Source organism: Cupriavidus basilensis OR16 (genome assembly GCF_000243095.1).
GTDB classification, from domain to species: domain Bacteria; phylum Pseudomonadota; class Gammaproteobacteria; order Burkholderiales; family Burkholderiaceae; genus Cupriavidus; species Cupriavidus basilensis_D.
Genome location: NZ_AHJE01000037.1, coordinates 1 through 57,070, shown reverse-complemented (window position 1 = coordinate 57,070; position 57,070 = coordinate 1). Strand labels below are relative to the sequence as shown.

At 66.5% G+C, this 57,070-nt stretch carries 49 protein-coding genes, 2 tRNA genes and 5 pseudogenes (1 of these 56 cut by a window edge); 30 read left to right on the top strand and 26 right to left on the bottom strand.

The features are described from left to right. From OR16_RS14505 to OR16_RS14460, 12 genes and pseudogenes are all read right to left on the bottom strand, one after another. Window positions 1–510, bottom strand: partial view of a CHASE2 domain-containing protein gene (locus tag OR16_RS14505; RefSeq protein WP_006158703.1) — the start only. It extends 1,845 nt beyond the left edge of the window; only the first 510 of its 2,355 coding nucleotides appear in the window; its start codon is at window positions 508–510; the stop codon falls past the left edge of the window. A gap of 52 nt (window positions 511–562) precedes the next feature. Then, window positions 563–1,123: a hypothetical protein gene (locus tag OR16_RS45770; RefSeq protein ID WP_050982973.1), complete on the bottom strand. Its 561-nt coding sequence runs from the start codon at window positions 1,121–1,123 to the stop codon at window positions 563–565. Next, a complete protein-coding gene (locus OR16_RS45765) occupies window positions 1,083–2,210 on the bottom strand; it encodes a FecR domain-containing protein (protein WP_050982972.1) in 1,128 nt (375 codons plus the stop codon). Before OR16_RS45765 ends, OR16_RS45770 begins: the two co-directional genes overlap by 41 nt. Before the next feature lie 4 nt (window positions 2,211–2,214). Next, window positions 2,215–2,961: a response regulator transcription factor gene (locus OR16_RS14495; RefSeq protein WP_043419743.1), complete on the bottom strand. Its 747-nt coding sequence runs from the start codon at window positions 2,959–2,961 to the stop codon at window positions 2,215–2,217. 201 nt (window positions 2,962–3,162) lie between these two features. After that, window positions 3,163–4,028 (bottom strand): annotated as a pseudogene (gene pelG / locus OR16_RS14490) (exopolysaccharide Pel transporter PelG). A 1-nt stretch (window position 4,029) separates the two neighbouring features. After that, window positions 4,030–5,631 (bottom strand): GT4 family glycosyltransferase PelF, encoded by a 1,602-nt coding sequence (gene pelF / locus OR16_RS14485; protein WP_006158701.1) that lies wholly within the window; start codon window positions 5,629–5,631, stop codon window positions 4,030–4,032. Continuing rightward, window positions 5,628–6,614, bottom strand: coding sequence for a tetratricopeptide repeat protein (locus OR16_RS14480; protein ID WP_043419753.1), 987 nt, complete (start codon window positions 6,612–6,614; stop codon window positions 5,628–5,630). Before OR16_RS14480 ends, pelF begins: the two co-directional genes overlap by 4 nt. After that, entirely contained in the window at window positions 6,607–8,052 is a 1,446-nt protein-coding gene (locus OR16_RS14475; protein ID WP_006158699.1) for a PelD GGDEF domain-containing protein, read from the bottom strand. Before OR16_RS14475 ends, OR16_RS14480 begins: the two co-directional genes overlap by 8 nt. 13 nt (window positions 8,053–8,065) lie before the next feature. After that, window positions 8,066–8,623: a hypothetical protein gene (locus tag OR16_RS14470; RefSeq protein WP_006158698.1), complete on the bottom strand. Its 558-nt coding sequence runs from the start codon at window positions 8,621–8,623 to the stop codon at window positions 8,066–8,068. A 59-nt stretch (window positions 8,624–8,682) separates the two neighbouring features. Next, a complete protein-coding gene (locus OR16_RS47720) occupies window positions 8,683–11,256 on the bottom strand; it encodes a tetratricopeptide repeat protein (RefSeq protein WP_337459840.1) in 2,574 nt (857 codons plus the stop codon). Window positions 11,257–11,282: 26 nt separating this feature from the next. Then, window positions 11,283–12,896: a hypothetical protein gene (locus OR16_RS47715; protein ID WP_337459839.1), complete on the bottom strand. Its 1,614-nt coding sequence runs from the start codon at window positions 12,894–12,896 to the stop codon at window positions 11,283–11,285. Then, window positions 12,859–15,762 carry a bifunctional glycoside hydrolase 114/ polysaccharide deacetylase family protein gene (locus OR16_RS14460; protein ID WP_237717064.1) on the bottom strand — a complete coding sequence of 968 codons (2,904 nt, stop codon included), beginning with the start codon at window positions 15,760–15,762 and terminating at the stop codon, window positions 12,859–12,861. The genes OR16_RS47715 and OR16_RS14460 overlap by 38 nt, the downstream gene beginning before the upstream one ends. Before the next feature lie 949 nt (window positions 15,763–16,711). Here OR16_RS14460 and OR16_RS14455 point away from each other — a divergent pair. The 3 genes from OR16_RS14455 to OR16_RS14445 all read left to right on the top strand — a co-directional run bounded on the left by OR16_RS14455 (window position 16,712) and on the right by OR16_RS14445 (window position 19,326). Continuing rightward, on the top strand, window positions 16,712–17,932 hold the full coding sequence (locus tag OR16_RS14455; RefSeq protein WP_006158696.1) for a GGDEF domain-containing protein: 1,221 nt from the start codon (window positions 16,712–16,714) through the stop codon (window positions 17,930–17,932). Between the two features lie 122 nt (window positions 17,933–18,054). Next, window positions 18,055–18,972 (top strand): cysteine synthase A, encoded by a 918-nt coding sequence (gene cysK, locus OR16_RS14450; RefSeq protein ID WP_006158695.1) that lies wholly within the window; start codon window positions 18,055–18,057, stop codon window positions 18,970–18,972. Between the two features lie 153 nt (window positions 18,973–19,125). Then, window positions 19,126–19,326 (top strand): hypothetical protein, encoded by a 201-nt coding sequence (locus OR16_RS14445; RefSeq protein ID WP_006158694.1) that lies wholly within the window; start codon window positions 19,126–19,128, stop codon window positions 19,324–19,326. Window positions 19,327–19,345: 19 nt separating this feature from the next. Here OR16_RS14445 and OR16_RS14440 read toward each other — a convergent pair whose 3' ends face one another. Further along, complete coding sequence (locus OR16_RS14440; protein WP_006158693.1) at window positions 19,346–21,067, bottom strand: hypothetical protein; 1,722 nt, start codon at window positions 21,065–21,067, stop codon at window positions 19,346–19,348. A gap of 273 nt (window positions 21,068–21,340) precedes the next feature. After that, window positions 21,341–21,490, bottom strand: a complete 150-nt coding sequence (locus OR16_RS44070) for a hypothetical protein (protein WP_158001357.1) — start codon at window positions 21,488–21,490, stop codon at window positions 21,341–21,343. 160 nt (window positions 21,491–21,650) lie between these two features. Between OR16_RS44070 and OR16_RS14435 the strand changes: the two genes are divergently transcribed. The 4 genes from OR16_RS14435 to OR16_RS14420 all read left to right on the top strand — a co-directional run bounded on the left by OR16_RS14435 (window position 21,651) and on the right by OR16_RS14420 (window position 25,964). Continuing rightward, window positions 21,651–21,941 (top strand): hypothetical protein, encoded by a 291-nt coding sequence (locus OR16_RS14435; protein ID WP_006158692.1) that lies wholly within the window; start codon window positions 21,651–21,653, stop codon window positions 21,939–21,941. Window positions 21,942–22,217: 276 nt separating this feature from the next. Further along, window positions 22,218–23,387, top strand: a complete 1,170-nt coding sequence (pobA, locus tag OR16_RS14430; protein ID WP_006158691.1) for a 4-hydroxybenzoate 3-monooxygenase — start codon at window positions 22,218–22,220, stop codon at window positions 23,385–23,387. A 90-nt stretch (window positions 23,388–23,477) separates the two neighbouring features. After that, on the top strand, window positions 23,478–24,809 hold the full coding sequence (locus tag OR16_RS14425) for an MFS transporter (protein WP_006158690.1): 1,332 nt from the start codon (window positions 23,478–23,480) through the stop codon (window positions 24,807–24,809). Between the two features lie 321 nt (window positions 24,810–25,130). Beyond that, window positions 25,131–25,964 (top strand): hypothetical protein, encoded by an 834-nt coding sequence (locus OR16_RS14420; protein ID WP_006158689.1) that lies wholly within the window; start codon window positions 25,131–25,133, stop codon window positions 25,962–25,964. 178 nt (window positions 25,965–26,142) lie between these two features. Here the strand turns inward: OR16_RS14420 and OR16_RS14415 are convergent, their stop codons facing one another. Beyond that, entirely contained in the window at window positions 26,143–26,670 is a 528-nt protein-coding gene (locus tag OR16_RS14415; RefSeq protein ID WP_043419742.1) for a metal-dependent hydrolase, read from the bottom strand. A gap of 161 nt (window positions 26,671–26,831) precedes the next feature. Here OR16_RS14415 and OR16_RS14410 point away from each other — a divergent pair, with 161 nt between their 5' ends. The 3 genes from OR16_RS14410 to OR16_RS14400 all read left to right on the top strand — a co-directional run bounded on the left by OR16_RS14410 (window position 26,832) and on the right by OR16_RS14400 (window position 27,735). Further along, complete coding sequence (locus tag OR16_RS14410) at window positions 26,832–27,236, top strand: hypothetical protein (RefSeq protein WP_006158687.1); 405 nt, start codon at window positions 26,832–26,834, stop codon at window positions 27,234–27,236. Between the two features lie 268 nt (window positions 27,237–27,504). Continuing rightward, a tRNA-Glu gene (locus OR16_RS14405) sits at window positions 27,505–27,580 on the top strand. Window positions 27,581–27,658: 78 nt separating this feature from the next. Continuing rightward, window positions 27,659–27,735 (top strand) — tRNA-Asp (locus OR16_RS14400). A gap of 175 nt (window positions 27,736–27,910) precedes the next feature. On the opposite strand, the pseudogene OR16_RS45760 reads toward OR16_RS14400, so the two are convergent. The 3 genes and pseudogenes from OR16_RS45760 to OR16_RS48240 form a co-directional block, all read right to left on the bottom strand. Continuing rightward, window positions 27,911–28,542: pseudogene (locus OR16_RS45760) on the bottom strand (GntR family transcriptional regulator). Window positions 28,543–28,613: 71 nt separating this feature from the next. Next, a complete protein-coding gene (locus OR16_RS47280) occupies window positions 28,614–29,192 on the bottom strand; it encodes a hypothetical protein (RefSeq protein ID WP_063709587.1) in 579 nt (192 codons plus the stop codon). An 88-nt stretch (window positions 29,193–29,280) separates the two neighbouring features. Further along, window positions 29,281–29,595: pseudogene (locus OR16_RS48240) on the bottom strand (asparaginase domain-containing protein); the annotation flags it as partial. A gap of 166 nt (window positions 29,596–29,761) precedes the next feature. On the opposite strand from OR16_RS48240, the gene OR16_RS45745 reads away from it, so the two are divergent. Further along, on the top strand, window positions 29,762–30,007 hold the full coding sequence (locus tag OR16_RS45745) for a hypothetical protein (RefSeq protein WP_237717063.1): 246 nt from the start codon (window positions 29,762–29,764) through the stop codon (window positions 30,005–30,007). An 8-nt stretch (window positions 30,008–30,015) separates the two neighbouring features. Further along, window positions 30,016–31,101, top strand: coding sequence for an MFS transporter (locus OR16_RS14385; protein ID WP_237717062.1), 1,086 nt, complete (start codon window positions 30,016–30,018; stop codon window positions 31,099–31,101). 54 nt (window positions 31,102–31,155) lie between these two features. Here OR16_RS14385 and OR16_RS14380 read toward each other — a convergent pair. Beyond that, window positions 31,156–32,704 (bottom strand): annotated as a pseudogene (locus OR16_RS14380) (ATP-binding protein). A gap of 167 nt (window positions 32,705–32,871) precedes the next feature. Between OR16_RS14380 and OR16_RS14375 the strand changes: the two are divergent. From OR16_RS14375 to OR16_RS14350, 6 genes are all read left to right on the top strand, one after another. Then, on the top strand, window positions 32,872–33,477 hold the full coding sequence (locus OR16_RS14375; protein ID WP_006158683.1) for a response regulator transcription factor: 606 nt from the start codon (window positions 32,872–32,874) through the stop codon (window positions 33,475–33,477). Between the two features lie 172 nt (window positions 33,478–33,649). Then, the gene (locus tag OR16_RS14370; protein ID WP_006158682.1) at window positions 33,650–34,342 is read left to right on the top strand and encodes a DUF746 domain-containing protein; all 693 of its coding nucleotides are present in this window, start codon (window positions 33,650–33,652) and stop codon (window positions 34,340–34,342) included. A 733-nt stretch (window positions 34,343–35,075) separates the two neighbouring features. Then, a complete protein-coding gene (locus tag OR16_RS14365; protein WP_237717061.1) occupies window positions 35,076–36,275 on the top strand; it encodes a TolC family protein in 1,200 nt (399 codons plus the stop codon). 21 nt (window positions 36,276–36,296) lie between these two features. Further along, entirely contained in the window at window positions 36,297–37,454 is a 1,158-nt protein-coding gene (locus OR16_RS14360) for an efflux RND transporter periplasmic adaptor subunit (RefSeq protein WP_006158680.1), read from the top strand. A gap of 1 nt (window position 37,455) precedes the next feature. Next, window positions 37,456–40,551 carry an efflux RND transporter permease subunit gene (locus OR16_RS14355; RefSeq protein WP_006158679.1) on the top strand — a complete coding sequence of 1,032 codons (3,096 nt, stop codon included), beginning with the start codon at window positions 37,456–37,458 and terminating at the stop codon, window positions 40,549–40,551. A gap of 49 nt (window positions 40,552–40,600) precedes the next feature. Beyond that, window positions 40,601–40,783: a hypothetical protein gene (locus OR16_RS14350; RefSeq protein WP_006158678.1), complete on the top strand. Its 183-nt coding sequence runs from the start codon at window positions 40,601–40,603 to the stop codon at window positions 40,781–40,783. Between the two features lie 14 nt (window positions 40,784–40,797). Here OR16_RS14350 and OR16_RS14345 read toward each other — a convergent pair whose 3' ends face one another. Beyond that, a complete protein-coding gene (locus OR16_RS14345; RefSeq protein ID WP_050982971.1) occupies window positions 40,798–41,721 on the bottom strand; it encodes a LysR family transcriptional regulator in 924 nt (307 codons plus the stop codon). A 156-nt stretch (window positions 41,722–41,877) separates the two neighbouring features. On the opposite strand from OR16_RS14345, the gene OR16_RS14340 reads away from it, so the two are divergent. From OR16_RS14340 to OR16_RS14325, 4 genes are all read left to right on the top strand, one after another. Then, a complete protein-coding gene (locus tag OR16_RS14340; RefSeq protein ID WP_006158676.1) occupies window positions 41,878–42,621 on the top strand; it encodes an SDR family oxidoreductase in 744 nt (247 codons plus the stop codon). A 67-nt stretch (window positions 42,622–42,688) separates the two neighbouring features. Continuing rightward, the gene (locus OR16_RS14335; RefSeq protein ID WP_006158675.1) at window positions 42,689–43,567 is read left to right on the top strand and encodes an SDR family NAD(P)-dependent oxidoreductase; all 879 of its coding nucleotides are present in this window, start codon (window positions 42,689–42,691) and stop codon (window positions 43,565–43,567) included. A gap of 56 nt (window positions 43,568–43,623) precedes the next feature. Then, entirely contained in the window at window positions 43,624–44,190 is a 567-nt protein-coding gene (locus OR16_RS14330) for a hypothetical protein (protein ID WP_043419740.1), read from the top strand. A 75-nt stretch (window positions 44,191–44,265) separates the two neighbouring features. After that, window positions 44,266–45,111, top strand: a complete 846-nt coding sequence (locus OR16_RS14325; protein ID WP_006158673.1) for a DUF3047 domain-containing protein — start codon at window positions 44,266–44,268, stop codon at window positions 45,109–45,111. Between the two features lie 46 nt (window positions 45,112–45,157). On the opposite strand, the pseudogene OR16_RS48235 reads toward OR16_RS14325, so the two are convergent. From OR16_RS48235 to OR16_RS14305, 5 genes and pseudogenes are all read right to left on the bottom strand, one after another. Further along, window positions 45,158–45,247 (bottom strand): annotated as a pseudogene (locus OR16_RS48235) (VapC toxin family PIN domain ribonuclease); the annotation flags it as partial. Window positions 45,248–45,279: 32 nt separating this feature from the next. After that, the gene (gene pcaD / locus OR16_RS14320) at window positions 45,280–46,098 is read right to left on the bottom strand and encodes a 3-oxoadipate enol-lactonase (protein WP_006158672.1); all 819 of its coding nucleotides are present in this window, start codon (window positions 46,096–46,098) and stop codon (window positions 45,280–45,282) included. Window positions 46,099–46,105: 7 nt separating this feature from the next. Continuing rightward, window positions 46,106–47,089 carry a tripartite tricarboxylate transporter substrate binding protein gene (locus tag OR16_RS14315; protein ID WP_006158671.1) on the bottom strand — a complete coding sequence of 328 codons (984 nt, stop codon included), beginning with the start codon at window positions 47,087–47,089 and terminating at the stop codon, window positions 46,106–46,108. Between the two features lie 102 nt (window positions 47,090–47,191). Further along, window positions 47,192–47,470 (bottom strand): muconolactone Delta-isomerase, encoded by a 279-nt coding sequence (catC, locus tag OR16_RS14310; RefSeq protein WP_006158670.1) that lies wholly within the window; start codon window positions 47,468–47,470, stop codon window positions 47,192–47,194. Between the two features lie 37 nt (window positions 47,471–47,507). Further along, a complete protein-coding gene (locus tag OR16_RS14305) occupies window positions 47,508–48,629 on the bottom strand; it encodes a muconate/chloromuconate family cycloisomerase (RefSeq protein ID WP_006158669.1) in 1,122 nt (373 codons plus the stop codon). 116 nt (window positions 48,630–48,745) lie between these two features. Here OR16_RS14305 and OR16_RS14300 point away from each other — a divergent pair, with 116 nt between their 5' ends. Both OR16_RS14300 and OR16_RS14295 read left to right on the top strand, forming a co-directional pair. Further along, window positions 48,746–49,660: a LysR family transcriptional regulator gene (locus OR16_RS14300; RefSeq protein WP_006158668.1), complete on the top strand. Its 915-nt coding sequence runs from the start codon at window positions 48,746–48,748 to the stop codon at window positions 49,658–49,660. Window positions 49,661–49,864: 204 nt separating this feature from the next. Further along, entirely contained in the window at window positions 49,865–50,332 is a 468-nt protein-coding gene (locus OR16_RS14295; protein WP_006158667.1) for a hypothetical protein, read from the top strand. Between the two features lie 54 nt (window positions 50,333–50,386). Here OR16_RS14295 and OR16_RS14290 read toward each other — a convergent pair whose 3' ends face one another. After that, window positions 50,387–51,151, bottom strand: coding sequence for a FadR/GntR family transcriptional regulator (locus OR16_RS14290; protein WP_006158666.1), 765 nt, complete (start codon window positions 51,149–51,151; stop codon window positions 50,387–50,389). 364 nt (window positions 51,152–51,515) lie between these two features. On the opposite strand from OR16_RS14290, the gene OR16_RS14285 reads away from it, so the two are divergent. From OR16_RS14285 to OR16_RS14260, 6 genes are all read left to right on the top strand, one after another. Further along, entirely contained in the window at window positions 51,516–52,763 is a 1,248-nt protein-coding gene (locus tag OR16_RS14285; protein WP_006158665.1) for a branched-chain amino acid ABC transporter substrate-binding protein, read from the top strand. Between the two features lie 104 nt (window positions 52,764–52,867). Further along, entirely contained in the window at window positions 52,868–53,830 is a 963-nt protein-coding gene (locus OR16_RS14280; protein WP_006158664.1) for a branched-chain amino acid ABC transporter permease, read from the top strand. Between the two features lie 2 nt (window positions 53,831–53,832). Beyond that, the gene (locus OR16_RS14275) at window positions 53,833–55,128 is read left to right on the top strand and encodes a branched-chain amino acid ABC transporter permease (RefSeq protein WP_006158663.1); all 1,296 of its coding nucleotides are present in this window, start codon (window positions 53,833–53,835) and stop codon (window positions 55,126–55,128) included. Beyond that, window positions 55,125–55,883, top strand: coding sequence for an ABC transporter ATP-binding protein (locus OR16_RS14270; protein ID WP_006158662.1), 759 nt, complete (start codon window positions 55,125–55,127; stop codon window positions 55,881–55,883). The genes OR16_RS14275 and OR16_RS14270 overlap by 4 nt, the downstream gene beginning before the upstream one ends. Before the next feature lie 11 nt (window positions 55,884–55,894). Next, a complete protein-coding gene (locus OR16_RS14265) occupies window positions 55,895–56,614 on the top strand; it encodes an ABC transporter ATP-binding protein (protein ID WP_006158661.1) in 720 nt (239 codons plus the stop codon). Next, window positions 56,611–57,070, top strand: a 460-nt coding sequence (locus OR16_RS14260; protein ID WP_006158660.1) for an SDR family NAD(P)-dependent oxidoreductase, incomplete at its 3' end; no start/stop codon positions are given. The genes OR16_RS14265 and OR16_RS14260, both read left to right, overlap by 4 nt.

Below are 57,070 nucleotides of genomic sequence, written 5' to 3'. Positions count from 1 at the left end.
CTCCTGCAGGAACACCTGGCGGGCAATGCCGTCGAGGTCCACCGCGATATTGATATGCCCCACCTCGCTGCCCAGGCCTGTCAGCGGATAGCGCACCAGCAAGCCGTCCTGCCCCGCTTCGGCCAGCGCGGGCAACACGACGTTGCCAGCACGCGCCATGCTGCCTGCCAGCGTGCGGTCGTCCTCGGGATGCAAGGTGTCGGGCTCGGAGAGAATCACGTCGACCCCGATCACGCGAGGCGCGTCGGCGGCGATGCGGTCGATCAGGTCGGCCAGCACCCGGCGCCGCCAGGGCCAGCGGCCAATGGCGGAGATGCTGGGGTCGTCGATGGTAACGATCACGATCTCGTCGCCGGGCGCGTGATGCTGGGCCGCGACCGACAGGTCGTAGACCGCCTTGTCGGCGCGTTCGCTCCAGCCCAGCACGGCGCACGCGGCCACCAACGCCAGCACGGCGGCCGTCAACACGCTCCATTCGACCAGCGTACGGCGCTGGTAGCCAGCCATCATGCGGCCGGGCGCCCGGCGCAGCGCGCGTGCGCGCGCTGCGAGTCGCGCCAGGCTAGTTGGCACGATTGAGCCAGCGTGAGCCGGCGCTCACGGGCTGACCTTGCGAGTCGCGTACGTACTGCATCACCTCGATACGCTGGGGCGCTGAGAAATGCGGCTCACGGGCCGGATCCTGGCGAGCCACCCGCACAAAATACGTGCCGCTGCCGGGCCGCGGCAGGCGGGCCGAATTGGTCTGGGTGCTGACGTCCGCCACGATCTGCGTAAAGGCGTCGTCGGATGCCATCTGCACGCGGTAGGCTTGCGCCGCGCCGTTAGCGCTGGCTCCGCCGTCGGCCGGCCATGCGAGCCCCAGGGTATCTCCGCCATCGTCTTCCAGGCGCGGCTGCGGCGGCGACGGCTCCAGCGCGAACGCCACCGGCTCGCTCCAGGGGCCGGGCTGCCCAGCGGCGTCGACCGAGCGCACACGCCACCACCAGCGGCCGGGCGCAAGCGCCTGGCTGTCCGAGGGCGCCGTGCCGCGCGCCTGCATGACGCCTTGCGTGAAGTCCGCGTTGGCCGCCACCTCGAATTCATATTGCGCCGCGCTGTCCACTTCGGCCCAGGTGAACATCGGCGTCTCGCCGTAGGCGATCGAGCGCGCTTACGCCCACGTACAGTTCGCCCTCGGGCAGGTCTTGCAGCGCGGCCTGCGTGCCGTCCACGGCCTGGGAGGACAGCAGCTCCGTCTGGGCCGCATCGCGTGAAACCACCACGCGGTAGCTGGCGGCCTTTGCCACCGGCCCCCAGCGTACGGTGGCATGGCTTGCCAGCAGCGGACCAGGCAGCGGCACCAGCACCGGCGCCGGCAGCAGCGCGGCGGGCCGCGCCAGGGCACCCGTGGCCGATGCGCTGACGCCGTAGCCGGCATTCACCACCGCTTGCTGGCCGCGGCGCGAGCGGGCCTGCACCTGGCCTTCGAGGACGGCGCTCTGGCTGGCGCCGTCCTCGGTGCCCGCGCGAAAGCGCGTGCCGCGCACGCCGGTCACCAGCGACGGGGTACGGATCTCGAAGCGCCCCACGCCGGTGCCGCGCGGCGCCACGCGGGACTCCACCTCGCCCTGGCCGATGCCGATCACGGCGTCGGTCAGGCCTGTGCGGGCGAATGCGCGCAGCCGCTTGACTTCCATGGTGGTCGCTGGCGGCAACGTCACGCGCGAGCCGTCGCCCAGTTCCATGGTGACGGTGCCGCCAGCGCCGGTTTCGATGCGGGCGCCTTCGCGCAGCTCCATGCCGGCCTGCAGCGCGCGGCCATCGGCGCGCGCCGGACCCGTTACGAAGACCACGCGGGCCATGCCGTCGGTCACCGGGATGCGTGCCAGCGGGATCCGCAGGCGCATGCCGGGCGGCAGGCGGTAAGGATCCGCCACCTTGTTCAGTATCTGCAGTTCATGCCAGCCGGCGGGATTGGCCATAAAGCGGTCCGCCACGCCGATCAGCGTATCGCCCGGGCGCACCTGGTAGATAAAGTTGGTGCCCTCGGTGCCTGCGGGCTGCGCCGCGGCGTTTGCGGACCATGCGGCGCCAAGCACGCCAACCAATCCTGCCATGCCAATCGTAGCGGCCACCCTCATCACACCAATCGCACCCATCGTGCATGCCGTACGCGAACGCGCTGCGATGCCTGCCTTGCTGCCTGCTGCCATGTCGAACCGCTTCATAAACTCAGTCTTCCTGCTTGTCCTGCAAATCCTGTGAATCCAGTGAATCCTGCTTATCTCCATCGCCCGCAGCTTCGAAGCGGTAGCCGTGCGAATACACGGAAGTCAGGCGCACGCCGTTCTCGGGCCGCAACGCCAGCTTGATCCGCAGCCGCGAGATATGGGTGTCGAGCGTGCGCGAACCGGCACCGATGGCGCGGCCCCACACGGCTTGTTCCACCACCTCGCGCGACACCAGGCGCCCGAGGTTGCGGAACAGGAACAACGCCAGGTCGAACTCGCGCGGCGACATCTCCACCCGGTTCTCGCCGACGGTCACGGTGCGCGCCTGCGGATCGACACAGTAGTTGCCCACCCGGATCAAGGCACTGTCCTGCTGCGCCTGCGGATACGTGCGGCGCAGCAACGCCGACACGCGCGCCGCCAGCTCGGCGCGGCGGATCGGCTTGATCATGTAGTCGTCGGCGCCCGCGCCCAGCCCGGCGACGATGTCCTCTTCCTGCGAGCGGCTGGTCAGGAACAGGATGGGGGGATTGCGCCCGGAGTTCTGGCGCACCCAGGTCACTACCTCCAGGCCGCTGGTATCCGGCAGTTGCCAATCCACCACCAGCAGGTCGAACGTCTGCTCGCGCAGCGCCCGCAGGAACGTGCTGCCACTGGCGAAGCACTCGCACTCGTGGCCCGCCGAGACCAGGATCTGCTGGATCAGCTCGGACTGGCTCTTGTCGTCTTCCACCGAAGCTATTCTCATACTTACCTCTTGCTTGCCACGTCTTCTCTTCCAGATGCCACCACGCGCTTTCTGCGCCGCCGCGAAGGCAAAGGCGCAATAACCCGGGCAGGCCGGGCACCAGGTACGCAAGGGGGAATGGTACAGAATCAGGCGTCGCCGCGCCAAGGCCGGCGCGGGAGGGTATCGCACCGCCGGCCACAGGGCCGGCGCGTGCGCCTTCTACTGCAGCATGTACGTTTCGTACTCGAGGCGGTCCAGCTTGCGGTCCAGCAGGTAGATCGCCAGGGCCACCACGATCAACAGCGATACCGCGAAGCCGTAGCCGTACCAGGCCGGTCCCAATTGGAGCGTCACGGCCGTGAAGGCCAGGTTGAGCATCACGAACAAGCCGCTGAGCAGCAGCACTTCCCGCCGGCGGTCGAGGTAGAAGTAGATATTAAGCACCCCGAGCAGCACCACCTGCAGACCACCATGGCCGTCAGCAAGCACATCTGGCCGGCGACAAACCCCAGCAGCAGCCCCTCCAGGTCAAAGTCGCGCAACACCAGCGCCGCCACCACCGTCAGCGTATAGCCCAGCAGGAAGGTCCAGACGATGGCCTTGTACTGCTTCATGCTCGTCAGGAAGATCACCGCGATCCAGATATTGCTCATGACCACGAACCCCGCGGTCATCAACAGCCGGTACAGCACCGACTGCTCCGGGAACGCAAAAAGCGCGCAGCCGATGCCGATGGCGCCCGCGAGCGCCGTGACCAGCAGGGCCACCGCGTGGTAGTTCGACAACACCAGGCCATCGCGCTTCTCGAACAGGCGGTCCGAAGTAAAGCGGGTAAAGGCCAGCTGCATCGGCCCGGTCAGGATCAGGCTGACCGCGATCAGGTAGGTCACCGAGACCTGGAACTGCGTCACCAGGCTGCCCGGCACCACGAACGGCAGGCTCAGCACACCAATCAGCAAGATCCCGACGATCGACAGCACCCACGGCCCGGAGCTGATGATACCGGCATAGGCGTACGCGCCGAGCATGCCGGACAGGTTGTCCCGCCGCAGCATCTTGCGCAGTTCGAATCCAATCCCCGCCATTTCAGCGACCTCCCTTCATGGGGCAGCCCGCGGCCTGCGCCGCCTTGGCCGGGGATCCGCCGGCGGACGATTCCACCCGTGGCTGCGCCATCAGGCGCGTGTACAGCTCGCGGTAGCTACCCACCATCATCTCCTGCGTGTAATACCGCTCCACGCGCCGGATGCCGGCTTGCTGCGCGGCGTGCCAAGCGTCGGGCGAACCCAGCAGGCCGATCGCCTTCTCGGCCAGCGCGGCCGGGTCGGCGATGCGCACCACGTCGCCCGCCGCGCCCAGCGCCGCATCCTCGCCGGGCAGGCCGAAGATCAGTTGCCGGCACGAGCCGACATCGGTGGTCACGCACGGCACGCCGGCGGCAAAGCCTTCCAGCACCACCAGCGGCAATGCCTCGCTGATGGAGCTGAGCACCAGCACGCCCACCTTGGGCAGCAGTTCATCGATGCGCTGGAAGCCCAGGAACTTGACCTTGCCGGCCAGGCCCAGGCTTTCGGCCAGGCTGCGGCATTCGCGTGCGTATTCCGGATCTTCGTCCTCGGGGCCGGCGATCCAGCCTTGGGCATCGGGGTATTGCCGCACCACGGTCAGCATGGCGCGGATAAAGGTCTTGATGTCCTTGATCGGCACCACACGGCCGATCAGGCATAGTACCGGCGGCACGCCGGGGGCGCGCTGCGCGCGCAGCGCGGCCAGCCGCGGCAGGTCGATGCCGTTGGGAATGTTGCGGGTCCGCTCGGCGCGGGCACCGTCCATGACCTGGCGCAGGCGGTTGCCTTCGTAGAGCGCGACAATGGTGTCGCCGGCGTCGTAGCAGACACGGCCCAGCGTTTCAAAGAAGCGCACCCACAGCTCCCGGAAATAGCTGATCTGAGAGATGTCGCGCTCGAACACGTTGCGGTTGTCGCGAATCCACTGGCTCTGGAACAGGTCGATCTTGCGTTCCTTGGTGTAGATGCCGTGCTCGGACACCAGCAAGGGGCGTCCGGTGCGGTAGTGCAGCATGGCGCCGAGGAAGCCGGCATAGCCGGTTGACACCGTGTGGTAGACCTGGGCCGGGATCAGCCCCTGGGCAATGCGCGCGAGCTGCCACAAGGGTTTGTGCATGATGCGCACGGTCCAGAAGTAATCCGTGAAGGACGGGTCCGTGCAGTACTGGCGGTACTGCTCGGTGATGGTCCGCCACGCATTGCGGCTGTAGAGGAACGCGTCTTCCGACAGGCTGCCGCCGTCGGTGAGCTCAGGGACCAGCTCGCGGATCAGCTCGCCGGCTTCTTGCTCGCGCCCAGGCTCGCGCAGCACCTCGTGCAGCTGCGCCGAGGTGGCGAAGGCGACGGGATCGCCTTCGCTGCCGTGTACCAGCGGAGGCGGCGGGAAATCGTAGAGAAAATGCGTTTCCAGGTGCACGACGTTGTCGGGCAGCGCGTAGGCCATGTCGCCGTAATCTTCGCGGCGGCTGCCGATGAAGACGATGGCGAAGCGGACCTCCGGAAAGGCCCGGATCATCTGGTTGACCCAGCTCGACACCCCGCCGCTCACATACGGAAAGGTGCCCTCCAGCAGCAGGGCCACATCGGCCGAGTCGGCGCGGGGCAAGGGGGTATCGCTCATGATTGCCAGTAACGCAGCAGGGGCCGTACCAGTGGCAGCGGCGATGGGCTGTCGAATGACAGCAAGATGGCGCGCACGGCGGCGTAGTCGCGCTCCAGATAGGCGGCTTCGGCCATCAGCGGCAGCGTGCGCTCGCGCGCGAAGCCAAGCTGCTCGGCCCGCTCCAGCCACGCGCGTGCTTGCGCGGGCTCGTGGCGGGTGAGCGCCAGGCGGCCGCGCATGTACCACAGGCCGGCCTGGTCGGCGTCGACCTCCAGCGCGGCGCGCGCGTGGCGCTCCGCCTGGTCCGCGGTGTAGCGATAGACGTCGCCCTGCACCAGGTTCTGGTAGATCAGTTCCCAGTACAGGTCGGCCAGGCGCTTGTTGATCTCGCCGCGCTCGCGATCGTCCTGCGCGTCTTCCAGGCGCGGCAGCTCAACAAGGATTTTCTGCGTCAGCTGCTTCTCCGCGCCGTCCAGCATGCCGTAGGCCAAGAGGCGCACGTCGTCGGCGCTGTCGGCCAGCAGGTCACGCAGCACCGGGCTGGAGGTACGCGCCGGCATCGACTGCATGGCCACCAGCGCGGTCATGCGCTCGGGCAACGGCGCACGCGTGTTGCCCAGCTGGGCGCGCAAGCGGGCGCCGCCGCCGTGGGTCACGCGCGAGACCAGGTGGGTGACGAACTCCGGCAGCCCGACCAGGCCGATGCCGGCCGTGGGACGGCGTCCCGGGAAGAAGCGCGCGATCAGCAGGCTGCCGACGCAGATCATGCCGCCGGCCAGCGGCACCAGGAAGCAGAAGGCGAACAAGTAGCCGTAGCTCCACGCGAAGGGCACGCGAAAACGCCGGGGCAGCAGGCGCCACAGCACCATCGCGATCATCGCCGCGGCGAGCCCTTGCGTCAGCAGGAAACTCAGCAGCAACGCGGTGCTGTGACCGGCGCGAGCCAGCAGCGCCAGGGCGGCGATTTGCGCGGCGATGCCGCCGATGCCGAGCTTACCCACGGCCAACCTCGCCCAGTGCCACCGGCACCGGCACTGGCGCCGGCTGGACATCCACATGGCAACGATGCAGCAAGCGGATCAACGGCTCCACCGGCGCGTTGGCGGGCACGGCCAGCATATGCACGCCGACGCGCGCCGCTTCGAAATCGGTGCCGAACTGGGCCCGCAGCATGTCTTCGATACGCACCAGGTAGGCCGAGGCCGCCTCGTTGCCCGACAGCGGCATCAAGGTAAGCAGGGCACGCTGGTGCGCGCTGGTCAGCGGCCAGGCCACGTCAAGCGCGCGGCGGCTGCGGATGACCTGGTCGAACAGCGCGTCGCGCGATTCGTCCAGGTCGAACACCAGCGCCACGATCGTGCTGTTGATGCCGCTGTCACGGCGCAGGCGGGACAGGCGAGCGTAGTCCAGCGCGAAGTCGTACGGGCAGCCGGGAATCGCGGCCGCGATGGCGCGCGTGGACACGGCGTGCTCGACGCCATCGGCGTAATAGCCCATCAGCACCATCAGCAACTGCAGGTTCTCGTAGCTGAGCGACAGGAACGGCATGCGCTCGACCACCAGCAGGCCCACCAGCTTGTCGGCCCCGGACAACACCGGTGCCACCGCCACGTAACGGGTCTGCGGATAGTCCAGCGACTGGCGCGACACCCCGTCGGCCTGCAGGTGGGCCAGCTGGCGCGTCTCCAGGCAGTGGTGCACCAGCACATCGTCGGGATCGAACTCGAATGCCGGGCCGATCTGCGCCGACGCCGTGGTGGATACCGTCTCGCCATCGACAGCGTAGAGCGCGGCCGCTTCAAGCTGGCACGCTTGCGCCACCACTTGCAACATGGGGCGCGCGCCAACCAGCACGCCACCCGGCGCGGCATCTTCCAGCGCCACCGCACGCATTTGCGACAGCGTGTCGCGCAGCGTGGTGGGCTTGGCCAGCAGGTCGTTCTCCAGCCGCGCATGGGACACGCGCAGCAGGTAGTGGTTCTTGGTGAGGGCCGCGAGGCGCTCTTCCAGGTAGCGGTTGACGGCGCGCGCGCGCGCCAGCCGCGTGCCCCAGACGTCGCCAAACTGCCCGGCAACCAGCACCATGAGCAGCCCGCCCAGGAAGAACAGGCGCGGGAACTCACCCGGCTGGGCGCCGATCTGGTGGAAGAAGAACCAGCCGCCCAGCATCATCAGCACGCTGCCCACGCCAATCAGCGTGCCGTAGCGCAGCGCCAGGATGACCGGCAGCAGCCATGCCCAGGGAAAGCCCAGGCCCAGCAGCAGGGGGTTGTTGGGCAGGAGCAGGTATCCCAGCCCCATCGCCAGAGCCATCGTCACCACCAGCTCGACCGCGGAGACCGGTCCGCTCGCGGCGGGCGCAAGCAACCGCAAATAGCGGCCACCCGCGCCAATGCCCTGTCCTTCCCGTATCTTGTCGGCTGTATTGGCCACGATCATGCTCTCCCGCGGTTCAACCCTGGCGCAGCGGCGCCAGCAGGCGGCGCAGCAACTTTTGCGCGGTACCCGACAGCGACTCGCGGCTCCAGCCACTGTCGCTGCCAGTGGCGGACCAGACGGCTTCGCCCGTGCTCACGTCCAGCAGTTGCAGCGAGATGCCCACGGCGGGCTCGCCATCCACACCCACCTTGTAGCGCCATTCCTGCACCGCGCCGGTGAGGGCGTAGCGCATCTTCTGGGTACGTGCCCACTCCAGCGCCTTGCCCACCGACTCGCGCTCCGCCGGCTCGAACAACGTTTCCGGGTTCAGGTTGGCCGGGTAGCGCTTGACGTTGGCGATGCCGCCGGTCTTCAGCAGGCTTTCCGCGATGGCCTCGGCGCGCAAGCCTGCCTGCGGCGTCTCGGTGTAGTTGACGATCGGCAAGATCGCCACCGACTCACCGGCCGGCAGCGTGGGGGCGCGACCAATATCGGTCACCGCGCATCCGGCCAGCCACAGCGCTGCGCCCAGCGCACCGCACCAGCCCAGCAGTCGTGCCGCGCGGTTCCGCTTCGTGCTAGTTGTTTCCATGACTCTCTCCCCTTCTCGATTGCATACAGTGAACCGGCACGCTCGCGTGCCCGCCCGGATTAAAAAAGCCATCTGTACCGAACACCCACCTCGGTCAGCGGCGTGCCGCCATTGCGCGCCGCGGTTTCGTGCTGCACATACATGGACAGGTGGTCGTTGCCGAACACCTTGCCGGCCACGCCCAGTTGCGCCCGGAAGTTCTGCCCCGCGCGGGTGTCGTGTAGCAGGCCGATTTCGGCGAACGGCCGCCACTTGTGCGTGTAGTCGTCGATCAGCTCGGTGCCAAAGCCGAATATCACGCCGGCCTGGGTAAAACCCTGCGGCATGTAGAACCCCGGCGTGGCCTCGCCGTTGGCCGGCACCAGCGTGGCCAGCTTGTTGCTGAGCGTGCCGCCGCGCGCGTTGTAGGTGGCGTGGGTGCCGACCAGGCGCACCGTGTAGTCCGGGTAAGCGGTACGGATGCGGTAGCCCAGTTCCAGGTCGTACACCAGGCCGTGGCCCAGCTGCGAGCCGTCCTGGCCGCGGAAGCGGTCGTACTCGATGCGAGCGTCGGCAAATTCGCGCAGGCTGAAGTTGTAGGTTGCGCCCAAGCCGAGCACATCCTTGACGCCGCCGACCCGCAGCGCCGCCGATTCGTCGGCGCTCTGGTTGATGCCGGCCAGCGTGGTGAAACGCAACCGGCTGGCCTCGCGCCACTCGCCGGTGAAGCGCGCGGTGGTCACGCTATCCAGGCCGTCGCGCCGGCCCACGCCGAGACGCCAGCGCAGGTGCTGGTCGCGGTAGCCGAGCGACAGCTCACCGCGCTTGTCGGACGAGGGCACGCCGCTCAGTTGGGTCTGGTCCACGCTGTGCTGGGTGCGCCAGGCGCCGCGCAGGTTGAGGTCGTAGCCATCCCACAGGCGCACGCCGCCAGCCAGGCTATAGTCGAAATAGCTCAACGGGCTCTGGCGCTGATACGTGACGCGCGGCTCGATGGCTTGCGCATTGAACAGCAGCGTGTCCTGCAGGGTTTCCTGCAGGCTGTCGTCGGTGCGGGTGGTGTCCTGGGTTTCGTAGGCCAGCGTCTGCGCGGCGCCGAGCCGGTCGAGCTGCACGTTGGCTTCGATCTGGTTGTCCACCGGAATGCGGCCGGCCTGGCGCTCCAGCACACGGTCGAGCGCGGCCAGGTCCTGGTTGGCCAGCGCCAGCGTGATCTCGGCATAAGCCGGGCGCAGCAACTGGCGAGCATATTGGCGGGCCAGCCAGGCACGCGCCAGTTCGTTCGATTCGTTCGACAGGGCCCAGGCCAGCGCCACTTCCTTGGCGGCGGACGAGACCACGGCCTGTTGGCGCGCCTCGCGTTGCGCCATGCCCGGTGGCGTCTTGGGATCGAGCGCCGGCAGGCCGGGAATCTCGCCCAGCCGTGACGCCGGATTGGCGGGACCGGGCCCGTTGGCGGCATTGCTGCCGGCCATCACGGCGCGGTCGCCGCGCAGCATCTCGATCACCAGGCGCTGGGACACGTCGCCCGAGGCAAAGATCTGCCCGAGCGCCACGGTCTGGCGGCGCAGCTCGGCCGGCGCGGGACCGCCCTGCGCGTCCTCCTCCTCGGCGGCCGGATCCATGCTGCGGGGATCCGAGGCACGGCGCCCGGCCGCGGACTGGTCCTTGTGCAGGTCGACCCAGGCCTGGCGGCGCAGGCGCCACCCGGTGCTGGACTGGCCGATCGCATCGTAGGCATCGGCGGCAAGGCCCAGCCAGAGTGGATCGGCGTTCTTGCCATCGGCCATCTTGCGCAGGTAGTGCAGCGCGGTGCGGCCGTCCCGGAAGCGCATGCTGCTGGCGGCAAAAGCGCCCCACAGGTCCGGGTTGTCCTCGGCCTCGCCCTTCAGGCGCCGCATCATGGCGCGCACTTCGGTATCCGAGCCGAGATCGACCAGCGCCCACATCAGCGCGGCCAGCGTCTCGCTGCCGGCGTCGGCCAGGCTGGCGGCACGGCGCAGGTCGGCCAGGGCCAGCTCGCGCTCGCCGCGGGCGCGCTGGTACTCGGCTCGCATGGCCAGGAAGCGGCTGGATTGCTCGGCCTGCTCGAGCTGGGCAGGGGTCATGCCTTGCAGCAGCGTGGCGACGCGGCCGTAAGCACGCGCGCGGGTGTAGTAATTGATGGCGAGCTCAAGCGACACGAGCTTTCCGCTCTTGCGCCAGCTGGCTTCGGCGATGCGCCCGGCATCGATGGGCGAGCTGTCGTAGAAGTCCATCAGGTTCGAGAAATCCGATTCCTCGGTATAGCGCACTTCGGCCAGGCAGTTGTTGCGCCCGGCGCCGGGCGGCATGGCCATGCAGTGGTCGTCATGCGATTCGGCCATGGCCAGCATCAATTGCCGGTAGCCCTGCTCGAGCAGGTCGCCGCGCTGGTTCAGGCGGGCCAGCTCGGTCAGGGTGCGCCAGAATTCGATGTCGGTGGAACGCGCGGTGCGCATGGACGGCACCATGGCTTGCAAGGCCTCGGCCAGCTTGCCGCGCACATAGAGCAGGTTGGCCTGCTTGAGCGCGTACTGCGGGCGCGGGCCAAAGCGCTGCTGCAATTCGGCGTAAAGCTCGAAGGCGCGGGCATCCTTGCCGGCGCGCTCGGCCAGCTCCGCCTGGCGCTCCATGACCGGGCGCGCGTTCGGGCCGTGGCTCAGGCTTTGCAGGAAGGCCAGGCCTCCTCGGGCTCGCCCAGCCGTTCGTAGGTGGCGACCACCTGGTCGACGGTGGCGAGATCGCCCGTGCCGGCGCGATGGCGCAGCGCGGCCAGGTAGGCGCGATCGTCGCTCAGGCCGGGCGCCAGGCGCAACACGGCCTTCCAGGCGGTCTCGTCATTGCTGGCCTGGGCATATTCCAGCCAGCTCTTGAGCGCTACCGTGGGTTGGCGATTCCACTCGGCAACCTGGGCCAGGCGTTCGCGCCAGCGCGCCGCGCCGGGCTGGCGCCGCACCGCGGTCTCGGCAACGCGCTGGGCGTCGTCGAGCTTGCCGGCGGCCAGGAATACCTGGAACGCAAGTTCGTAGTCATCGGCGTTAAAGGCCCGTTCAGCCGCGCTCGGAGCGCCGGCAGGGGCTGCCGCTGGGGCTGCCGGAGCCGCGGCGGCAGCCCGGGGCTGGCCCGCCGCCGCGGAAGCGGCCATGCCAGCGCCTGAGGTATCCGCCACGCGGCGCAGGTGCGGCATCGCGGCGTCGCCCATGGCGCGGCGCAAGGCCAGGCCACGCGGGCCGTCAAGGAAGATCACGCCCTGCGCGGCCCATGGCTGGGTGGCCGCTACGCGGCGCACTTCGGCGCGTTGCAGCGATGCGCCTTCGGGCGCGGGCTGCAGGCTCGGCGGCAGGCGCAGCAGCCGCTGCACATAGCGCGCGGCCTGCTCGGGCCGGTTGGCGGCCAGCGCCAGCCGGGTCAGGTAACGCAGGACTTCAGCGCTATCCAGCAGCTTGCCGCCGTGCTGCTCGGCCTGGGCCAGCGCCTTGTCGAGCTGGTTGCCGGACTGCAGCGTCTTGAGCGCGGCCAGGAAGAGCCGGCGCTGCTCGGCCGGATCGGTGGTGCGGGCCTGCGCGGCAAACAGCGCGTCGGCCGCCTGCTGGTAGTCGCCGCCCGCGAGCGCCGCTGACGCAGCCTGCGCGTCCCACAGCGCCGCGCGGCCAGGATCGCTCTTGGCCAGCGCCTGGTAGAACACCTGTGCCAGCTTGAGCGCGTTGATCGAGCGCGCGGTGGTGGCCAGCTCTTCCAGGTCGGCGCGCCCCCACTGCATGGTCACCGCCTGGTCGAGCAGCCCACCGAGCTTTTCAATGTAGTGCTCGCGCTCCGGGGTGTCCGGCAACGCAGCAAACGCGCGCTGCTGCGCGATCTCGATGCGGGTACGCAGGATCTGGCTGGGCAGCTCGGCGTCGGCGGCATTGGCATTGCGCACCGGCCCTTGCCGGCTGGCCGCGGAGCTGGCCGCAGGACTGGCCGCATAGCGCGCCTCCAGCCGGGACAGCATGCCCTCTGCCTCATCCAGCCGGCCCGTGCGCGCATATTGCTCGGCCAGCACCGCCGCGAAGCTGCTGTCGTCGGGCGCGGCCCGCCACCAGGCTTCCAGGTAGGCCAAGCTAAGGCCGTCCACCGCCCGGCCCTCGCCCAGCAGGCGTTCGCGCAAGGTTTCGCGCGGAAACATCAGCGCCAGGCCGATCCCCACCATCGCGGTGAAGGTCAGCACGAACGCTGGCGGCAGGAGCCGCTCGCGCTCAGGCGGCGCAGGTGATTTCGACGCTTTGCTTGGCATTGTTGGGATTGGGAACGGGTGTGGTATTGAAACGCAGCGTGCCGCGCTCCTGCACGCCCTGCACCGGCTTGCCATCGATGGCAACCCGGCAATGGTCCGCGCCTGCGAGGCGGAAGAATGGCTTGAAGTAGCCGCTGAAGTCAAAGCCGATGCGCTGCGCGCCGCCCTGGCCGGTGCGCTGCCAGTTGCGCACGAAGCCGCTGGCCTCGGCGATCTCGGGGCCGGCGGGAGCCGCGGCGTTGGCTGCGTTCGGGGCGCGCATGACGATGCGCGAGGCACCATCGGCCAGGTGCACGTAGACACCGCCGCCAGGCGCCGGCGAGGTGCCGGTCACGCCTTGCGAGTTAGCCACGTCGGGCACGTCCGCGCCGGTCCAGCGCACGTTGCGAAGGTTAGCGTCGCCGCGCACGATCCAGGTGGCCGGCTGCCTGGCGTCGCCGCCCAGCTCGCGGGCCACCGCCATGCCTTGCCAGTCGATCACCTTGCGCACGTAGTCGGTGGCATGCACCGGCATCAGCGGCTGGCTCAGCACGTAGTCATAGACCTTGCGCAGCGCCTTGAGCGAGGCAGCCTTGGTGCCGGAGTAGTTGTGATAGTAGATGTTGACCGACTTGAAGCGGTACGGCCGGTCGGTCAGCTCAAACGTTTCGATCACGCGCTCGAAGCCGTAGTACGGGCCATGCCAGAGATTCGTGTAGACGTTCTCGTTCTGGTTTGGCGCGAAGATCTGGAACGTACCGTCGGCCTTGTTCACGCCGATCGGCGAGATCGCGGTCCAGGTCGGGTTGCTGCGCGTGATCAGCGTATCGCCGCCGTTCATGTTGAGCACGCCAGCCTGGTCGGTCAGCTTGATGGCCTCGGCGGCGGCTGGCAAGTCGCCCGACCACAGCAGCATGCTGACCGGCTTGCCAGGGGGCGCCAGGGTACGGTTGATATAGTCGATCGAGCCGCCGATCTCGCGCTTCAGGTCCATCGTGTAGCCGGGAATCGCCAGGTGGAAGTCGTCGCTGCCTTCCGTGGCATTCTCCGAGTGCGTGCCGCCGGGCACCGTGCGGCCCCACTCGAACGGATGCGAGAAGGTGTGGCTCGCCACCTCGACATAGGGCTGCGCGAAGATCTTGCGGGCGATCGGCTCGAGCTGCGCGGTCAGCTTGGGATACATGCCGTCGCTGGCCACTTCGCCCTCGATGATCGACATCGTCATCGGCAGGCGATAGCGGTCCCAGATCTCGCGGAACAGGACTTCACCGGAAAAGCCGCCGCCGGGAATCTCGGCACGCGAGGCAAAACCGTCGCCATCCACGTGCACGGTCAGCAGGCGGCGTCCGTTTTCGGTAGTGACATCGGGCACCGGCATGGCTGGCAGGCGCAGCGCTTCGCGCAGGAAAGCCAGCGGCTGCACCACCCAGCGGTCCTGGTCATTGGCGCTTTCCCGCACCGCGTAGGGCCCGAGCACGTAGCCGCCCCAGGGGGTGATCGCGGCGGCGTCGTAGGTCAGCGTGCCCGAATTCAGGCGCAGCAGGGAGCGAAAGCCCGGGGCATCGCCCACCTGTACCGGCACTGCCTGCGTGCGGTCCGGCGCCACCGGCATCTCGAAGCCCATCATCGGGTCCTTCGACACCACGTCCGCCTTGACGCCGATTTTGCCCTTGACCGAATTGAGCTGCAGGCTTGACGCCAGCGCTCCGTTCATGCGCGCGCCGAAATCGTTCATGAACACCACTGGCACGCCCTGGTCGATATTGTGCTGCACCCAGCTGAAGAAGCGCCCGGGCTGGTCCCGCACGTTGCCAGCCATCCAGATCACCACGCCGGCGTAGCGGTCCGGGCCGATCTCCGGCAGCGGCTGGCTCGCTTCGGCGAAGTCCACGCGATAGCCCAGGTAGTTCAGCGGCATGGAGACAAAGCGCACGCCGGAGGAGTTGTCGATCGATACGCCCGGCTCGCGCTCCTGCACCACCAGCACGCGGCGTGGCATGACCTCGATGTTGCCGATGCCAACCGTCTGCAGGCCGGGATCGGCCACGTAGGGGATGATATCCAGCGCACGGATCTGCGCGGCGGTGTCGCGCGCGCACTTGCGGTCGGCAGGCGGGCAGTAGTCGATCGAGATCACCGGCAGGCGGTACTTCTCGCGGATCGTGCGGGCCTGGCCGAGCAGCCAGTTGCGATCGGCCTCGCTCACTTCGGTGTAGCGCTTGCCGCCCTGGTCCCAGCCGCGGTACAGCGATTCAAACGCGACCGCGTACGCCAGCTGGTTGACCTGCGGCAGGATCTCGAAGCCACGGTTGAAGATCAGCCTGGCCTCGGGATAGCGTGCCTTGATGGCACGGATCACCGCCACCATGCCGGCCTCCTGGCGTGCGCGCTCGGCGTCCGTCTTAGCTGCAAGCTGGTAGGAGTCGAGCGTGTCGAGGAAGAAGCCGCGATAGCCGCGCTGCCATAGCGGGGCAATGACCTTGTCCACGTAGAAGGCGGGCCAGCCGTCGGCGGCCTGATCGACCACGCGCGCGCCCCAGGCATCGTTATTGCCGATCAGCCAGGCCTTGGGAATATCCTTCAGGTAGGCGCGCGACGGCGCGACCTCGCCAATGCTGACGTAGGAAAACCATTGCGTATTGGGCGTGGCGGCGGTGCGCGGATCGAAGCCGCTGTCGGGCTCGACCACGGCGATATCGAAGGCCTGCAGGGAGTCCACCGGCGGCTTGCTGCCGTAGTGGAAGGCAATGTTGGGGGCGCGAGCGCCGGAGGCCTGCGCCTGCGCCGGGCACAGCCAGGCTGCAGACACGGCCAGCAGTGCACCAAGCCAGGCTCTCATCATCGGCGTGCCCCAGCTTGCTTGCCGCAGGCCTGCCACGCGGCGCATGACGCCATCCAATCGCAACAAATTCACTTGTTGGCCCCTTGTTTCTTCATATTTTTATGTCCCGCCCCGGAAGCGCTCGCTTTGCTTGCCGTCGATGCGCTGGTCGCGCTTGAGGCCGCCGGGCGATGCCTTCCGGGCATGGCTGTTCCATCCGCTGCTGACTACGTCGTGCTACTTACACTTCCTGCGCTGCCTGAAAGCTTCCAGGCAGTCCCTCGCAGGCTAGCGCTCAATGTGCAGATTCAGGCACTATGGGCGAGGATTCTGAGGCATGCGGGTAATCGTGCATATAAGCATTTAGGACTAGGGAATATGCATTAGAGCAAATGCAGGTTGGTGGCGTAAGGGTTAGCAGCGCCGATTGGCGCTCGATCGCCGCCCATTCCCGGATTTCGATCGCTGCGAAAACGCGCTATCGGAACTCGCCGGACCCCGCTGCGCCGCTTGGCCGCGCCTGCGGTGTTTCATTGCCAGGCCAGGGAATGCAAGAAGATTCCTGTCTCGATACTTTCTACATTTTTGTAGTTTTACGCACCGATAAAGTATCACAGTACGTGCCGGAAACTTGACGCAGATCTGCTGCTAGGGTGCGAAAAAAAGGAATCGTGCGGTGGCAAGAGCCGGATTGTAACGGCCCGCAACAGCCCGCCAGAAGCCCGCCAGATAACGAAGAGAATCTTAGATCACGCGCCGCGAATCCAATGTCAACAATTGTTACTCTGGCCGGATACGGAGCATTTGCAACGCTGCGCTGTGTAGAATTTTCTCAAATAAAAATACCTATTCACCACGGCTGCAACGCACCGGACAAGCACCGGCAGGCACGCCGCATTCGGGAATGTCGCAGGTCACGACCTGGCGCACAGACGGGCTTTCGCAGCGTGCGCGAACCCACGTTCGAAGGCCAACTCCTGCGCAGCGATGCTGCGCCGAACTCGATGGGGATCTCATGCAGTCAGATGAGGGCAGTGCCGTGATCGCACTGCTTGTCCTGTTTACCGCCACTCAGATCATCCTCGTAGCCCTGATGCTGGCTTTGCGCGAGAGCGCCGTGGGCCGCGCGTGGGGCGCCGGCCAGGTGCTGGCCTGCGCCGCGGGCCTGCTGGTGATCGACGCGCGCGGCGGGTCCACCTGGTTCCTGCTGGTGGCGCCAGCCTTGGGCGTGGCCGCCCAACTGCTGATCCTTCGCGGCGTATCGCTGACCGATCACCGCCCTTCGGTACCCGTGCCGCTCACCGCCAGCGTGCTCGCCATCGCCGCCGTACTGGCCGCCGCGCTGGGCAGCGGCAGCAGCCTGGCCGAAGTCACCGGCTACGTGGTGGCCGCCATCATCGCCTGCTTCACCTTGGCCCGCCTGCTGCAGCGCCCGTTTGCCCCGACCCGGCGCAGCCGTCCGCTGGTGCTGGCCGCGTGCGGCCTGCAACTGCTGGCGCAATACTGCGGCCTGTATGCGGTGCTGGAGGCCGGCGCCCCGGAGCCAGCCCTGAGTGCCGAGGCCTTGTTGCAGCTGCGCCTGCTGCCTGCCCTTGTGGCGATCCTCGCTGGCCTGGCAGGCTTCACGCTGATGGCCATGGAAACCATCCTGGCCGAGCAGGAGAAGCAGGCCCGACTCGATGCGTTGACGGGGCTGCCGAACCGCGGCGCCATGGATGCGGCGGCGATGACACTGGCCGCCGAATTCAACCGCCACGGCCATCCGCTGAGCTGCCTGGTGATCGATATCGATCGTTTCAAACGCATCAACGATAGCAGCGGCCACCGCGCCGGCGACCGCATCCTGCAGCAGATCGGCCGCGTCCTGAAGGAGACGCACCGCGCCACGGACCTCGCCGGCCGCTACGGCGGCGAGGAATTCTGCGTGCTTTGCCCGCACACCACCGAAGCCGACGCCATCCTGCTGGCCAACCGCATCCTGCGAGGCATCCGCGCCATCGCATTGCCCCGCGAGCTTGGCGGGTTCGCCAGCGCCAGCATCGGCGTCGCGCAGATCCGCGAGCGCGAGCGCGAGAACGGCGGGAGGGCCACCTGGGACAAGCTGTTTGGCAGCGCGGACCGTGCCTTGTATGAAGCCAAGCGGCGTGGCCGCGGCCGGATCGTGCTTGCCTCCAAGCTGGAAGCGCTGCCGGCGCATGCACTCTGCCGGACCGCGCGCGCCGAAGCCTGCCACTAAGCCGCTCGCCAATATGGCGTGGAAATCTCATTGCTGGCCCGCCGCCCGGCTAGAATCCCCCAGTGCATGCTTGTCCGGACCCGCTCGCAAGTCCGGTTCGAAACCATTCCTGGAAATCCTAAATGAAGGCCGACAACATCCTGCAGACCATTGGCAATACGCCCCATATCCGTGTCCAGCGGCTCTTTGGCGATAGCCATCAGGTCTGGATCAAGTCCGAGCGCGCCAACCCGGGAGGCTCCATCAAGGACCGCATCGCGCTGTCGATGGTCGAGGCAGCCGAGCAATCCGGCGTGCTCAAGCCGGGCGGCACCATTATCGAGCCCACCTCGGGCAATACCGGGATCGGCCTGGCCATGGTGGCGGCGGTCAAGGGCTACAAGCTGGTGCTGGTGATGCCGGACAGCATGTCGGTGGAACGCCGCCGCCTGATGCTGGCCTACGGCGCCACCTTCGACCTGACCCCGCGCGAAAAGGGCATGAAGGGCGCCATCGCCCGCGCCGAGGAACTGGTGGCTGCCACGCCGGGCGCCTGGATGCCGCAGCAGTTCGAGAACCCCGCCAATATCGAGGCCCACGTCAACACCACCGCGCTGGAAATCCTGGCGGATTTCCCGCAGGGCATCGATGCCCTGATCACCGGCGTGGGCACGGGCGGCCATATCACCGGCTGCGCCCGCGTGCTCAAGCAAAAGTGGCCCGCGCTGAAGGTCTATGCCGTCGAGCCGGTCGCCTCGCCGGTCATTTCCGGCGGCGCGCCCGCGCCACACCCGATCCAGGGCATCGGTGCCGGCTTCATTCCCCGCAACCTGGATACCGTCCTGCTCGACGGCGTGATCCAGGTCGACGCCGAGCCGGCGCGCGAAATGGCGCGCCGCGCCGCGCGCGAGGAGGGCATGCTGGTGGGTATTTCGTCGGGCGCCACCCTGGCCGCGATCGCGCAGAAGCTGCCGGACCTGCCGGCCGGCGCCACCGTGCTGGGCTTCAACTACGACACCGGCGAGCGCTATCTCACCGTGGAAGGCTTCCTGCCCGCCTGAGGTTAAGCGGCATTGCCGGATTCTCTTCGGGCAGCGAGGCGCGCCGTGAGCCATACTGGAGATTGACCGGCGCCAGCGCAACGGCAAGCGCGGGCGGCCGATATGACCAATATGGCATTGACACAAGCGTTGACACAATGACAAGGAGCTGAGATGACCATCCCGAGTTATGAAGTCGCCCGACTGGCGTCCCTGGCGGTGCGGCTTGCGCTATCGTCTGGCCTGTCGCACGAAGAGATGCAGGCTGCGCTCAGCCTCGCGGCCACCATGATCGAGCAGGACGAAGGCGCGACGCCTGAAGGCGCGGCAGCGGCAGCGGTGCCGCACGCCAAGGTGACACGCACAATCCACTAACGGCGCGCCGCGGCGCCCCTCAATCCAGCAAACCTGCCCAATACAGCTCCGCCGCTGCCAGCACTGCCCGCATCTGGGTAGTGTGCGCCAGGCGGAACGCATCGCCATAGACCGTCTGGTCCGGGAATTCGGTGACCAGCGTGAACGGCACCGTTGAGCGGTGATCCTCGATGATCATGCAGGGAATGCCGTTCAGCACCGGGAACGGCACTTCACCGGCGTGGCGGCTCCAGGTCGCCAGCTGGCGCGCATTGAACCCAGCCAGATCCGACGAGGCCGCAAGCTGCGCAGTCAGCGCCTGCATGAATGCCATGCCATCGCGCCCGGCGTGGTGGCGCAGGATCAGGAAAAAGCCCTTGGGAATGGTCCAGGTCTCGAAGCCTGGCGGTACGTAGCCGGTGAGCGGCCGCGTCCATTCGTGGGCGGGGTATCCGTGCAAGCTCATGTGCAACCCGGCGCCGGTGCGCTCGATGGCTTCCAGCCGGGCCGCTTTCTCCACGAACGGCGGTGCCGTGCGTGCCTCCAGGTCGTCGCCCAATGCGGTGTAACGCGCGGCATGCGACATATGGCGCGGATTGTCCTCGCGCAACTGCACGTGCAAGGCCGCGCCGTCCGGGTTCTCCATGGCGATCAGGGCGAAGTTCGCCTGCGGACGCAGCTTGAGCGCGTGCGCCGCGCGCAGCGCCCCCACCACGCCGGACGTTTCGTTGGCATGCTGGCCGCCGGAAATCACCAGCCCTGGCAACGCGCCTTCGATACAGGTGCCGTGGACCTCGCGCCCCTGCGTGGAAAGCACGCTGAAACGCTTGCCGCCCAGGGCATGCATCTCGACAGCGGCCTGCTCCGGCGTCAGGGGCTGCGAGAGCCCGGCAAGCGCCTTCGCGCTCAGCGGGGACGCGGCCGCGGCGGCCGACAAGCGAGGGTGCGGCAGCAATTCCACCCGCACCCGCGTGGCGCCATCCGCTCGGTGCACGTCGGGAACGATCTGGCCGGGCTGCAAGGTGCGATCGCCGCGCGGCAAGCCGGCGCGGTCCTGGAAGAATTCCAGGATGGAGAAATACAGGTCCTCGTGCAGGGCCTCGCGGGTACTGATGCATTCGTCCTGGTAGGACAGCCGGCGCTCGATGCCGCCCGTGCCGATGGCGATGCGCAGCACATCGAAATACGGTCCCTGCCGGCCCCAGGCATGGCCGCGGATCGCCCCCATGGCTGCGGCGAATGCCAGTTCGTACTCGGTGGCGAGCGGGCCGTCCTCCAGCACGGCGCCATCGCGCCGCAGACGCAGCCACCCGCAAGGCGCGCCCGAGGCCGCGAGCGGCACGAACACGCGGTGGGCAACGCCCTCCAGCTCGACGACGTAGTGGCCTTCGTCGTCCCCTTCGCTAAGCCGCAGGCTGCCTTCGGGCAGCATGCCGGCGAGCGGATAGGCTTCCAGCCGGAAACGTTGCGACTGCGCCGCCGATGTCGCCGCTGGCAGGCGCACGGATATTTCGCCCGCGGCAGCAAGACGGCCGCCATCGTGCTCCAGCGCCAACGCATCGAGAAAGAAATGCAGCAGCGGCTTGTAAGCGCTGTGGATGACCGCCGGCACGCCAGCGGCGGCAAGCCGCTGCTCGGCCGCGCGGCGCGTTGCGACGTCCTCGAACAGCCAGGCTTGCACGCGTATGCCCGGCATTGCCCCGAGGCGCTCAATCAGGGTATCCAGTGTGTGCGCAATGGCGGTATCGAGCAGGATCGTCATGGCTGGCCTTGGCGCCGCGCGCGGCGGACTGGGTGTCGGATCCGGCATTATAGGCAGGCTCCCGGTTGCCCGTGCGAGCGCCAAGGGGCGCGCTCCGATAGTTGGTCCGGGCGGCAACGGCGTTCACAGGCAATGCCGGGCCGCGGCACATTTGCTCGTGCACATTTCCTTACAACCCGGACATACATTGACGTCATAGGATCGCTAAGCTGCCCCCCTTGAGCAAGCCTTGTCTTGCCATTCCAAGGAAAGTACGCATGATCCGCTCCCTTTCTAACGCAACACGACTTCCTGCCACGCCTGCGCGGCGGCCCCGATGAAGTGGTCCACCATCGTGTTGGTGCTGCTCGGCTGGCTGGGCGGATGTGCCGCCATCGGATGGCTGCTGATGGCCTGCTCGGGCATGTTGTCCCGGTAAGCCACGCCAGCGCGCGGGCGGGCAATTCACCGCTCGGCCATCGATTCACCAAGCCGTCGCGCCACCAACCACACGCCATTTCGTAACGGGGTATTTCAGTGGCGTGGCCGGATCCCGCTGCGCACCCCGACCATCACCGGCCCATTTCCAAGGCAAGGAGAGACCATGTACGATCACGCCGCCATGCCGCGCGAGAGCCACGGCGCCCTCACCACAGGCGCCATGCAAGACACGACCACACCGCGCACGAGCCCCACGCGCCATGCGCGCGCCGCGCGGGCGAACGTTGCCTCCGGCGACGTCCTGATGTCGGATATCGGCCTGCTCAAACTGTGCCGTCACTGCGCAGAGCACTGGCCGGCTGACGGCGAGTTCTTCGCGCGGGACACACGCCGCCAGGACGGCCTTGAACACATCTGCAAAGCTTGCCGCAAGGAGCAGCGCTCCGGCCGCTGAAGCGCAACGACATGTACGGAATGTGAAGGCCTGTGCGTGCGGACGGCGCACTAGGGCGCGTCTCCGAGCACACCGACAGAATGCACAATTCCGGCTAAATTCAATCGAAAACCTAGGGTTTTCCCCAGACTCAACAGGATATTTCGGCACATTCCGCGCTAAGCCAGAATGTTCGTTTTGTCCTGTTGATGGTTCGTTCCGTCTATTCCCTCCCGTGCCTGGCGCAGCTATTGTTATGTTCAAGAACAATCCCTATCCCGCACCAGGAGACACGCGATGCGTACACAAGTCGCCATCATCGGCGCAGGCCCCTCCGGCTTGCTGCTCGGGCAACTGCTAGCCAAGGCCGGCATCGATGCGGTCATCATCGAGCAACGCAGCCCCGAATACATCCTCGGCCGCATCCGCGCCGGCATCCTTGAAAGCGTGACCGCCGATGCGCTGGAGCGCGCTGGCGTGGCCGAGCGCCTGCGCCACGATGGCTTGGTTCATCACGGCATCGAGCTGTCCTATGGTGGCGAGCGCCATCACATCGACTTCCAGGCGTTGATTGGCCGCTCGGTCACGGTCTATGGCCAGACCGAAGTCACCCGCGACCTGATGATCGCCCGCGCGGCCGGCAATGCCGTCACCGTGTACGACGCGCAAGACGTGAGCGTGCACGATTTCGATACCGCCACGCCCGTGGTGCGCTATCGCAAGAACGGCCAGCAGCATGCGCTGCGTTGCGATTTCATCGCGGGCTGCGACGGCTTTCATGGCGTCACGCGGCGCAGCGTGCCCGAGCCGTCCAAGCGCATCTTCGAGCGGGTCTACCCCTTTGGCTGGCTGGGCGTGCTCTGCGACACGCCGCCGGTGGCCGATGAGCTGATCTATGCCAGCCACGAGCGCGGCTTCGCGCTGTGCAGCATGCGCTCGCTCACGCGTAGCCGCTATTACGTGCAGGTGGGCGCCGACGAACGGGTCGAGGACTGGTCCGATCAGCGCTTCTGGGACGAACTGCGCGGCCGCCTCGACGCCAGCGCCGCCGAGGCGCTGGTGACCGGCGCGAGCATCGAGAAAAGCATCGCGCCGCTACGCAGCTTTGTGTGCGAGCCGATGCGCTTTGGCAACCTGTTCCTGGCGGGCGACGCTGCGCATATCGTGCCGCCCACCGGCGCCAAGGGCCTGAACCTGGCCGCCAGCGATGTCCTCTACCTGGCCGACGGCCTGATCGCGCGCTACCTGCACGACGATGCCAGCGAGCTGGACGCGTACTCACAGAAATGCCTGCGGCGGGTCTGGAAGGCGGAGCGCTTCTCGTGGTGGATGACATCGCTCCTGCACCGCTTCCCCGATGCCGATGACTTCGCGCTGCGCATCCAGCAAGCCGAACTGGACTACCTCACGGGCTCGCGCGCGGCCCAGACGTCGCTGGCGGAAAACTACGTCGGCCTGCCTTACTGAGGCGATGCGCGAGGCCAAGCGGCCAAGCGGCCAGCCTCAAGAAACCAGAGCATTCGCCGCCAACGAGCGGCATAGCAGGAGACCCGCACCATGACGCCCCCAAACAGCGGCCAGCCGGCCGCATCCCCTGACCGTGCACGCCATCCCGGCGCCGGCATCGACGTCCAGCAGTTCATCGACAGCCTGCCGTTCTCGCGCTTCCAGTGGCTCATCCTGATCCTGTGCTTCCTGATTGTCGCGGCCGATGGCTTCGACACCGCAGCGATCGGCTTTATCGCGCCGATGCTGGCCAAGGAATGGGGCGTCAGCCGCGCCCATCTCGGGCCGGTGATGAGCGCGGCCTTGTTCGGCCTGGCTGCCGGCGCGCTGGTAGCGGGGCCGCTGGCCGACCGCTTTGGCCGCAAGTTCCTGACCGGCCTTGGCCTGGGCGCGGCCATGCCGAACGCGGTCACGCTGATGTCGGAGTACGCGCCCACGCGGCGCCGCTCGCTGGCGGTCAACGCCATGTTCTGCGGCTTCACGCTGGGCTCCTCGGCCGGGGGTTTTGCCGCGGCCTGGCTGATTCCGCACTATGGCTGGCATTCGGTGCTGCTGGTGGGCGGCGTCGCGCCGCTGCTGCTGGCCGTGTTGCTGATCTTCTTCCTGCCGGAGTCCGTGCGTTTCCTGGTGGCGCGCAAGGCCCCGGACGCGCGCATCGCCGCCGCGTTGTCCAAGGTCCACCCGGGCGTGCTGCGCGGCGACGAGCGCTTCCAGGTGCAGGAGACCGTGCCCGCCGACGCCGCGCTCACCGGTGCTTCCTCGCTGCGCACCATCCTGATGCCGCAGTTCCGCGCCGGCACCGTGTTGCTGTGGACCACGTACTTCATGGGGCTGCTGATCTTCTACCTGCTGACGAGCTGGCTGCCGACGCTGTTCGCCGACGCGGGCTACCCGATCGAGAAGGCCGCGCTCATCACCGCGCTGTTCCCGCTGGGCGGTGGCATCGGTACGCTGACCGTGGGCTGGCTGATGGACCGTAGCCATCCGTGGCGCATCGTGGCAGGCACCTACGCGTTGACTGGCGCGCTGGTCTATGCGGTGGGCCACGGCGCCGGCGATGTGTTCCTGCTCGGCGTGCTGGTGTTTGCCGCCGGCACCTGCATGAACGGCGCGCAATCCTCCATGCCCACGCTGGCCGCCGGCTTCTATCCCACGCAATGCCGGGCCACCGGTGTGGCCTGGATGCTGGGCATCGGCCGCTTTGGCGGCATCGTCGGCGCGCTCTTGGGCGCGCAGATCCTCGGATTGGGATGGAGCTTCAGCAAGATCTTCAGCCTGCTCTCGCTGCCCGCCTTTGTTGCCACCGCCGCGCTGCTGATCGCCTCCATGCGGCCCCGGACCGCGCCGCGCGCCGCCATTGCCCAGCACGATGCGGCTCACTGATCCGCACGCTGCCCCTGCGGCTTTCTAGTATCACGTTCCGGTGAATCCTCGCCAAGCTCTACCAAGCTTGGCGAGGATTGCATCGGCGCAAGCCGTGCCATGAAATGCGATTGCCCGGGCAACCCCCGTTGCGTCCATCCTTCATTGGGATGATGCACCGGCGCGATTGGTTCGCTGGCCCACACACCTTGTGTTGCCGCGGGCAGGAAACGGCACCGCCCGCTTTGCCCGCGGCTCGGCCGCGGCTTACCATGCCAGGAAAGACAAGCCCGGCAACAGGGCAGCTATACCTGAGAGAAATCGCAGTAAGGCGGGGACATTTTGGCGAATTACCTGGAAGAGTACTGCGCGCGCATCAGGCGCGGAGCGGCAACGGCCGTGATCGACAAACCGGTGCTGGTGGCTCGCGATGGCATCTACGCGATGTGCTACGTGCCGTTCGAGCACAGCCATGAGAGCGCGCGGCTGGTATTGGTAGGCACCACGCCCGGGCACACCCACGTGCAGCTGGCGGCGGAGCTGACCGAGAGCCTGCTGCGGCGGCATGCGCCCGGCCGCACCATCCAGCGCGAGAACAAGCGGCGCGCGGAGCTCGGCGGCCCGCTCGTGCGGCCCAACCTGATTCGCATGCTGGACCACTTCGGCATCGCGCAACTGGTCGGCCTGCCCGGCGCCGCGGCGCTCTGGGACGAAGGCTTCGAGCGGCTGCAGCCGCTGGCCTTGCTCCCCTATGCCACCACGCGGCGCGGCCTGGCCTTCGATGGCGACCTGGAAGAACTGATGGCGGTGCCGATGCTGCGCAGGGTGTTCGAGAACCTGTTCCTCGACGCGCTCAGGCAGATGGATGACAAGGTACTCTTCCTGGCGCTGGGGCGCACCGCGTGGTCCGCGCTGGGCCATGCGGCCGATCGCGGCCTGCTGCAGCGCCGGCAACTGCTGGGCATGCTGCCCGTGCCCGCGCGCGCGGGCAGCATGGTGAAGTACTTCCTGCGCGAGGTCAGCGCCGATGCACTCTCCCCACGAGACCCCGTGCGCCATCGCACCGCATGGCTCGACACCGCGCACGACGAACTGGCGGCGGCCGTGCGCAGGCAAAGCCGGCATGACACGGGCGCGTGCCTGCCCGGCACGGCGGCGACCTGCCTGGAGCCATGAAGCCGGCCACCGGCAATCTCCCGATATGCCGAAGCCATCACCCCACGTCGGTGGGGTGCATGTTCCACTTTGGCGCGCCGTTAGCCTTCTGTGAGGGAATTGCCTCCCTCGACATTCCCGATCGGCGGCCCCTTGTGGCCGCCTCTTTTTTTGTGCGCGCGCTCAGGCACGCGGACGCTCAGACCCGCAGGTGCCAGGCCCGCAGGTACTGGAACAGGTCCAGCCCGTGCGTGCCGTGGAACCACACGTGCCGCGACAGCGCCAGCGCGCCCATCCACGAGGCCGCGACCACCAGCAGGTCGCAGCGGCCACTCTTCCACCAGTTCAGCGAGTGGCGTCCAAGGACCCAGGGCACGCCAAGCGGGTTGGGCCAATCGGCCAGCAAGTGCATCAACCCGCCACAGGCAAACCCGAACGCCGGCGCGGCCAGCGCATGGGTGCCCAGCGAGCGGTGCGCGAACACCAGCAGCGCCAGCCAGGCGATGCCCCAGTGCGTCCAGGTGCGGTGCGTGATCCACAGGCGGCGGGATCTGGACCACCAGGCCACCTCCAGCCAGTCGGGCGCGCCGCCGCCGGCCACGCCTGCAAGAAAGGCCAGCACGGCGGCCAGGTGATACGGGCCGCCGGCACCGGCCTGGGCGACCACCGCGGCGGCAATCAGGCCTGCCGCCCAACCGGTGGCATGGTGTGCTTTGCTGGAAGCCATTGCGTCAGTGCGCTCATCGGGAGCCATGAAATGAAGGGGCGCAATGGTGGCAGATCGCATCGCAAAAGAACAGTGCTCGGCGCGCCGCTTGCGCGCCTGCGCCGCGCGCACTAAGTTGGAAACAGCTTGCGGCGTCGGCGCCGCGCACCCTGGGAGGGGTCATGAGATCGCAAATTGCCCGGCAGGCCAGCGCAATCCTGGCGGCATCCCTGTGGCTAGCCGCGGCGGCGCATGGCCAGCCGGTGGAATCCGGTCCGCTCACCATTGGCGGCTCGCTGGTAGTGGAAGGCCCCCTCACCGTGCATGGCACGCTGACCGTGGACGGCAGTGTGCTTGCGCACGGGCCCTTGACCGCAGCCTGGTTTGCCAGCCGCCCGCCGGCTTATGGCCGGCCACCTGGCGCAGGACGGCAAAAGGTGTTTCACGGCCCGCTCACCGTGCACGGGCCGCTGGTGGTGCAAGGCGACGTGCTGGTCAACGGGCCGGTCAACGTCGATGGCCCGCTTGACGCGTCCGGCAGCATCGATGCAGACGGCCCCATGCGCGAGCGGCGCCATGGCCCCTGAAGGCGACCGCGCCAACGACGCACATGCGGCTCAGGCGGCATGGCAGGGGTGTCCAGAGCAAGCGCGAGACACTAGCGACCCGCATGGCCTGCATCGTGGCAATAGCCTGGGCGCCTGTCTTGGCGAATACGGCTGCTCGGCGGCCGCGCGGTTTGACGATTTGACGATTTGCGCGGAAGAATAACCGGGGCTTCCCAGGGAGAAAAAAGGGCGCTATAATCGCGCCCCTCGCGACACGAAATGCACATGACGTTGCGAGCAAGTTCAGGTCCCCATCGTCTAGAGGCCTAGGACATCACCCTTTCACGGTGAGTACAGGGGTTCGAATCCCCTTGGGGACGCCAGTTTCGAGAGCAACGCCACCAAGCGCAGCCTCAACACGAGCGTCGGAAGCCGCAGCAAGCGGGTTCCACAGCCACTGCGGAGTGGTAGTTCAGTTGGTTAGAATACCGGCCTGTCACGCCGGGGGTCGCGGGTTCGAGTCCCGTCCACTCCGCCATTCGAGTCCCGTCCACTCCGCCAGCATTGCCTGGATACCGCTCGCATGCAGCGTATCCAGGAAAAAATATAGCCCGCCATCAGGTGGGCTATTTTTTTGCTCGCCGTCTTTGCCCGCCGTTTTTGCCCCCCTTCACCCGGCGGGTCCGCAGCGAACACCCGCCAGTGCGCCTGCGCTATGCCCCGCCGCCATCAACCGCATCGGAATTGTCGATCGCCTGCACGATGATCTTCAGCGTGTCATCCAGGTGATGGATGGTCTGACGCTTGGCGGATTCAGCATCGTGTTGCCTGTACTGGGACAGGATTTCGGCATGCTCGGCATTGCTCTGCGCGATATGTTCCGGGCTCATGTAGAGCGACAGCGAGATATACGGCGCAGCCGAATCGCGTAGCGTCTTGACCAGGTGGCCAGCCTGCTGTGTTCCTGCGACGCCCAGAGCGCCGCGTGGAACTCCAGGTTCAGCTCGGTCCAGCGCATGACATCCTGCGTCTGCAGCATCTCCTCATGGAACGCCTCGGCCCGGGCGATATCTGCCGCGGTGATGCCGCGGATCGCCTCTTCGACCATCATCGGCTCCAGCACCATCCTCAGCCGGTAGATCTCCTGCACATCATCCAGCGTCAGACCGCGCACCACCGCGCCGCGATGCGCGTCGAAGAACACCAGCCCTTCGGAGATCAGCGTGCGCAATGCTTCCCGAACCGGCGTGGTGCTCATCTCCAGCCGCTTGGCGAGGTCATCCTGGCGCAAGCGCTCGCCCGCGGTCATGCGGCCTTGCAGGATGTCGGCGCGCAAGGTCTGCACCGCATACTGATAGGCAGTCAGCCGGCGCGAAGGCGCGGCTTGCACTCTGGACGGGGGATTCGGCGAAGTCTTCAAGGAACGGGCTGCTGTCTGATGGGCGAATGGCGTGGCAGTGTACCCCACTTCGCAAGTGCTTCCGGGATCTGCTCGCGCGGCGTGCCGGCGGCCAGCAACGCCCCTAGCAACAGTCGCGCCTTCAACGGATGGAGCCACTTCGAAAGCATGGCGCCGCGCCGTGCCAGATCGACTTCGGAGCCGGCGAAACCATAGGTTTGAGAGGCCGTTGCCCCAGCCCCGGTGCGGCTCGCGATCACCACGGGCACCACCTTGGCCAGGCGCTCGACATGCTCGGCGAAGCCGAAGGAGACGTGCCCGGCCCCGAACGCCGCGACCACGATTGCCTCGTAACCGAGATCAAGCGCGGCCACGGCCAGATCGCCATCGTCGCCAAGCAGCGCCGGCACAACCGCCACCTTCGGAAATCGCCGCGTGGGCGGGCTGACCAGCGGCCTGTCGAGCGGCGGATGAAAGTACTCGGGCTGCCCCTCGACCACCCTCCCCGCGGGCCCGCCGTCGGGCGATACGAAGGTTTGGACGGAGAGGGAATCCGACTTGCAGACCCAGCGCGCCCTGTGCACGGTGTCGTTCATGACAACCAGCACTCCCGCGCCCGCGGCTCTGATCGTCCATGGCGACCTGCACGGCGGCCAGCAAGTTGGCAGGGCCATCCGCCCCCGCGGACAACGGCGTTCGCATCGCGCCGGTGATCACCAGCGGCTCGGGACGGCGCCAATACAGATCCAGGAAGAAGGCCGTCTCCTCAATGGTGTCGGTGCCCTGGGTCAGGACGACACCCTGCGCACCCGCGGCAATCTTGCCCTCGGCCCATGCCAGGCAGGCCAGCAACTGTTCAACGCCTAGCGAAGCGCTCGGCAACTGGAATAGCGATTCGGCGGAGATATCGGCCAGATCCCCCAGCCCCGGCACGGCCGCGACCAATTGGCCGGCGTCCAGCCTGGGGACGACGCCGCCGGCGGCATCCGAGGGCGTCATGCTGATGGTGCCCCCAAGCGAGGCAATGGCAATGAATGGGCGTGACATATGGGTTTTCCCGTATCCTTAGGTTATGCATTGTGCATTATATATGATATACAATTTGCAAAACAACCTCGGGCTCTTTACCCAACCCGCAACCCGTTACCCGTTACGGAGACGCAAGATGCACCAACCCCCGCCGCCCACCCGGTATCGCTTCACCATCTTCTTCCTGATCGTCGTGATTGCCCTGGTCAACTACATCGACCGCGGCGCCATTGCCTATTCGGCCGGACAGATCATCGAGGAGTACGGCTTCGACCGCGCCGGCTGGGGCGCCGTGCTGGGCTACTTCGGTTACGGCTATATGTTTGGCGCGCTGATCGGCGGCGCGCTGGGGACCGCCTGGGCGCAAAGCGGGTCTGGGTGATCGCAGGCGTGGCCTGGTCATTGTTCGCCATCTGCATGGTCTGGGCGGGCGACATCGGCCTCGCGGTTTTCGGCGGCTCGGCCCTGAGCGGATTTGCCATGGTGCGCATCCTCTTTGGCTTCTCGGAGGGGCCGGCCTACTCGATCATCAACAAGACCATGTCCGCCTGGGCATCGCCGGCTGAGCGCGGCTTCGCTGTATCCATCGGCCTGCTGAGCACGCCACTGGGCGCGCTGCTTACCGCGCCGGTAGCGGTCGGCCTGCTGCTGTTCACCGACAGCTGGCGTGCCATGTATGTGGTGCTCGGTGTCCTGGGCCTGGTGCTGATCGCCCTGTTCTCGCGCGTGTACACCAACCGGCCGGAGGATCACCCGAAGGTGAACGCGGCAGAACTCGCCCAGATCCAGGCCGGACGCGCGCACCCCCCCAAAGGCGCCGCAAGCGCGAGTGCCGCCTTACCGTGGTGGGCGTTTTTCAAGAGCCGCACGCTGGTTTTCAACTCCATCGGCTATTTCTCCTTTATCTACGTCAACTTCATGCTGCTGACGTGGACGCCGAAGTACCTTCACGACGAGTTCAACTTCACCCTCTCATCCCTCTGGTACATCGGGATGATTCCCTGGGTTGGCGCGTGCTTCACCGTATTGCTGGGCGGCCGTATCTCCGACTGGCTGCTCAAGCGCACGGGCAAGCTGGTCATTGCAAGAAGCTGGTTTGCCGCCGCCTCGCTGTTGCTGACCACCCTGTGCTTCCTGATGGTGTCGCAGGCGCACAGCGTGTGGACCGTCATCGCCCTGATGACGTTGGGCAATGCCTTGAACGCCTTGCCCAACTCCGTCTACTGGGCGGTGGTGATCGATACCGCGCCCTCTCGCGTCGGCACGTTCAGCGGCATCATGCATTTCATCGCCAACATCGCCGCGGTCCTGGCACCCACGTTGGCCGGCATCCTGTCGGCACGCTATGGCTACTCGTCAATGTTCATCGCCACCTCGGTCGCGACGGCATTGGGCGTGTTCGCCATGCTCCAGGTCCGCCCGGGCGTCGGTCCCCGCCTTGAGGGCGATGCGGGGATCGTTGCCTCGGCAGAATGATCCAGGCCATCGATGTCCTTGCCCGGGCATCTTCCTCGAATCCAGCCCACGCCTTCAACCCGATGCCGCCGCGCGCGGCAGCCGGACCACAAAGCTCGACCCCCGCCCTTCCTCGCTGGCGACCACGACCTCGCCCCGGTGCAAGTCGACTGCCAGCCTGACCAGGTACAGGCCAACGCCCGCGCCCGCCCGTGCCGGCGACATTGCCGCCGCGCACAAAGCGCTCGAAGATATGTTCGCGGTCCTTGTCCGGGATGCCCAGGCCGTGATCGGACACGGACACGCGGATCACGTCGGCATCCCCGGCCACCTGGACAGTGACCGGGGTGCCTGCGGGCGAATACTTGATCGCGTTGCCAACCAGGTTGCTGAAGGCCTGGAACAGCAGCTTGGCGTCGCCATGGAAGATTTCATTCAAGCCAGGGGCGACGATCTCCTCGATGACAGCCGCCGGGGAACTCTCCCGGTGCATCTCGCAGACTTCGTGCACCAGCAGGGTCAGGGAGAAATCGACGCCTTGCAGCGTGGCAAGGCGCCCGCCGTCCAGCAGCTGCGAGGAATCGAGCAGGTGGTCGATCAGGTTGGTCATGCGCCGCACTGCAACCCGGATCCGGCCGCAGCGCTCGCCGAGGACTTCGGCGGACGGCGCCTCCTTCATGCGCATGAGCCGCTGCGCGTGGCCGTCGATCACATTGAGCGGCGTGCGGAACTCGTGCGAGGCCATCGAGACGAAGTTGCGCTGGAGCACCGCCAGGCGCCGTTCGTTCTCCAGCGTGTCCAGCAGCATGGTGGTCTGGGCGGCCAGCGCCGCCTTGCTGCGCTCCAGTTCGAGCGTATTGTCGCGAAAGCGCACCACGGCGCGAGCGATTTCGCCGATCTCGTCCTTGCGCCCGGCGCCGGGGATCTCCACGTGAGGATCGTTGTCCATGATGCGGTGCATGCGATCGACCAGCCCCGCGATGGGATTCGACACGGCCCTGACCAGATAGATCACCGCCGCGATCACGAGGAAACCCGACACCAGGATGGCGCCGGCAATCAGTTGCCGGGCCTCGCGATAGGCGTCCGCCTCGCGCTCGGTCGCTTGTGCGGCGCCAACGACATTACGCTCGGTCAGTACGCCCAGCGTGCCGTTGGCCTGCTCGAAGGCGCGGCGCGACTCGCCGCGATAGAGCGCCACGGCCTGGGTCGTGTCCTTCTGGTGAGCCAGCGAGACCACGCGATCGACCAATTGCCGGTAAGCCGACCACTGCGTCATGAACTGCTCGTACAGCGCCAGCTCGGCCGGATCATGCTCGATCTTGCCGTAGCGGGCCTCGACCTCCTTGATCACGTCGTCGAGCTTGCTGATCTGCCCCTCGGCCGCGCGCAGGTCGGCGCGCGTGGTCGCGATCAACGCGTCGCCCTCGAACGCGCGGTAGTCCGAAATATAATTGTTGAGGTCGCCCAGGATGCGGTTGCTCTGCAGCCAGCGGCCGCTGATCTGCGCGGACACGCTATGAAAGTTGCTGAGCCGGTTGATGCCGAACAGGCCCACGCCCACCACCAGCAGCAGGAACATCACGAACACAAGCGACAGCCGGACGCGAATCGGCCGGAGCATGGGCACCGAATCGGGCAGCCCGACCAGGCGCCGCCCCAGGCTGCGGCGCACTCGCCGGCTGGCGGGCGCCGGACGAATCGAGTGATTCATAAGATTTTTATCCAGAATTTCGCTACGCTGTACGCTGGCGGGCCGCAAGACGCCGCTCGCCGCCACCAAGGACCACCATGACCGATGCCCGTCGGAAAATCCTCTGCATCGAGGACGATGCCGAGACGGCCGCGCTGATCGCCGAAGAGTTGATCGAGCGGGGCTTCGCCGTGAGCATCGCGCACGATGGCCAGCAGGGTTTCGCCGCCATCCTGCGCGACACGCCGGACCTCGTCCTTTGCGACGTGAGTATGCCAGTGATGACGGGCTTCGAACTGCTGGAGAAGATCACTTCGCTGGCACCGCGCTTTGCCGACATGCCCTTCGTGTTTCTCACGGCGCTGGCGCAGCGCGAGGCCGAGCTCAAGGGGCGCAGGCTCGGGGCCGACGACTACGTGGCCAAGCCGGTCGATTTCGACATATTGACCAGCATTGTCGAGGCCCGCCTTGCCCGGGTTGCGCGCACGCGGCCGGGCTTGCCGGCCGTGCAGCTCAGCGAGCGCGAGGTGGAAGCACTGGTCTGGTCGGCACGGGGCAAGACCTCGGGCGAGATCGCCACCATCCTGGGCCTGTCCAAGCGCACGGTCGACTTCCACATCGACAACGCCCGCCAGAAGCTGGGCGTGGCCACCCGCATCGAAGCGGTCGTCAAGGCCGCGTCCGCAGGCATCATCAAGCCCTAGCGGCGCGGCACCGCCCGCCCTACTGTGATCAATCACAGTACTCGGCGGCGGCCAACACACATAGAATCGGCGCAATTTGATCGCTCCCGGAGCACGGGTAGCAGGATTTTATGACCAGGGCACCAGCCCCGGGGCCCACGGCGTCAAGGCCGGATCCACCCGCGCCGACGATATGAGCAGATTCCAGCAGCAACGGCCCACGCGAGCCGAGATCGATCTCCCGGCCACGCGCGCGAGCGCGAACGTGTATCCCCATGTGGACGACCTGCGCCGCGCCACGACGCTGATCCATGTGCGCGCAAGCGGCGCGGCAGGCGTCTTCGATGCCGACCTGACCGCCTTCCTGCTGGCCGCGTGGCGTAAGCTGCATAGCACCAGCCACCGGCCGCCGCAGTGCCCGCGTTGCCACGCCCGCAAGTCGACCTATGACGGCAGCGACGGCAGTGGCCTGCCGACCTTTCATTGCGCGGGCTGCCGCCAGCGCTTCAGCCGGCTGACCGGCACCCCCATGGCGCGGCTCAGGCTGGAGGACAAGGCGGAAGCCTTCTTCAACCTGGCCTCCCAGCAGGTGTCGGTCGCCGAAGCGGCGCGGCGCCTTGGGATCAAGAGCGAAACCGTCAGGCACTGGTCGATCCAGACCCGCCTGTGGCTGCTGAAGCTCGATCGGCAAGGCGACTGGGAGCGGCGCGTGCAGCTCGGCGTTCGTTACGCGGTACTGCCGGCAGGCTCGCGCGGCGAGCCCGCAAGCGCGGTGCGCGAATGCAAGTGCATCATCGCCTCCGACGATAGCGACGCGCTCGCCGAAATGGAAAACGCGCCCCTGTTGATCCGGGTGTGCCCGCTATGCGAACAGACGGCGCACTAGCATGGCATAAAACAGCGCAATAAAGGGCAGGCGCCTCTTTCAAACGGCCCTCGACCTGATTCAATGCCAAACATCATCGATCTGTATTTATTTCGATGCTGATATTCTATTTACTTTAAATACATCCATGTATTTAATTCGCACGCCTTTTATAACGCGTATCGCGAAATAGTTAGTCCCGGCCACCTCATCCGCCCCATTTCTCGGGTAATCGCATGCCCGCAAGCGCCAACACGCCTCAACACGCGCCAGCCGGCTTGCGAAATAACATGACGCCCCGATGGATTTCGATAGCGATTCTGCTATCGAAATCCCGGATTGTCTACGCTGGATCCAAATACCTAATACGGGTAATCACCTAAATTTCCGAAAGCTATTTGCAATGTTCCGAAAGCTATTTGCAATGCTATGGAAGGGCGATTGAAAGACTTCCCTGTCATAACTGTTACAAGTAGCGATGGGAGTGTTCATGATTAAAAAACCAACTAATAGAAAAGTTGGAGCAGCCGTCATCCTGGTCCTTTCAGCTCGGGTCGCATGGGGTGTCCAGCTGAGCGGAGATACCGATCCGGTCCCGCTTGTTCCGCCTGTACAAAAAACGCCCGCTGCCGGCAAGGCGCCAGCCAGCGGGTGGGATCAGCCAACGCCACGCGGCGCCGGCGCGAGCGCCCCGCCAGCGGCCACGCTCAGTGCCGAAGAAAAGTCCAAGGGCCTCGTTGGCCCGGGGTTCTCCTTGTGGGAGCTGTCGGAGGAGTTGCGCGCCAGCAACCCGCAACTGATCCAGGCACGCTCGCTCTATATGGCGGCCAAGGCCACGGTGCCGCAGATCGCGGCGCCAAACAACCCGCAGGTGGGCTTTATCTGGGGCAACCTGCCCAAGAACAGCCCGCTGGCGCTGGCGCGCGCCGAGAGCTTCAGCTATACGCTCACGCAGTCGATCCCGTTCCCGGGCAAGAAGGCACTGGCCGCCGATATCGCCAACACGCAAGCCGAATCGATCGACGCGCAGCGCGACGCGCTGTACCTGCAGCTCTACGCGCAATTGAGCACGACCTACTTCCAGGCGCTGGCGCAAAAGGCGCAGCTCGACGTGCTGCGCCTCAATCTCGACGTGCTGCGCCTCAATCTCAAGCGGCTGGAGCAGGTCAAGCAGGTCGCGCGCATCCGCTACGCCAACAACGCGGCGGGCTATGTGGACTACCTCAACGCCCAGGTGGCGCAGAGCAGCGCGCAGAACGATATGTTTGGCCTGGAGCGCCAGCATGACAACGCGCTCAAGACCATCAACACGCTGATCGGCAAGAACCCGGAGTTCCCACTGGAACTGCGCCCGGACGCCGGCGCGGTGCGTCTGCCGCCCACACCGCTGCCCGAGCTGGAAGACATGGCGCTGCGCGAGCATCCCAATGTGCGGGCGTCGCGCTTCCTGGTGGAGGCGGCCGAGAAGGGCGTGCGCCTGGCCCGCAAAGCCTATCTGCCGGACTTCCAGATCATCGGCACCTTCAACGGCAACAACCCGCCGCTGGGCTTCAAGCCGGCCAGCTACGGCATCGAGTTCGACGTGATCATCCCGCTGTTCTTCTTCACCAAGGAAAAGTACGGGGTGGATGAAGCCGTGGCCAACAAGGTGGCCTCCGACGCCAATGACCAGTCGGTGCGCCAGCAGACGCTGCTGGCGGTGGATACCGCGCACAACAACCTGCGCCAGTCGGTGAACCAGGCCGAGTTCCTGCGCCAGCGGCAGTTGCCGGAGGCCATGACCGCCTACAAGATGGCCTTCACCAACTACGCCAACAACAACGCCGATTTCACCGACCTGCTGACCGCCAGCTCCGCGCTCAAGAATGCCGAGCTGGCCGTGACCCAGGCTGAATCCGATGCGCGCCAGGCGTACTACACCCTCGCCGCTGCGGTGGGACATGAGAAATTCTGATGGTCGCGAGGCCTTGAACCTATGAACAAGAATCTGATGATCGGCGCCGGCTTTGTGGTGGTCCTCGCCGGCGGTATCTGGGGCGGGAAATACTGGGCCCAGACACAACAAGTGCAACAACCGGAACCGGCGCAGACCGCAGCGCCCTACGCCAAGGCGCCCGAGGCTGCCAAACCGCGCCGCGTGCCATCACAGCTGACCCTGCCCGAAGGCGGCTTCGACCCGAACGCGGTCAAGTCCGCGGTGTTCAGCGCGCAAGCCGTGACGATCGACACGCCCACGCCCGGCAAGCTGGCCTACAACGTGCAGCAGGCCAAGCTGGCCTCGGCCCGCGTGGCCGGCCGCGTCGAGCGCATCCTGGTGTTCGAGGGCGCCGTGGTGCGTGCCGGCCAGCCGCTGGCCGAGCTGTACTCGCCCGAGTACATCTCCGCGCAGAACGAGTTCCTGCTCTCGCATAACGCCTTCAAGACGCTCAACAACAGCGACCTGAAGGAACTGGTGGACGATGCCCGCCTGACCATGCAGTCGTCCGAGAACAAGCTGCGCGTGCTGGGCGCGACCACCGAGGACATCGCCCGCATCCGCGAGCGCGGCGTCGCCTCCGACACGCTGACCATCCGCGCGCCGATCGGCGGCACCATCGTCAAGCGCGACATGGACCCCGGCTCCTACCTCAATGTCGGCGACTCGCTGATGAGCATCATCGACACCCGCTCGATCTGGTTCACCGGCAATCTCTACGAGAACGACATCAAGAACGTGCGCCTGGGCCAGGTCATCGAGATCGAGACCCCGGCCTACCCGGGCCGGCACTATCGCGGGCGCGTCAGCTTTATCGCGCCCAATGTCGACGCCGATACGCACACGCTGCAGGTGCGCTGCGACGTGCCCAACCCCGATGGGACCCTCAAGCCGGAGATGTACGCCACCGCGCGCATCGTCACCGGCAGCGCGCAGGCGCTGGTGGTGCCGCAATCGGCCATCGTCAAGGACCAGGGCAAGCTCTACCTGATGACGCAGCCCGACGACAAGCACATCGAGCGCGTGGCGGTGCAGGGCACGCCGCGCAGCGACGGCACCTTCCAGGTCACCGAAGGCGTGCCGGGCGGCGCGTCGGTGCGGGTGGTGACGCAGGGCGGCATGCTGCTGAACGAAATGCTGCTCAAGCAGGAGGCCTGAGATGGTCTTCTCGCCTATCAAGAGCATCCTCAAGCGGCGCCTGGTGATCGTCTTCCTGGCCGTTGGCCTGCTGGCGGCCGGCGTGCTGAGCTTCCTGCAGCTGCCGCTGCAGGCGTACCCAGGCGTGGCGCCGGTCACGGTGCAGGCCATTACGCAATGGCCTGGCCGCAGCACGGTGGAGGTCGAGCAGCAGATCACGATCCCGGTGGAGAACGCGCTGGCCAGCGTGCCGGACGTGCAATCCTTCCGCTCGGTCTCGCTGTTCGGGCTGTCTGTTGTGACCGTCAAGTTCAAGGAGGGCGTGGATAACTTCAAGGCCCGCCAGAACTTCGTCACCTACCTGTCGCAAGCCAGCCTGCCGCCGGGCGTGCAGCCCAACCTGTCGCCGGACGGCGACGCCACCGGCGAGATCCTGCGCTACCGGATCGAGGCCGATGGCATCGACGTGACCACGCTGAAGACCTACCAGGACTACAACGTCTACAAGGAAATCAAGCACGTCCCGGGCGTGGCCGACATCACGGCCTTCGGCGGCAAGGTCAAGCAATACCAGATCGTACCGACGCCCGAGAAGCTGCAGGCCTACGGGCTTTCGCTCAAGCAGGTGGTGGATGCGGTGTCGAACGCCAACGCCAACGCCGGCGGCGGCCTGATGAAGGCCGGCGAGCAGCAGTTCGTAGTGCGCGGCGTGGGCCTGCTGCAAACGCTCGACGACATGCGCAATGTCACCGTCTCGGTGGCAAACGGCGTGCCGGTGCGCGTGCGCGATATTGCCGAGGTGCGGGTGGGCAACACGCCGCGCCTGGGCATGGTGCAGTTCGACCAGCACGACGATATCGTCGAAGGCATCGTGCTGATGAAGCGCGACGAAAACGCCACCGAGGTGCTGGCGCGGGTGCGTGACAAGATCGCCGACATCAACCAGAACGTGCTGCCCAAGGGTATCCAGGTCAAGACCTTCTACGACCGGCAGAACCTGCTCGACATCACCATGGGGACCGTCGAGCACGCGCTGTTCGTCGGCATTTCGCTGGTGCTGATCGTGCTGTTCATCTTCCTGGGCAGCTTCCGCGCCGCGGCGGTGGTGGCAGCGGTGATCCCGCTGGCGCTGTGCGTGTCGTTCATCAACATGGCCCACTTCAAGGTGCCGGCCAACCTGATCTCGCTCGGCGCGATCGACTTCGGGCTGATCGTGGATGCCGCGGTGATCGTGATGGAAAACATCATGCGCCACCTGGAAGAAGGCGAGACCAACGTGGAGGATGGCATCGTCAAGGCCACCAGCGAAGTGCAGCGGGCCATGATCTTCTCCACCGGCATCATCATCGTGGCCTACTCGCCGCTATTCTTCATGGGCGGGGTGGAAGGCATCATTTTCAAGCCGATGGCCTTCACCATGGGCTTCGCGCTGCTGGCCTCGATCGTGCTGGCGCTGACCTTTGTGCCAGCGGTGACATCCTTTGTGTTCCGCGGCTCGCTGCGGCCGCACTCGCCGAAATTCATCGCCATCATCCTGAGCGCCTACAAGCCGCTGCTGCGCAAGCTGCTGAAAAAGCCTGGCCTGGTGTTCCTGGCCGCGTTCATCGGCCTGGCCGGCACGCTGTACAGCTCGCGCTACCTCGGCACCGAGTTCCTGCCCACGCTGGAGGAGAACAACCTGTGGCTGCGCATCACGCTGCCCAACACCGTTGACCTCGACTACTCGGCCTCCGTCGCACGCGACCTGCGCGGCTTCTTCCGCGAGCAGCCCGAGGTGAAAACCGTGTCGGTGCAGATCGGCCGCCCGGACGACGGCACCGACTCAACCGGCGTGTTCAACCAGGAATACGCGCTCTACTTCAAGCCCCCGGCCGACTGGCCAAAGGGTGCCACCAAGCAGCAGGTGGTGGAGCGTTTGTCCAAGCACCTGGATCGAATCCCGGGCATCGAGTACAACTTCTCGCAGTACATCCAGGACAACGTCAACGAGGCACTATCCGGGGTCAAGGGCGAGAACTCCGTGAAGATCTACGGCTCCGACCTGGTGACGCTGCAGGACAAGGCCAAGGAGGTCGAGTCCATCCTGAAGAAGGTGCCGGGCCTGGCTGACGTGGGCATCTTCAAGGAGCTCGGCCAGCCCACGCTGAACATCACGGTCGATCGCGAGAAGAGCGCGCGCTTCGGCATGAATGTGAGCGACATCCAGTCCGCCGTGCAGTTCGCGATCGGCGGCGATGCGGTGACCAACGTCCTGGAAGGCGAGAAGACCTTCGGCCTGTCGGTGCGGCTCAACGACCAGGCGCGCAACAACCCGGATGTCATCAACCGCTTGCTGGTGGATACGCCGGACGGCCAGCGCATTCCGCTGTCGATGGTGGCCAAGGTGGAAGCTACCGACGGGCCGTTCTTCGTCTACCGCGAGACCGGCAAGCGCTATATCGCCATCAAGTTCGGTGTGCGCGGGCGCGACCTGGGCAGCGCGGTGGCCGAGGCGCAGGACAAGGTGGGCAAGGCGATGACGCTGCCGGCGGGCTACAGCATTTTCTGGGATGGCCAGTTCAACCAGATGAAGATCGCGCAGAAGAAGCTGGCGGTGATCGTGCCGCTGACCATCCTGGTGATCTTCCTGCTGCTGTACAGCACCTTCGGCAACTTCAAGGATGCGCTGATGGTGGTGCTGAACGTGCCGTTCGCCGCCATCGGTGGTTTGCTGGCGCTGCATATCGCGGGAGAGACCTTATCGATCTCGGCGGGCATCGGGTTCTTGTCGCTGTTCGGCATCGCGATCCAGGACGGGGTGATCCTGATCTCCTACGTCAACCGGCTGGCGCAGTCCGAGAATCTGCATGCAGCCGTGGTCGAGGGCGCGGCGCTGCGCCTGCGCCCGGTGGTGATGACGGCCATGCTGGCGGGCCTGGGCCTGCTGCCGGCGGCGCTGTCGCACGGCATCGGCTCGGAAGCGCAGCGGCCGCTGGCGCTGGTGATCGTGGGCGGCATGGTGACCACTACGCTGCTCACGCTGCTGGTGCTGCCGGTGGTGTTCTCCTGGGTCAACCGCCATCGGGGGCGCAAGGGCGGCCCGGACGCGGCCTCGCTGACGCCGGCCGAAGGCATTTGAACCGGAATCTGGTCCGGAAGCTGAACCGGCCACGCAATGGGAGTCAATCATGAGCATGCGAAAAAATGCACCGGCGGCACTGCTCGCCATCCTGCTTTGCGCCGGCGTCGGGGTAGCCGGCGCCGCGTCGCGGAAGTCGTCGGCCAGCGGCAAGGGGCAGTCGGCGCAGTCAGGGCAATCCGCCAGGCAGTCCAGCCGGAACTCGGTGCTGCCGTCCAACGTGCGGAAATAACTGGCCGGCGCGCCTCAGGCGCCGATGGGAATCAAGCCCTGGTTCCCATCGGCGCCTGCCTCGAACACTTCGCGCAACCACTGCACGAACACCCGCACCCGCATTGATAGCTGGCGGTGCTGCGAATACAGCACCGAGACCGGCATCGGCGGCGGCGGCAGGTCCGCCAGCACGACCTGCAAGCGGCCCTCCCGCAGCTCCCTTGCCACGCGATAGCGCGGCACCTGGACCAGCCCCAGCCCGGCCACTGAGGCACCGGTGTAGAGATCGGCGCCAGTGACCGAAATAGAGGCCGCCAGTTGCACGGCCGTCACGCGGCCAGCTACCGTAAATTCCAGCGGCACCGCTTTGCCGGTGCCGCTGGAGATGTAGTTGACCGCGCGATGCGCCGACAACGCATCAAGATCCGCCGGTTCGCCATGGCGGGCCAGGTAGGCCGGACTGGCCACGGTCACCTGCTCCAGCAGCGCAACCCGGCGCCCCACCATCGACGAATCCTGCAGGTTGCCCGCGCGCAGCACGCAATCGATGCCCTCGCGCACCAGGTCGACCAGCCGGTCGTCCTCACCGATATGGATTTCCAGCTCAGGGTAGAGCGCCAGGAAATCCGGTAGCGCCGGCACCACGAAATGCCGGGCCAGCGTGCCCTGCAGGTTCACGCGCAGCAGGCCCTTGGGCGCGGTATCCCTGAATGACCCCTCCGCTTCTTCCAGGTCGGCTATCAGGCGCACGCAGCGCCGGTAGTGCGCTTCGCCGTCGTGTGTCAGCCGCACCGTGCGGGTGGTGCGCTCCAGCAGCCGGGCGCCAAGCCGCTGTTCCATGCGCTTGATCAGGTTGGTGATCGTGGCGCGCGGGATCCGCAGGTCCTCGGAGGCCTGGGTAAAGCTCTGGCGCTCGGCAATGCGCACGAAGGCCTGCATTTCCTGGAATCGGTCCATGCGTAGCTGAGCGGGGCCAGAGTGGGCAATGAAAGACCCAAGGCGCCCTATTGTTAAAGTAAATGGAGCAATGATATCAAATCTCCACCAATTATCTTTACGTAGGAATGGTCCATTATCCGTTTCACCAACCCTCCACCTGAAAGGAAACGGATCATGCGCAACGCCAACCCCACCCAAGTCGCCATCGTCACCGGCGCATCCCGCGGCATCGGTGCCGCCGTTGCCAGGCGCCTGGCGCAGGACGGCTTCGCCGTCGCCATCAACTACGCGGCCGGCGCGGCCCAGGGCGACGCCCTCGTGGCCGAACTGAAGGCGGCCGGCGCATCGGCCATCGCGGTGCAAGCCGATGTGTCCAAGGCCGGCGATGTGCGCCGCCTGTTCGAGATCACCGAGCAGCAACTGGGCAAGGTAGACGTGCTGGTCAACAACGCCGGCGTGCTCAAGACGGTGCCGCTGGCCGATACGAGCGACGCGCTCTACGACCAGACTTTCGACATCAATGTGCGCGGCACCTTCAACACCCTGCGCGAAGCCGCCGCGCGGCTTGCCGACGGCGGGCGCATCGTCAACTTCTCCAGCACCACGCTGGCGCTGAACATGCCCGGCTATGCCGTCTACAACGCCACCAAGGCAGCGGTGGAAGCGTTCACGCACGTGTTCGCCAAGGAACTGCGTGGCCGCAACATCACGGTCAATGCGGTGGCCCCCGGCCCGATCGCTACCTCGCTGTTTCTCGACGGCAAGACCGAAGAGCAGATCCAGGCCTTCGCCAAGATGCCCCCGCTGCAACGCCTGGGCCAGCCGGAAGACATCGCCTGCGTCGTCGCCTTCCTCGCCGGCCCCGATGCCGGCTGGGTCAACGGCCAGATCCTGCGCGCCAACGGCGGCGTGGCCTGATCGCTTGCACAACGCGTCACCAAGCATCACCACGTGTCACCAGGCGCAACGTAAAAGGGGAATCACCATGCAAAGCACCAATCAACAAGTCATTGTCGTCACCGGCGCTGGCTCGGGCATCGGCAAACTGAGCGCGCAGGCGCTGGCTGACGCTGGTCACATCGTGTACGCGACCATGCGCGATGTGGACGGCCGCAACCGCGAGCGCGCGGACGAACTCCACGCGCTCGCCAGATCCAGGAACATCCAGCTGCATCCGCTTGAGCTCGATGTGCTGTCGCAGGAATCGGCCGACGCCGCCGCGGCAGCCGTCGTCCGCGCACAAGGCCGCATCGACGTAGTGATGCAGAACGCCGGGCACCTGGTTGAAGAGATGATGCGCGTGTTCGACACCAACCTGTTCGGCGCCCAGCGCGTGAACCGCGCGACGCTACCTTACCTGCGCAAGCAGGAAGCCGGGCTGATGCTGTGGATCAGCAGCACCACCACCAGGGGCGGATTCCCCCCGTTCATGGGGCCGTACGGCGCGGCCAAGGCGGCCATGGATTCGCTGGCGGTCACGCTTGCCTACGAGATCGCACGCTTTGGCATCGAAACCTCGATCGTGGTGCCGGGCGCGTTCACCCGCGGCACCGCGCACTTCCCTAGCGCCGGCAAGCCGGCGGATGCCGCCACCGCCGCAGCCTACAGCCGCTATGACGGGGTGATGGACCAGATCGGCGAGCGCCTGAGCGCGCTGACGCCGCACGACGCCGACCCGAAGGCCGTGGCCGATGAGATTGTGCGGATCGTGGGCCTGTCCGCCGGCACCCGCCCGATGCGCTCGGTGATCGATTTTGTGGGCGATGGCGCGCGCGAGGCGCTGGAAGTCTCGGAGCGCGTGCGGATCGAGTTTGCCAAGCGCATCGGCATGGAAGACCTGCTGCAGGCCAAGGTCACACGTTAATCACCCCGCATCAGGCACGGGCCCAGCGCGGCCCTTGCTCACCGGCAGGAACGACAATGAAACGATGGATCCAACTCGCGTGCGCCGCGTTGCTGCCGGCTGTCCTCGCCGCTTGCGAGGCGCAACCGGCGCAACCGGCGCGGCATGGCGATGCCGCTATCGCCCAGGGCAAACCCATGAAAGCCTCCAAGACTTATCTCTACCTGCTGAGGAAGACCCCGTTTTTCACCAGCCTGAACACCTCGCAACTGCGCTGGACCATCGATCATTCTCGCGAATGGGAGGTGGAGCGCGGCACCGTCATCACCCAATGCGCGGGCGCGAGCGCCGCCGATGCCTGGGTACTGCTCGACGGCGGCTGGCAACTCGAACACGAAGGCCGCGCCTATCCCGCCGGCCATGCCGATCCCGGCAAGTGGTTCAGCGCGCGCCAGGCCAGCGGCACCTGCCGCCTGGTGGCGACCGGGCATGGCTACGTGATGCAGATCGCCCGAGCCGAGTTCGACGCGATGCTGGCCCAGGGCTTTGCCTTTGACAAGCATCTGGACGCCGGCTGCCGCTACTACGCCGAGATCTTCGGCAACGCGCCGGCCGGCGCGCAAGGCCCGCTGGCAGCGCCCTAGGCCGCTGCCGCGAACGGCAACACGCCGCACATGCAAAGGCCCGGGCCGCTGCCTACAATGGAGACCATAAGAACAATGACGGCGACCATCGAGCAAGCGATCATGACTTTCCATCTGGCTTTGACGCATTCCGCCCGCTCGGTGGCACCTCGCGCGCACGTGCTGGCCGCCCTGCTGGCCTGCGGCCTGCTGCTGGCGCACGCCACGCCGGCCGGGGCGCAGGCATCGGCAGCACCGGCGCAGGCGGGAGCCCCCACGGCCCCCGGCGCCGCCTTCTCCGCTGGCACGCCCGGCGGCCCGTTGCCGGCCGGCTGGAAGAACCTGCCGGTGGCGCGCGGCAAGGCGTCGACCCACTACAGCCTGGTGACAGACGACCACGCCACGGTGCTCGAAGCCGACGCGTCCGCCTCCGCCTCCGCGCTGATGCACAAGGGCAACAACCTGAACCTGGAGGCGACCCCGCAGGTCAGCTGGCGCTGGAAGGTGGAACACCCGATCGACGAAGCCGACAACAGCGTCGCCGCCAAGGAAGACGCGCCGGCGCGCCTGGTGTTCATGTTCGATGGGGATACGGACAAGCTATCGCTAGGCGAGCGCACCGCCATGAAGCTGGCCAAGACGCTGGCGGGCGAGGAGCTGCCCTACGCCACGCTGATGTACATCTGGTCCAATACCGCGCCGGTCGGCACGGTCGTCGACAACCCCCACACCTCGCGGGTCAAGATGATCGTGGTGTCAGGCGGGCCCGACGCCACCGGCAAGTGGCTCACGTTGAGCCGCAACGTGGAGCAGGACTTCGAGCATGCCTTCAAGGAAAAGCCCGACAAAGTGACCGCCTACGGCCTGCTCACCGATACGGACAACACGGGCGGGAGCGCGCGCGCGTGGTATGGGGATATCCGGTTCGGGGCAGCGAAGTAGCGTCGCGTGCCACGGCAAACGCGGATGGCAATCCGTCGCTTGCCAGTCATTCAAAGGGGTTCAGAACACGCACCCCGGTATCAGCAAAATCGCCAACGTTGCGCGTCGCTACGGTGAGGTCGTGAATCAGCGCCGTCTCGAGCACCCTTGTCGGGCAAGCAACCCGCCTCAGCCTGCCAAGAACCCGCAAACCGCCTGCGCGAACCCCTCAGGCTGCTCCCAGTTCGACAAGTGCGCCCCATCCAGCTCCACGTAGCGCGCACCGGCAATCCCTTGCGCCACCGCGCGGCCTTGCGCCGGCGTGGTGGCCAGGTCGTGCATGCCGGCAATCACCAGCACCGGGCGGGAGACGCGCTGCAGCAGTGCGCGCAGGTCGGCGTCGCGCACGGCGGCGCAATTGGCCGTGTAACCTTCGGCCGATGCGTCCAGCAGCATCTGGCGCACCGGCGCGATGCGCGCAGCGTTGCCGGCCAGCCAGGCGGCGCTGAACCAGCGTGCCAGCACAGCATCGACGATGGCGGCCATGCCCTGGCTGCGCACGGTCTGGATGCGCGTGTCCCAGCCGCTGGCCGGGCCGATGAGAGCGGCGGTATTGGCCAACACGACGCGGTCGAAACGCTCGGGGTGATTGGCCGCCAGCCACATGCCGGTCATGCCGCCCATCGACAGCCCGCAAAAGTGCGCGCGCCCGATGCCGGCGTGATCCATGATGGCGAGCACGTCCTGCCCGAGTTCGGCAAACCCGAAGGGCGCCGCAAGCGAGCCCGATAGCGGCGCCGGCAGGCCCGAGCCGCCATGGCCGCGGGTGTCGTAGCGCAGCACGCGAAAGCGCGATAGCAGGCTATCCATCTGCGGCGCCCACATCTGCAGGTCGGTGCCCATCTGCAGGTCGGTGCCCAGCGAGTTGGACAAGACCAGCACGGGCGCGTCCGGCGCGCCCTCGATCTCATAGTGCAGCGCGATGCCTTGGTGGAATGCGGTGGCCATGGCGTTCTCAGTCGGCGCGGATGCCGCGTTCGCGGATCAGCTTGCCCCATTTGTCGGTTTCAGCGGCGAGGTGCTTGCCCAGTTGCGCGGGCGTGCTGCCGATCGGCTCGGCACCGATGGCGGCCAGGCGGGTACGCACCGACGGCTTGGCCAGCGCGTCAACCATGGCCTGGTTCAGGCGCGCGACCACGGCGGGCGGCGTCTTGGCCGGGACGAAGGCGGCGAACCATGGCGACAGGTCATAGCCCTTGACGCCGGCTTCGGCCAGGGTCGGCACGTTCGGCAGCGTCGACGAGCGCTTGGCGGTGGTCACGGCGATGGGCGTGAGCCTGCCGGAATCGATATGCGGCTTGGCCGAGGTGATGCTGTCGAACATATAGTCGACCTGGCCGCCCAGCAGGTCCGTCATGGCAGGGCCGCTGCCCTTGTAGGGCACGTGGAGCATCTTGACGCCGGTGAGCGAAGTGAACAGCTCGCCGGCCAGGTGAATCGAGGTGCCGTTGCCGGCGGAGGCGTAGGTGTACTTGTCGGGCGTGGCGCGCGCCGCGGCGATCAGGTCGGGCACCGTGGCGGGCAGCTTCTTGGCCTTGCTGGTGACCAGCACGTTAGGCACCACCGCCAGGAGCGAGACCGGCGCGAAATCCTTCACCGGGTCGTAGCTGAGCCGGCCGTACAGCGCCGGATTCACCGCCATGCCGTTGGCCACGATGATCAGCGTATAGCCATCCGCGGGCGAGCGCGCCACCATCTCGGCGCCGATATTGCCGCCGGCGCCGGGGCGGTTTTCCACCACGATGGACTGGCCCAGGCTCCTCGACATTTCCTCGCCCAGCGTGCGGGCGATATTGTCCATCGCGCCCCCCGAGGGGAACGGCACTACCCAGCGGATCGGGTGATCGGGATAGGTGTCGGCGTGGGCGGACGGCAGCACGGCCAGGGGGGCCAGCGCACAGGCGCAGGCGGCCCACGCGCGCAGGAATGGCAAGCGCATCAGAGTCTCCTCCAGTTGGATTCGGAGTTGGTGTTGGGGTTGATGTTGGAACGCGGCCATCGAGGGCCGCGGCGGTATTCAGGGTAACGACGCTCGGCCGGCTTACTTGATCGACGACGGGTGCTTGGCCAGCGGCGTGACATGGATTTCCATGTACGGGAACAACGGCAGGCTGGAGAGCATGGCGTGCAGTTCGTCGTTGGACTCGGCATCGAACACGCTGTAATTGGCGTACTCGCCCACCACGCGCCACAGATGCGGCCACTTGCCCTGGCGCTGCAGGTCCTGCGAGTACGCCTTCTCGCGCGCCTTGATCTCGTCGGCCAGCGCGGCCGGCATGTCCGCGGGCATCTTTACGTCCATTCTCACCAAAAACAGCATGCTTGAATCCTCGGTCTATGTTTGCCTGGGCAGCGCCTCAGGCGGCGCGGCGGTAATGGGCCAGCTTGTCTTCATCCAGTGTCAGGCCAAGCCCCGGGCCAACCGGCAGGTGCAAGGCAAAGTCACGGTACTCGGGGCGTGCCGTCACCACATCATCCTTGAGAAGCAGCGGGCCGAACAGCTCGGTGCCCCAAGCCAGCCGCGGCAGCGTGGCGAAGCCGTGGGCGGCAGCGATGGTGCCCACGCTGCCCTCCAGCATGGTGCCGCCGTACAGCGCGATGCCGGCGGCATCGCCTACCGCCGCCGTGCGCAGCATCTCGAAGATGCCGCCGGATTTGGAGATCTTCAGCGCGAACACGTCCGCGCCGGCGATGCGCGCCAGCTCCATCGCATCCTCGGGACCGCACACGGCCTCATCGGCCATCACCGGCACCACGAAGCGCGCCGCCAGCCGGCCCAGTGCGCCACGCTGCTCGCGCGGCACCGGCTGCTCGACGAGATCGATGCCGGCGGCTTCCAGCATGGCGATGCCGGTGGCGGCATCGGCTTCATTCCAGGCCTGGTTGACGTCCACGGTCACGCGGGCACGGTCGCCCAGCGCGCGCTTGATGGCGGACACATGGGCCACGTCGTCGCGCACGCTGCGACGGCCGATCTTGAGCTTGAAGGTGTTGTGGCGGCGCTCGGCCAGCAGGGTTTCGGCTTCTTCGATATCGCGGCCGGTGTCTCCGCTGGCGAGCGTCCACAGGCAGGCCAGGCTCGGCCGCACCGCGCCGCCCAGCAACGCGGACAGGGGCAGGCCCAGGCGCTTGCCCTGCGCATCGAGCAGCGCGGACTCCAGCGCCGACTTGGCAAAGCGATTTCCCCGTGCCACCGAAGCCAGGCGCTGCATGGCGGCGTGGATATTGCACGCGTCGATGCCGGCCAGTGCGGGCGCCAGATAGGTATCGATGGTCAGCTTGATGCCCTCGGGGCTTTCGTCGCCGTAGCTCAGGCCGCCGATGGTGGTGGCTTCGCCAATCCCCTCGATGCCGTCGCTGCAACGCAGCCGCACGATCACCAGGGTCTGGCGCTGCATGGTGGTCATGGCAAGCTGGTGCGCCCGGATGGTGGGCAGGTCGACCAGGATGGCTTCGACGGAGGTGACGGTTGCTTTCATGCTGGATGTCTGCCAAGTAGGGAATACGTTGAGCAGCAGTATGTGGCTTGACATCCAGGGTGTCCAAGACCGAGTATGTCCCGATCAATACCTTTAAAGTATGAAAGGACGAGGTCATGGAGCTACGCCACCTGCGTTATTTCCAGGCCGTCGCGGCCGAACTCAACTTCACCCGCGCGGCTGAGCGCCTGCATATCGCCCAGCCGCCGCTGTCGCGCCAGATCCGCCAGCTGGAGGACGAAATCGGCACCGTGCTGCTGGACCGCTCTTCGCGCACGGTACGGCTGACCGAGGCTGGCCGCTTCCTGCTGGAGCAATCGCTGCAGCTCAACCAGCGCATCGACGAGATCGTGGAAGGCACGCGGCGCATCGGCCGCAATGAAAAGCGCTGGTTCGGCATCGGCTTCGTGCCGTCGGTGCTCTATGGCTTCCTGCCGGAGTTGATCCGGCTGGTGCGAGGCTCCGACGCGGCGCTGGAGGTGGGCTTGTCGGAGCTGACCACCGTGCAGCAGATGGAAGCGCTGAAAGCCGGCCGCATCGATATCGGCTTCGGCCGCATCGTGCTGGACGACCCGGCCATCACCCGCACCGTGGTGATGGCCGAAACGCTGGTGGCCGCCGTGCCCAGCGGCCACGCGGCGCTCAAGAGCCCGCCCATGACGCCGGCGCAACTGGCGGCCCACCCCTTCGTGCTCTACCCGGCGCGGCCCCGCCCCAGCTATGCCGACCACGTGCTGGCGCTGTTCCGCACGCAGGGCCTGCAGTTGCGCGTGGCGCAGGAGGCCAATGAGCTGCAGACCGCCATCGGCCTCGTGGCCGCGGGACTTGGGATCTGCCTGGTACCGGCATCGGTGCAGCGGCTGCACCGCGACGACGTGGCTTACATGCCGATTGATGCACCCGGCTTTACCTCACCGGTGATGATGAGTTATCGCAGCGACGACAGCTCGGCGCTGCTGGCCGAGGTGGTCAGGCGCGTCGGCGAACTGGCCGGGACACCGCCATCGGCTGATATCCCGCACCGGGCCTGAGAAAAACCAGCGGCATCCCATGATTGGGTGATGCGCAAACGCCGGCCGGTTTGTAGAGTGCACGGATAAAAAAGAGACGGGGAAATCGTGCCATCGATGCGCTCAGGGTCACTATCGGGCCACGCCGTGCCACGGCGCGGCAGCAGGACAGCCAGGCAACGGCCGGGCGGCCTGCTCATTGCGCTGCTAAAAGCGTGCGGGGACATGCTACGCAAGGCCTGGAGCGGCGAGCAAGGTGAGGTAGCACTCACCTTGCTCCACCCGCCCACGGCGCGCAACGCCACCTCCGGCCGGGCGCCGGACTGTGCGCACCGCCTGCAACTCACCTACGCCGACACGCCGCTGACACCCGGCGCGACCCGCATCACCGCCACCGCCGCAGTACTACGGGGCGACGGTACCGACATCACCGCCTCCCTGCCTCCGTCCGCATGGACCTGGCGCCAGGCTTGCGGCCTGTCGATGCGGGCCGGCTATGGCGCGGTCACGGTCGATACCGAGGGCCAGGGGCATGCCGTGTGCGTTAGCCCGCAAGGTGCCAGCGTGTCGCTCTCCGGCACCAGCCGCGCGGCCTGCCAGGCCATGGCTTCGGGGGTGGAAGTGAGCGTCCTGCTCGGCAACGGCGAGCGCTTGAGCCAGCGCTTCCAGCTGGGCCTGGCGGGGTTGGAATAAGTCAGGCAAGCCCGGACGGGACAAGAGCGCGGACTGCCCATCGGCAGCGGCCGGTCATCCCTTCAGGTACATGTTCAGCCGCTTGGCAGCGTTGCGAAGGTGGGTTTCCGCCGCCTCCGCCGCCCGCTCGGGATCGCCCGCCGCGATCGCGTCGTAGATGATCTTGTGCTCTTCCTGCACGGCCTCGACCATGTCCGCGTGATGGCTCTTGGTATTGCTCCTCGCCTGCCGGATCACGCGCCGCGCACCGTGTTCAAGGTGCTCGCTCAACGCCTGGAAGTGCGGGTTGTGGGTAGCCTCGACAATGGCTTGGTGAAAGGCGAAGTCCTCTTCATCGCCCAACCTGTCGTTGGCGATCTCGTACTCCATGCCGATCAGCGCGCGCCGGATCCGCTTGAGGTCTTCGGGCGTACGGCGCATGGCCGCGAACTTGGTGGCCGCCACTTCGATCGTCACCAGCAGCTCCATCACCATCGCCAGCGAGTCCTTCTCGTCGATGGCCACGTCCTGCATGCGAAACGCCTGCCGCTGGCTGCGCTCGGTCACGAACACGCCACTGCCCGCCTTGGGCGCAACCAACCCCTCCGACTTGAGCTGCGACAGGGCCTCGCGCACGACCGCGCGGCTGACCGAGAACTGCTCGCACAGCAGGCGCTCGCTGGGCAGGCGGTCGCCCACGGCGAACTCGCCTGCCTGGATCGCCTGGATCAGGCGCCTGGCGATCTCGTCCGGCAGGTGTTTGGGCTCGGGATGGAACGTGGTTCCCTCCGGGCGCTGCGTGGGCGGCGCCGCTGCGGCACCGGGCACTGTCTTGTTCAATACGGGCTCCCTGGCGCCAAACAGCCTCTGCTGGCGCTCGATCTTTAATTGGTCTTACAGGTCAATGTAGCACGTCTTAGCGCGCAGGAAACGTGTGGAATGTACCAGCACGAAGCGGCACCGGCTCCTATTACTCGCCCGCAAGCCAAGCTCAGCAAGGACAAAATCCCCTCACCCCGTTTCGCGGATACACGTTCGATCGGGCTCTCAGTAGAAACCCTCACTGCCGGCAAGTCGCCGTTGACGATCGCCGTCCATCTCCCTATAGTAAACCTGTCAGACCACTTTTTTAACAGGTCAGACCACTCTGGCAAGCCAGTTTCGGCGCCCGCCAGACGAATCCAACAATAGCCAGGAGACACCCATGAGCGGTAGCCGCATTACCCGTCCTTTGTTCGCAGCCGCGGCACTCTGCATGCTGGCTGGCACGGCATCGGCGGCGCCGGTAAAGATTGCGCTGGTCGAGACGCTGTCTGGCCCGCAAGCATCGACCGGCCTGATGTTCCGCGCGGCGGCGCGCTATGCGATCGACAAGATCAACGCCAGCGGCGGCTGGGGGGGCGAGCCGCTCCAGCTGGTCGAGTACGACAACCAGGGCGGCCCGGCGGGCGCGGCGGACAAGTTGAAGGCGGCCGTTGCCGACGGCGCCCAGATCGTCATGCAAGGCTCGTCTTCGGCCGTGTCCGGCCAGATCACCGAGGACGTGCGCAAGTTCAATCTGCGCAATCCGGGCAAGGAAATCCTCTTCATGAACGTCGGCGGCGAGGCGATGGAGCTGACCGGGGAGAAGTGCCACTTCTACCATTTCAAGTTCGCCACCAATGCGCAGATCCGCGTCAAGGCGCTGGTGGGCGCGATGAAGCCGCTCCATGCGCTGGGCACCCGCGTGTACTCGATCAACCAGAACTACTCCTGGGGTGTCGACATGGAAAAGGCCATTGGCGATTACGCTGGCGCCGGCGGCTACACGGTCGTGGAAAAGACGCTGCATGACGTGAACAAGGTGCAGGATTTCTCGCCCTACGTGGCAAAGATCGCCGCGGCCAAGGCGGACAGCGTGATCACCGGCAACTGGTCCAACGACCTGCTGCTGTTGATGAAGGCCAGCAAGGCTGCCGGCCTGAAGACGCGCTTCGCCACCGTATTCCTCGACCAGCCGGGCAATATCGGCAACGCGGCCGAGGTGGCGCTCGGCCACTATGTCGCCCACCCCTTCAATGCCGAGGCGGGTGGCGCCGAGAGTGAGCGCTTTGCCAACGACTTCAAGGCCAAGCAAGGCCATATGCCCGCCTACATCGAGCCGCAGACGGTATTTGCGGTGGAAATGCTGGGCGAAGCGCTGAAGGCCGTGAAGCCGGAAGGCGGCAAGCTCAACACCAGCGCGCTGGCCAAGGCGCTCGAAAACGCGAAGGTCAAGTCGCCGCTGGGCGAGATGAGCATGCGTGCCGCCGATCACCAGGTGCTGCTGCCGATGGTGGTGTCCGTGGTCGCCAAGGAAGCCAAGTTCAAGGTCGATGGCACCGACATGGGCTTCAAGCCGGTCAAGACCTTCGCCGCCGCCGAGGCCGCTACGCCGGCCCAGGCCAGTTGCAAGATGCAGCGCCCCAGCTGATTCCCCAGCTATTGCCTTAGCAAGACCGGCCAGGTCCGCGCCGCCCGGCGCTGACCTGCCGGGCACGGCCGTGCGCCGTAACGGCTCGTTCCAAGGAAGCCTTCATGGAATACCTCATCGTCTCACTGCTTAACGGCACCATCTACGGCCTGCTGTTGTTCATGGTCTCCGCTGGCCTGACCCTCATCTTCGGCATGATGGGCGTGCTCAACTTTGCCCATGCGTCGTTCTACATGCTGGGCGCCTACTTTGCGATGCTGGGCGCCTACTTTGCCTACACGCTGCAAGGTGCGATCGGCTTCTGGCCTGCCATCGTGGCCTCGCCGATCCTGGTCGGGCTGGTCGGCGTAGCGGTGGAGCGTTTCTTCCTGCGCCGCGTCCATCACCACGGCCACGCACACGAGTTGCTGCTGACCTTTGGCCTGTCTTTCATCATTGCCGAGCTGATCAAGCTGTTCTTCGGCAATTTCCCGGTGGACTACCGCATCCCGTCGTCGCTGGACTTTGCTGCCTTCCACCTGGGCGTGTCCTCGTATCCCTTCTATCGGGTGTTCATGGGCGGCATCGCCGTTGCCATGTTCGCGGTGATCTACCTGATGCTCACGCGCACCAGGGTCGGCATCGTGGTGCGCTCGGCCATCTACAAGCCGCGCATGGCCGAGGCGCTGGGCCACAACGTGCCGCTGGTCTTCATGGGCGTGTTCGGCATCGGCGCGGCACTGGCGGGTCTGGCCGGCGCGGTGGCGGGCGCGTTCTACACCACCAACCCGAACATGGCGCTCGAACTTGGCGTGATGGTCTTCGTGGTGGTGGTGGTGGGCGGCCTGGGCTCGTTGGAGGGCGCCATGCTTGCCTCGCTGCTGATCGGCCTGATTACCTCGTTCTCGGTCGGCATCGACCGCAGCCTGGCAGACCTCTTTGCCGTAGCCGGCGCGCGCGCCTGGGCCGAGGAAGTAGGAGGGCTGATGACCCTGAAGCTCTCCAGCCTGGCCGGGACGATCCCATTCGCGCTGATGCTGCTGATTTTGCTGGTCCGCCCTTCAGGGCTGATGGGCGAGAAGGAGTAACCATGACCAATGTCTCCAGTATTTCCACCACGCAGAAGACACTGCTGCTGCTCGGCGCAGCCACACTGCTCGCATTGCCGCAGGTACTGTCGCAATCGCTGGTCAATGCATCCATCCAGATGCTGATCGCGGTGCTGTTCGCCGCCTCGTTCAACCTGCTCAGCGGCCAGGGCGGCATGCTGTCGTTCGGCCACGCCGCATACTTCGGCATCGGCAGCTTTGCCACCGTGCACGCGATGAACGCCTTCGGCGGCAACGGCCTGTTGCCCACGCCGCTGCTGCCGCTGGCCGGTGGCGCCCTGGGCCTCATCGCCGGTCTTGCCGCCGGCTGGTTTGCCACCAAGCGCGCCGGCGTCTATTTCGCCATGATCACCCTGGCGCTGGCCGAACTGCTGCATTCGCTGGCGCCGCACCTCAAGGGCTGGTTTGGCGGTGAAGCGGGCTTGTCCACGATGCGCATGCCGGCGTGGGGCCTGACCTTTGGCGACAGCAACCAGGTGTACTACCTGACGCTGTTCTGGGTGCTGCTGTCGCTGGCGCTGTTATACCTGTTCACGCTAACCCCGATGGGCCGCCTGACCCTGGGCCTGCGCGAGAACGCCAACCGCCTGCGCTTTCTCGGCTACGACACGCACCGCCTGGGCGTGCTGGTGTTCGCCATCTCGGCCATGTTCGCGGGCATCGCGGGCGCGCTGCAGGCGCTCAACATGGAGGCTGCCAACTACGTGGTGTTCGAGTCATCGGCCTCCGCGGCAGTGGTGCTAAACAGCTATATCGGCGGCGTGAAGCTCTTCCTCGGGCCCGCACTGGGCGCGGCGGTGATGACCTTCTTCGGCTATGCGGTGTCCGACCTGACGCGCTCATGGCTGCTGTACCAGGGCATCGTGTTCGTGCTGGTGATGATGTTCATGCCGACAGGCCTGGCCGGGCTGATCAAGTCCTTCGCCACGCATGGCAAGACCTATGGCCTGCATGCGCTGCTGCCCATTGCGCTGGCATTCGTCATCGGCACGTTGCTGCTCGCAGGCGCCACGGTGTTCACCGTGGAGATGCTGCAGCGCTTCTTCTCGCAAGACTACCGCTCCATGGCTGCCCTGAATGGTGGTGGCTGGCCCGCGATTCCGCTGTTTGGCCGCGAGTGGGATCCCGTCTCGCCGCTGACCTGGCTGGTGCCCGCGGCATTGCTGGTGGCAGGTATCGCCGCGGTGCGCCTGGCCAACGGCCGCTGGCTGCGCCTGAAGGATGCCACCCCCTCTACCGCCACCGCCGCCGCCAACGTCCGGAGGAACCCGGCATGAGCACGCAAGCGATTCTCTCCCTGCGCGGACTGCGCAAATCCTTTGGCGACGTCGACATCATCCGTGGCGTGGACCTCGATCTGGTCAGCGGCGAACGCCACGCGCTGATCGGCCCGAACGGCGCAGGCAAGTCCACGCTGTTCCACCTGATCTCCGGCCGCCTGCCGCTGACCAAAGGCGAGATCGTGCTCAATGGCGAGCCAATCCAGGGCCTGTCGCCGCAGCAGATCAACCATCGCGGCCTGGCGCGCTCATTCCAGATCACCAATATCTTCGCAGGCCTCACCGTTTTCGAGAACCTGCGCCTGGCGGTGATGCAACGCCACGGCCTGCAGTACACGCTGTGGAAGTTCGCCCACAAGCTGCGCGCCGTGCGCGACGAAACCCAGCACCTGCTCGAACAGGTGCGCCTGGCCGAACGCGCGCAAACCATTGCTGGCGAGCTGTCCTACTCGGAACAGCGCTCCCTGGAAATCGCGATGACGCTGGCCTCGGACCCGAAGGTCATCATGCTCGACGAGCCCATGGCCGGCATGTCGCAGGAAGAGACCGACTACACCGCCGCCCTGATCCGCGAGATCGCGCAGGGCCGCACCCTGCTGATCGTGGAGCACGACATGGACGTGGTGTTCTCGCTCAGCGACCGCATCAGCGTGCTGGTCTACGGCGAGATCGTCGCCACCGGCACGCCCGACGAAATCCGCAACAACGCACGCGTCAAGGAAGCCTATCTGGGCGAGGAGGTCACCGTATGAGCGCACAGTCCATGCAATTCGCCGACCCGCTGCTCAGCGTGCAGGGCCTGCACGCGCACTACGGCAAGAGCCATATCCTGCACGGCGTGGATTTCCACGTGGGGCAAGCGGAAGTGGTGAGCCTGCTGGGCCGCAACGGCTCGGGCCGTTCCACCACGCTGAAAGCCATCATGGGCCTGGTCCCGCCGAGCGCTGGCCACATCAGGCTGCGCGGGCGCGATCTCGCCGGCGCGCAATCCTATGCGATTTGCCGCAAAGGCATTGCCTACGTGCCGGAAGAACGCGAGGTCTTCGCCAACCTGAGCGTGGACGAGAACCTGCGCATGGGCGAGCAGCGCGCCACCGAGGGCGCACCCAAATGGACCTTCGAGCAGATGTTCGACTACTTTCCACGCCTGAAGGAACGCCGCAACACCAAGGCTGGCAGCCTGTCCGGCGGCGAGCAGCAAATGCTGACGATGTGCCGCTCGCTGCTGGGCAACCCATTGGTGATCCTGATCGACGAGCCGACCGAAGGCCTCGCGCCCAAGATCGTGGCGGTGGTCGGCGAAGCCATCCAGGACATCCATCGCCGGGGCGTCTCGGTGGTGCTGGTGGAGCAGAAGCTCGCCATCGCGCTGAAGGTATCAACCCGCGTCTGCGTGATGGGCCATGGCCGCATCGTCTTTGAAGGCACGCCCGAACAACTCACTTCCAATACCCAACTTCTGAAGGACTGGTTAGCCGTATGAGCACCTCTTTGCCTATTGGATATCCGAACGCGCAACCGTTCGCGCGCGCCAGCTACCCCGGCCTGGGCGGCAAGGTCGTACTCAACACCGGCGGCGCCAGCGGCATCGGCCGTGCAATGGCGCATGGCTTTGCACGGCATGGCGCGCGGCTGATGCTGCTGGACCTGGATGCGGAAGGACTCGCCAGCGCCAAGGCGGAACTGGAAGCGGCTTACCCGGAAGTGCAGGTCGAAGTCGTGAAGGCTTCGATCACCGATCCCGACGCCGTGGAGCACGCCTGTGCCGCTGCCGAAGCCCGCTTCGGCCGCATCGACATCCTGCTCAACAATGCCGGCATCTCGATGAACAAGCCCTCGCTGGAACTCCTCGCTGGAACTCACGCCGGACGACTGGCGCCGCGCCATCGATATCGACCTCTCCGGCGTGTTCTTCTGTACCCAGGCAGCGGCACGCCGC

Excerpts from the sequence above, each read along its gene's own strand:
- OR16_RS45770 (WP_050982973.1), bottom strand. The coding sequence starts at position 1,123 with ATGTTCACCTGGGCCGAAGTGGACAGCGCGGCGCAATATGAATTCGAG.
- OR16_RS45765 (WP_050982972.1), bottom strand. The coding sequence starts at position 2,210 with ATGAAGCGGTTCGACATGGCAGCAGGCAGCAAGGCAGGCATCGCAGCG.
- OR16_RS14495 (WP_043419743.1), bottom strand. The coding sequence starts at position 2,961 with ATGAGAATAGCTTCGGTGGAAGACGACAAGAGCCAGTCCGAGCTGATC.
- pelF (WP_006158701.1), bottom strand. The coding sequence starts at position 5,631 with ATGAGCGATACCCCCTTGCCCCGCGCCGACTCGGCCGATGTGGCCCTG.
- OR16_RS14475 (WP_006158699.1), bottom strand. The coding sequence starts at position 8,052 with ATGATCGTGGCCAATACAGCCGACAAGATACGGGAAGGACAGGGCATT.
- OR16_RS14470 (WP_006158698.1), bottom strand. The coding sequence starts at position 8,623 with ATGGAAACAACTAGCACGAAGCGGAACCGCGCGGCACGACTGCTGGGC.
- OR16_RS47720 (WP_337459840.1), bottom strand. The coding sequence starts at position 11,256 with ATGGAGCGCCAGGCGGAGCTGGCCGAGCGCGCCGGCAAGGATGCCCGC.
- OR16_RS47715 (WP_337459839.1), bottom strand. The coding sequence starts at position 12,896 with ATGCCAAGCAAAGCGTCGAAATCACCTGCGCCGCCTGAGCGCGAGCGG.
- OR16_RS14460 (WP_237717064.1), bottom strand. The coding sequence starts at position 15,762 with ATGCGCCGCGTGGCAGGCCTGCGGCAAGCAAGCTGGGGCACGCCGATG.
- OR16_RS14455 (WP_006158696.1), top strand. The coding sequence starts at position 16,712 with ATGCAGTCAGATGAGGGCAGTGCCGTGATCGCACTGCTTGTCCTGTTT.
- cysK (WP_006158695.1), top strand. The coding sequence starts at position 18,055 with ATGAAGGCCGACAACATCCTGCAGACCATTGGCAATACGCCCCATATC.
- OR16_RS14445 (WP_006158694.1), top strand. The coding sequence starts at position 19,126 with ATGACCATCCCGAGTTATGAAGTCGCCCGACTGGCGTCCCTGGCGGTG.
- OR16_RS14440 (WP_006158693.1), bottom strand. The coding sequence starts at position 21,067 with ATGACGATCCTGCTCGATACCGCCATTGCGCACACACTGGATACCCTG.
- OR16_RS14435 (WP_006158692.1), top strand. The coding sequence starts at position 21,651 with ATGTACGATCACGCCGCCATGCCGCGCGAGAGCCACGGCGCCCTCACC.
- pobA (WP_006158691.1), top strand. The coding sequence starts at position 22,218 with ATGCGTACACAAGTCGCCATCATCGGCGCAGGCCCCTCCGGCTTGCTG.
- OR16_RS14425 (WP_006158690.1), top strand. The coding sequence starts at position 23,478 with ATGACGCCCCCAAACAGCGGCCAGCCGGCCGCATCCCCTGACCGTGCA.
- OR16_RS14415 (WP_043419742.1), bottom strand. The coding sequence starts at position 26,670 with ATGGCTTCCAGCAAAGCACACCATGCCACCGGTTGGGCGGCAGGCCTG.
- OR16_RS14410 (WP_006158687.1), top strand. The coding sequence starts at position 26,832 with ATGAGATCGCAAATTGCCCGGCAGGCCAGCGCAATCCTGGCGGCATCC.
- OR16_RS47280 (WP_063709587.1), bottom strand. The coding sequence starts at position 29,192 with ATGAACGACACCGTGCACAGGGCGCGCTGGGTCTGCAAGTCGGATTCC.
- OR16_RS45745 (WP_237717063.1), top strand. The coding sequence starts at position 29,762 with ATGCACCAACCCCCGCCGCCCACCCGGTATCGCTTCACCATCTTCTTC.
- OR16_RS14375 (WP_006158683.1), top strand. The coding sequence starts at position 32,872 with ATGACCGATGCCCGTCGGAAAATCCTCTGCATCGAGGACGATGCCGAG.
- OR16_RS14370 (WP_006158682.1), top strand. The coding sequence starts at position 33,650 with ATGAGCAGATTCCAGCAGCAACGGCCCACGCGAGCCGAGATCGATCTC.
- OR16_RS14360 (WP_006158680.1), top strand. The coding sequence starts at position 36,297 with ATGAACAAGAATCTGATGATCGGCGCCGGCTTTGTGGTGGTCCTCGCC.
- OR16_RS14355 (WP_006158679.1), top strand. The coding sequence starts at position 37,456 with ATGGTCTTCTCGCCTATCAAGAGCATCCTCAAGCGGCGCCTGGTGATC.
- OR16_RS14350 (WP_006158678.1), top strand. The coding sequence starts at position 40,601 with ATGAGCATGCGAAAAAATGCACCGGCGGCACTGCTCGCCATCCTGCTT.
- OR16_RS14345 (WP_050982971.1), bottom strand. The coding sequence starts at position 41,721 with ATGGACCGATTCCAGGAAATGCAGGCCTTCGTGCGCATTGCCGAGCGC.
- OR16_RS14340 (WP_006158676.1), top strand. The coding sequence starts at position 41,878 with ATGCGCAACGCCAACCCCACCCAAGTCGCCATCGTCACCGGCGCATCC.
- OR16_RS14335 (WP_006158675.1), top strand. The coding sequence starts at position 42,689 with ATGCAAAGCACCAATCAACAAGTCATTGTCGTCACCGGCGCTGGCTCG.
- OR16_RS14330 (WP_043419740.1), top strand. The coding sequence starts at position 43,624 with ATGAAACGATGGATCCAACTCGCGTGCGCCGCGTTGCTGCCGGCTGTC.
- OR16_RS14325 (WP_006158673.1), top strand. The coding sequence starts at position 44,266 with ATGACGGCGACCATCGAGCAAGCGATCATGACTTTCCATCTGGCTTTG.
- pcaD (WP_006158672.1), bottom strand. The coding sequence starts at position 46,098 with ATGGCCACCGCATTCCACCAAGGCATCGCGCTGCACTATGAGATCGAG.
- OR16_RS14315 (WP_006158671.1), bottom strand. The coding sequence starts at position 47,089 with ATGCGCTTGCCATTCCTGCGCGCGTGGGCCGCCTGCGCCTGTGCGCTG.
- catC (WP_006158670.1), bottom strand. The coding sequence starts at position 47,470 with ATGCTGTTTTTGGTGAGAATGGACGTAAAGATGCCCGCGGACATGCCG.
- OR16_RS14305 (WP_006158669.1), bottom strand. The coding sequence starts at position 48,629 with ATGAAAGCAACCGTCACCTCCGTCGAAGCCATCCTGGTCGACCTGCCC.
- OR16_RS14300 (WP_006158668.1), top strand. The coding sequence starts at position 48,746 with ATGGAGCTACGCCACCTGCGTTATTTCCAGGCCGTCGCGGCCGAACTC.
- OR16_RS14295 (WP_006158667.1), top strand. The coding sequence starts at position 49,865 with ATGCTACGCAAGGCCTGGAGCGGCGAGCAAGGTGAGGTAGCACTCACC.
- OR16_RS14285 (WP_006158665.1), top strand. The coding sequence starts at position 51,516 with ATGAGCGGTAGCCGCATTACCCGTCCTTTGTTCGCAGCCGCGGCACTC.
- OR16_RS14280 (WP_006158664.1), top strand. The coding sequence starts at position 52,868 with ATGGAATACCTCATCGTCTCACTGCTTAACGGCACCATCTACGGCCTG.
- OR16_RS14275 (WP_006158663.1), top strand. The coding sequence starts at position 53,833 with ATGACCAATGTCTCCAGTATTTCCACCACGCAGAAGACACTGCTGCTG.
- OR16_RS14270 (WP_006158662.1), top strand. The coding sequence starts at position 55,125 with ATGAGCACGCAAGCGATTCTCTCCCTGCGCGGACTGCGCAAATCCTTT.
- OR16_RS14265 (WP_006158661.1), top strand. The coding sequence starts at position 55,895 with ATGCAATTCGCCGACCCGCTGCTCAGCGTGCAGGGCCTGCACGCGCAC.